Below are 57,325 nucleotides of genomic sequence, written 5' to 3' on the forward strand. Positions count from 1 at the left end.
CACGACTTTATCCTTTAAGTCTTTTCGGTCGACGATAAAGTCTAAGAACCCGTGGTCGAGAACAAATTCGGCACTCTGGAAACCTTTAGGCAGATCTTTACCAATGGTTTCGCGGATAACACGGGGACCGGCAAATCCAATCAGAGCCTCAGGCTCAGCAATATTGAAATCGCCCAGCATAGCGTAGGATGCCGTAACCCCACCCGTCGTTGGATCAGTCAGCAACGATACGTAGGGAAGCTTCGCTTTATCTAATAGAGCTAGCTTAGCGGATGTTTTGGCCATTTGCATCAGCGAGAAACCCGCTTCCATCATCCGGGCACCACCGGAGCGCGAAATCATCAGAAAGGGAGTTTTGTTCGCAAGCGCATGATCAATGGCCCGGGCAATCTTCTCCCCTACAACTGATCCCATCGAACCGCCAATAAAATTGAAATCCATTACCGCTATCGTAACAGTCAGACCGTTCATAGCGCCGTAAGCTGTGCGAACAGCGTCTTTCAAACCCGTCTTCTCTTCCGTAGACTTTATTCGTACCGGGTAAGGCTTGGTGTCAACAAACTTGAGCGGGTCAGCCGACGTCATAGTAGCATTGAGCTCAGTAAACTCGTTCTCATCGAATAGAATAGAGAAATAAGCCTCAGAACCAATCTTTTCATGATAGTTGCAATGAACGCACGTATAAGCATTGAGTTTATGCTCCCGCGTGTTCATTACTTTTTTACAGTTCGGGCATAGATACCATAACCCATCTGGAGCTTCCAGCTTCATTTCGGTTGGGGTCTGAATACCCTTATCTTTTCGGACGAACCAAGACATTTTTCAGGAAGTAATTGTCAGAATAATGAACCGTAAAGGTACAAAGAAAACAAGACCAACGAGCACTTGAGTATTTTCGTAGACTATTAGTTTACGAGCTGTTGCTGAGACTAAAAACGTATCGCCATGAACTCTCAGTAAGGTATTTATAAGCGAATCGATTTTTTTATGCTTGATAAATTTGTTGTTTTGCTACTATGAAACACGTATTGACTGCTTTTCTTTTAACCTTCACCTTCTCTGCTTTTGGTCAGGCTTCCGTAGCGTACTACCCGTTCAACAGTGTTGTTACGGTCAGTTCTAATGCCGATAGGGCCTTTTGGTTCGATGGCCGCTTACAGACGAATAGTTTATTTGGCTCACTCAGCACGACGCTTTGTCCCATGGTGAACGTAGCCCGAAAAGCGCAGGTGAATTACTACACAGGATTAGGTGTCCGCTTCAACGCTCTGAATGGAATCGATAACCGTGATATTCTGGAAGGCTATTCGCTGCATGTTGGAGTGCGTGTAAAACCCCTGCTTATGTTGCCCAATCTACGGGTCGCTTTTGAGCTTGCGCCGTATTCTCGTAAAGATTTCAAAACAGGTAATCTCCAGTCGTTTTTAGGAATTGTGTATCAGTTTAGCAAGAAGCAGTAAAAAAGGGAGTAACGGGAAGAAAAGGACAAATGAGAAAACAGCCATTTCTCTTATCCCTTTCTTCCTCATCCTCCCGTTACTCCTTTTTTATTTCTGATTATACGTGAACATACCGTGTTCGAGCTTATCAGCCCGATCAAAAAGCTTCAGTGCTTTCTGATACGTATCGTCGCTTTGACTGATGACCTGGAAAAACTCATTGTTTTGTCCAGCTTTATTGCCCTTTTGGTAGATGGCTCGCGCGACTAACGCCTTAATCTGATTCCGAATGTAGTTTTTCGAGCGGTTATATTCCTTCTCGTTAAACTTAATCCCTTCAGCCGTTGCCACTTTCACCAACCGATTCATTTGCTCATCGTTAATGACAACGGTCTTGTCGAATTCTATAAACGGCATTTTTTCCAGTTTTTTCCGGTTATCATTGGTGTATTCCATGGCGAACTCACGAATGATGTTCTTTCCGTACAGTTGAATCAGGTAAGCCGTTTGCCAGGTCGAATCTCTCGGAATAAAATAATCGGGTGTGATGCCACCACCGCCATATACTACTCGCCCGCCGTCGGTTTTGAACTTTAGTTTCGGATCGTTTTTAATTGAGTCGGCAATGTAATACTCGCCCCGTTTCGAGCGTAATTCGAGTTCTTTCTCGTAATCACCCTCTTGCCCCATTACATAAGGCTTCTGAATACTTCGGCCACTGGGGGTGTAGTAGCGAGAAATCGTTAATCGCAATTCAGAGCCATCCGATAACGTTCTTGGCATTTGCACCAGCCCTTTTCCGAACGACCGGCGACCGGCAATCAAGGCGCGGTCATGATCCTGCAAGGCGCCAGAAACAATTTCTGATGCGGATGCACTGCCCTCATCGACCAGTACGACCAGCGGGCCCTCTTCAAATTGTCCGGTAATATGCGCATACGTCTTCCGGTCATATTGACTAACCTTACCTTCGGTGTAAACCAGAAGTTTATTACCGGCAATAAACTCATCGGCGATATTCGTGGCCCGGTCCATATACCCACCAGGGTTATTCCGCAAGTCAAGCATTAGTTGCGTCATTCCTTGCGCTTTGAGCGACGCTAATGCCGTTTTAAATTCGTCGTACGTTGTTTCGGAGAAACGATTAATTTTAAGATATCCCGTTTTGGCATCGATCATGTAAGAAGCATCGACTGAATATGTCGGGATTCGATCCCGCGTAATCGTGAACTCTTTTGGCTGCTTATCACCTTTCCGCAGAATCGTCAGTTTTACGTCCGTTCCTCGTTTACCACGTAGCGCTTTAAATACAGCTCCGTTTTCAATTTTTCCGCCAGCCAGGGGCGTACCATCTACTTTAATAATCTTATCACCACTCAGAATCCCTGCCGTTTCAGATGGGCCACCAGCCAGGGGGGTTACGACATAGACTGTATCCTTATAAATATTGAACTCTACGCCAATACCATCAAAGCCACCTTCAAGCTGAGAGCGAGCCGCAATGGCATCCTGTGGGTTCATATAGGCGGTATGTGGATCCAGTTTTTCGAGCATTTTTGTGATCGAAAAATCGACTAGTTCATCCGTATTAACTGAATCAACGTAGTTATTTTCAATCAGTTGCAAAATCTCCCGATACTTGGTGTAGCCACGTCCGATTGTATTCAGGCTTTTAGTACCGCTAAAAAATGTGGCACCAATTAACATTCCCCCAGCCAACGTAATACCCAGCAATATGGGCAATCGAACCGTAGCTTTGTCATTTTGAATTCGGGGATTCGATCCATTCATTTCCTGACCAGCTGGCTTGTTCGCGGCATTGTTTTCTTCCTGCATTCGCTTCTTCCTTAATTCTGTCTATATATACCCCCTAAACGTTTGGAAGATAGTGAAATGTTTGCCATAATATCTGTACTCTGTTAAAAAATCTTAACGAGCCCACCGTCAGCATAAGTAATTCCGGGAAAGGGTTGTTTTTACGTAGTATTGCGGGCTGTTTCTATTGGCTTGTCGCAGACCTTTTTTCAAATTTCACCAAGCTTTATTTCACTGTTTTATGTTTGTTCATACCGTTTTTTTCTGGCTCAAGCATCCCGAAAATCAGGAAGACCTACAGGCCTTGCTTGCTGGTTTAAAATCGCTCAGGGGCATCAGCGAAATTTCAACCGCCTACATCGGTACGCCCGCCGAAACGCGCCGACCCGTTATTGACCATTCCTATGATGCATCTCTGACGCTTGTTTTTGCCGACAAAGCGGCTCATGACGCTTATCAGGTTCACACAGACCATCAGGCCTTCGTCGACAACTGTGCGCATCTCTGGGAACGCGTACAGATATACGATGCAGTAGGGTAGGAAAGGGCATGGGGTTCGGGGCAGAGGGAAAACAATCTCTGAGTTTTCCCCTCTGCCCCGAACCCCATGCCCTACGCCATTACACCAATACTTCAAGCTTCATATCCATGTTTCCCTTCACCGCTTTGGAATATGGACAAACAATATGGGCGCTCTCAGCTAATTGCTGTAGCTGATCATGGTCCATATGCGGTGCCTTTACGGTAATTTTTCCTGACAGAAACATATTGTTGCCGTCTTTATTTAGCGAAATACTGACCTCTACGGCATGTTCAGGCAGGATAATTTTCCGGCGTTCAGCTACAGCCATCAAAGCGCCATTGTAGCAGGCACTATAAGCTGCGGCAAATAACATTTCGGGATTCGGAGCCCCACCCTCGCCGTGCATTTCCACCGGTCGTTTAACATCGAGTTCTAAAATACCATCGAGCGATTTAACATCGCCTTCGCGTCCACCGACATTGCTGACGGTGGCAGTATACAGGGTTTCCATCGTGTAGATTTTGAGTTTTTAAAGTTTTCAGCAGCACTATCTGCGCTTGTTAAACCGCCGACTGGTTGAAAAGTTATTTGGCAGAGGGCATAGGGTTCGGGGTATAGGGCAAAAGATAGCGTAATTATTTACCCTATGCCCCGAACCCTATGCCCCATACTTATGCAACATTCCGTCATTTTAAACTACCTTTGTCTAAGGGGCTTAGTTAAACAAAGTAGCAATAGAACGAGGCAGACCGCGTTTTGGTAAGTGAGTTCTTCTTTACGCTGACCAGCATGAATACGTTACCTCTATTTTATACCAACCGACGCCTACTTGGGTGGATGGGGGGCTTTGGGCTGGCTCTATGGGTATGCTTATCACCCGCATCAGCGCAGCGCCGGCGCGATAAACCAGGCGTAGATACTACGTTAGCGAAATCCGCTTCGACTACTACGGTCCGAATGGAAGCGGAAACTCAATTTACCGAGGGTGTACGGTATATGATGACCGATGAGCCCACAAAGGCAATTGCTCAGTTTGGGAAAGTCCTGCAAAAAGATCCGAATAATGCAGCGGCTCAGTATGCTACCGCGAATGTCCTGCTCAAAACCGGTAAAATCGCCGAAGCGCTTCCACACGCGACAAAAGCGTATTCATTAGATGGTCAGAATAAATTCTACGCGCTGCTGTTGGCTGAACTGTACGTAAAACAGAAACGCTATTCAGAAGCTGAAGCACTTTACGAGAAATTGATTAAAAAAGGGCCCGAAAATGCTGAGTATGGGGTTGAGCTGGCAGCTATTTATCTGTTCAACGAAAAGCCTGACAAAGCACTGGAGGCCTACAGCAACGTAGAGCGCGAGCTAGGGTTGAACGAAGAAATTACCCGGCAAAAACAGCGAATCTATCTCAAGCAGAACAAAATTGATAAAGCGATTCAGGAAGCCGAAAAACTAGTTGCCTCAGAACCGAGCGATCCGGATTATCTACTTGAAGGTGCTGAACTACTTATTGCCAACGACCGGTCTGATCAGGCTATCACCTGGATTGACAAGGCGCTTAAGATAAGCCCTGACCTCCCCCAGGCGCACGTATTGCTGGCCGATATTTACCGGAAGAAGGGAGATATGGCCCGTGTCACCAAAGAATTGAATCAGGTGCTGGCGAATCCGAATCTGGAAGCGGGCTTAAAGGCGCGAATTCTGTCGAGTTACGTTGGTATGACGGGTGAAAGCCCGACAGCGCAGAAAGATGCGTTGGGTATGGCGCAGAACCTGGCTAAAACATCGCCTAACGATCCTAAAACTCAGGTGATGCTGGCTGATTTGCTGATGCAACAGGGTAAGAAAGTAGAAGCCCGTGATGCGTATGCAAAAGCCGCCCGCCTAGACGGCTCTATTTATGAAGTCTGGGGAGCACTATTGCAACTAGACGGCGAATTAAATCAGATTGATAGCCTACTTGTGCATTCAGAGAAAGCGCTGGAAGTGTTTCCAACGCAGGGCTTGTTCTGGTATTCCAATGGGTCAGCTAATCTTTTTAAGCGCAAGTACCAGCAGGCCGTTGATGCACTGGAGGAAAGTAAAAAACTTCTGGTTGCCAGCTCAAAGGGCGATTTGCAGAAAGGGATCGATGCTCAGTTAGGTGACGCGTATAATGGACTTGGCGATTATACCAAATCCGATGAAGCCTACGAAGCCGTTCTGAAAGCAGATCCGCTGAACGACTACGTACTGAATAACTACAGCTACTTTCTATCACTACGAAAAGCTAATCTGCCAAGAGCGCAACAGTTAGCGCAGAAACTCGTAGAACGTCACCCCACCAACGCTACGTATTTAGATACCTACGCCTGGGTGCTGTATGTTGCCAAAGATTATACTAAAGCCCGGCAGTACCTGGAAAAAGCGCTGGCAGATACCGCGAACGTAAGCGGGACCATTATTGAACATTACGGCGACGTTCTGTATCAACTCGGTCAACCCGATAAAGCGCTTGAACAGTGGAAGAACGCAAAGAGTAAAGGCGGGGCCAGCTCTGATATCGATAAAAAAATAGCTACTGGAAAGATGTAATCGGTGGTTAGTGATTAGTAGTTGGTGAATAGTTCTTCTCACGTATTCGCTAAGCGCTGTTTCCTACCCACTAAGCCTTATGAACAAATACGGATTATTAGCAATACTGTTCGCTACGTTATTGAGTTTAGATGGTTGTCGACGCCACCATGTTTCGCATGGCACCGGTCAGACTCCCGTAGTATCTTCGACTCCTGATTCGACCCTTGCTTCCCAGCCAACCTCCGTAACGCCTACTACGTCAACCGACTCCGCTGTAGTCGCCAAACCGGCCCGACCCGGTATTGATGAAGCCCGTACGAACGTAGCTGAAATCGATTTTCGTTACCTCACAGCTAAGTCAAAAATATCCTTTAAAAGCAATCAACAGGATATTGACAATGCAAACGTCAATATCCGGGTCCGCAAAGACAGCCTGATCTGGTTATCTATTTCAAAGCTGGGTATCGAAGCGGTTCGCGGACTTATTACACGCGATTCGATCACCATTATCGATAAGATACATAGAGAATACTCCGTTTATGATTTCCCGACGTTAAGCAAACAATTCAATTTCAACATGAATTTTGAGTTGCTGCAAGCGTTGATCGTCGGTAATTTACCACTTCCAAAACGGCCGGCCCAAAAAATCAAAAACGAGCGGGATTATCTGCTGCTACGTCAGAGTGAGGGCAAAGTGATGGTTGAAAACTACATTGGTGAACAGGATCGGAAGCTAAAAAAATTGATGGTGACCGAACAACCTACCAAAAATACGTTGCGACTGGATTACGAAGATTTTACCTCTCTCAGCAATTTCCTGTTTCCTTATACCAGTCTGGTAACCCTCGACTATAAATCTCAGTCTGACGGACGGTTTTATCAGACGCTGCTACGTATCAAGCATAATAAAGTTGAACTGGTCGATAAAAATCCGGGATTTCCGTTCACGATTCCGGCCAATTACAAACGTCGGCCATAAGTTATTTTTGTTGGTTTAAGCCTCTATGCATTCCAAATTTCCATTTCCCCACCTGTCTACTTATTGGCTAATAATCAGTCTGGTCCTCTCTGGGTTAATTGCGTTTGACGGCCCAGCCCAGGCGCAGCAAACGCAGCAAAGCCGACAGAATCTGGAGAAAGAAAAGAAGCAGAATCTGGCGAAGATGAACCAGATACGGACCATTCTTCGGCAAACTTCATCAGAAAAACAAGCGGGTCTGGGTCAATTAAAAGCACTGGATCAGCAAATTCAGGCTCAATCGCAGCAGATTGGCTTGCTCAACAAAGATCTTCAATTAACAGAAACCGAAATTTCAGAACTACGCCAGACCAGTAATACGCTTACCCGCGATCTCAATAAACTGAAAGCGGAATACGGCTCTATGATTTATGCCGCGGATAAACGTCGTCAGCAAGTTAATCCACTAGGTTTTTTGTTTGCATCCGACAATTTTAACCAGCTCGTTGCGCGCTATAAATACCTGCGTCAGTATTCTGATGCCCGCCAGAGCCAGGTGCGGCAAATGGACAATGTGATGGCGATGCTACAGGATAAACAGCAGGCTACTCAACGGAAACGCCAGGATCAGAAAAATACGATAACGACTAAGGTTAAGGAAACTAAGAATCTGGAAGTTTTAAAAGGCGCTAAAAATCAGGTTGTAAAAGAATTAAGTCAGAAAGAAACGGAACTGAGCACCGAATTGGCGGAGAGACGTCGGGCGATTGGTCAGCTTGAAGCTATGATTACCCGTATCGTCGCGCGTGAACGAGCCGAACGCGAAGCACGCGAACGAGCTGAACGGGAAGCGCGCGCCGAACGGGAACGTGTTGCGCGCCGTGAAGCCGAACGGAGAGCTGCCGAACGTAAAAAAGCCGAAGAAGCCATTGCAGCTGCTGAAAAAGCGGGGGAGAAACCAGCTCCAACTGACGTAGCTAAAGTTGAGCGACCTGCTGAGCCAGAACCCACTCCTCCCCCACCCAAACCTGATGAGCGACGTAACAACACGCTGAATAATGAAGAAGATGCGCTGGCCTCTTCGTTCACCGCTTCACGCGCACATCTGCCCTGGCCAGTATCACGAGGGTTCATTTCCGACCACTTTGGACGCCGTCCCCACGCAGTGCTAAGGGGTATTTATGTCGAGAATCAAGGCGTTGATATTCAGACGAATGCCGGAGAAATCGTTCGTGCCGTTTACGATGGTATTGTACAGGACGTAACAAGTATGCCGGGTATGAACACCGTAGTAGCTATTCAACATGGTAGTTATTTTACTGTGTATGCCAAATTGAAAAACGTATCGGTCCGTGCCGGTCAGCGTGTGAAAGCGCGGGAAGCCATCGGCACGGTGGCGACCGATAAAGACGGAGTTTCTGAAATTCAGTTTCAGATCTGGAAAGAGTTCACCAAACTCAACCCAGAATCGTGGCTGACCCACCGGTAAAAGTCATATGGGAGTGAAGTTATATCGACGGCCTCAGCTTAACTCCATAACTTTACGGCCCATAACTTTATATCCGGTCCAATGTCTGTTCATAATCCCGACATCAAGCGCGTTACGACGCATACCATTCAGGAACTGAAAAATAAAGGCGAGAAGATTTCTGCGCTGACCGCCTATGATTTTTCGATGGCTCGTGTGGTCGACGCAGCTGGTGTTGAGATGATTCTTGTCGGTGATTCAGCCTCGAACGTTATGGCAGGTCACGAAACAACCTTACCCATTACTCTTGACCAGATGATCTATCACGCCAGCGCGGTTGTGCGGGGTGTTAAGCGAGCCCTGGTCGTAGTCGATTTACCATTTGGTTCTTATCAGGGTAATTCGTCGGAAGCGCTCCGATCGGCCATTCGGATCATGAAGGAATCGGGGGCGCACGCTGTCAAAATGGAAGGTGGTTTAGAAATCAAAGAATCGATTGTTCGAATTCTGAGTGCGGGTGTACCTGTTATGGGGCATCTTGGCTTGACCCCTCAATCCATTTACAAATTCGGTACGTATGCCGTACGGGCTAAAGAAGAGGCCGAAGCAGAGAAATTAATGGAAGATGCGCACATGCTCGAATCAATCGGTTGCTTTGGGGTAGTGCTCGAAAAAATACCAGCCACGCTCACAAAAACGGTATCCCAAAGCCTCACAATTCCGACCATTGGTATCGGCGCAGGGCCTGATGCCGACGGCCAAATTCTGGTTATTCATGATTTGCTTGGAATCAATAATGAATTCAAACCAAGATTCCTGCGACGGTATGCCGATTTGCACACAGTTATGACGGAAGCCATCGCCCATTACGTCGACGACGTTAAAGCAAATGATTTCCCGAACGAGAAAGAAGCGTATTGAGTTATAAAGAGTCATTACTTGTCATTGACAGTCACTAGCTTCATTAAATATTGTCTGCTAAAAGTGCTACTAATGACCATCAATGACAGGCCAGGACTACTACTTATGAAAAAGAAACCATTTCAGGTTGTTTACGAAGATAACCACCTGTTGATTGTCAATAAAGAACCGGGTATTCTGGTACAGGGCGACCGCACAGGCGACGTTACGCTACTGGATGTACTGAAAGACTATATTAAAGAAAAGTACCACAAACCCGGCGAGGTATTTCTGGGGCTAGTTCACCGACTCGACCGCCCCGTCAGTGGTCTGGTTGTTTTCGCCCGTACTTCAAAAGCGCTGGAACGGATGAACGAGATCTTCCGTAAGCGGCAGGTTCAAAAAACATACTGGGCTGTTGTTCGGCAAAAGCCACCGAAAGATGCCGATAAACTGGTAAACTGGCTGATAAAAGACGAGCAGAAAAATCAGGTAGCCGTCTATGATTATGAGGTTCCTAACTCGCAGAAAGCCGAATTAACGTATCGGACATTGGGGAGAATTAACGAGCATTATCTGTTGGAAGTGAACCCCGTCACGGGCCGACCTCACCAGATACGCTCTCAACTGGCTCACATAGGATGCCCGATCCGGGGCGACGTTAAGTATGGTTATGACCGGGCGGTTGCCGATAAGAAAATTTATCTACACGCTCGTCGTCTTTACTTCATTCATCCCGTGAAACAAGTCGGAGCGCCGGATCGACCGATTATCTGTAAAGCAGGCTTACCAAGCGATCCATTTTGGGAAGAGTTTCTGGATCTGGATGATGAGAATTATAAGGATAAGAACATGGATTTCATTTTCGAGTAAGGAAATGAAATCCCAAAAGCAAAGGGCCGCGTTTTCCATCCCCAGAAAATGCGGCCCTTTATTTTATGTATAACTAACACTCAGAATCCAGTCAGTGTAAAAGCTGATTCTGTTCAGAAGGCATTATATCTACCCTTATCTGATCGATTACGCGCTCGACCATCTGAACAACTCCATACAAGGCGCCGAAAATGATACACATCGGCAAAATAATGGGTAAAAAGACCACCCATTGAAAAATCATATACAGCCGAACATTCTTCATCAGTCTCAAGAGATAATTTTCACTATTAAAAATTGACAAGCGGTAGGTTCATCAAGTAACAAATTTGTCATTGAGTTTACAAATAATCGTAGCAACAGGATTATTCGCTCAACACTAAATTCTGCACATATTCAAAATTAAACTTGTCTTAGTACAAAAACAAGTTAAAAATAAAAAAGTTTTTGAAGCACTAAATTTACATCATATTTAAAACCTGTGAAATTATTGTTACTTATCCCTGGTTCTTTATCACTTTTTATTATTATAGGAGTATGCTACGTGATTTAAACCAGATTAACGGATCAGCATGCTGTGGTTTGCATTCTATTTGGTATTTTTGAGAGTTCATGCATTAGCTGCTCACTATCAGCATGTTTCGTCTACAAGGTTATCGGTTTGGAATTGCCCGTTTTTTGCTTGGTCTGTACATTGGTGTACTGATCAACGGGGTTGTCTTTCGCCATGCCCACCGATTATCTGACGGAACAATCATTTGCCATGCGCACCCTTACAAATCGTCACCCGGTACGCAGTTTCCCAAACACGCACATAGCCGGGATGAACTGATTTGGCTCGATGCGTTCGACAATCTATTATACGCTAACTCCAATGCATTTTTCTGTGCGGTCGTTTTATCCATTGCCTTATTGCTAGGCAACGGTCCTGTAGCATTCATCCATTTTCTCTTCTCAACAACCCATGTTGCCTTTCGGCATCGAGGTCCGCCGATTCATTTGATCTAGTTCCTGTTTTTCGTATCACTCAACTCGGTAGCTGACGCTTCTCTATCAGGCGTTAGCTGGCTGTGGTTTTGTGAATGTACATCCTGACTAGTATTCAAATGATATCCTCTGCTTCATGCTTCGACTTCTTCTTTTTTTTACACTGCTGCCAGGTTTGGCCGTAGCTCAGGCTACGTTTATAGGTAAGGTTACTGATAAAACCACTCAACAGCCACTCATTGGCGTAACGATTTATTTCCCCGCTCTGAAGAAAGGGGGATCAACGGATACGCTTGGACTATGCCGCGTCGCCGACCTTCCGGCGGGTTCACATAAGGTTGAAGTACGTTTTCTAAGCTATAAAACGCTGACACGTACCATACGGCTCCTTTCGGGCGAGACGGCGGGCGACTTCATACTGGAACCCGAGGCCGCTCAGCTTCAGGAAGTTATTGTAACCGGATTAACTACAGGTTCGACGGTAAAAGATAGTCCTGTGCCGATTATGACGTATAACAAAATCCAGTGGCTGCAGACTAGTTCAACCAATCTAGTCGATGCTGTTGGTAAGCTCCCAGGTATGTCGCAAATCACGACCGGCGTGGGCTTGTCGAAGCCAGTTATCCGTGGGCTCGGTTTTAACCGAGTCATTACAGTGCATGATGGCGTTCGTCAGGAAGACAACCAGTGGGGCGAAGAGCATGCACTACAAGTTGATGAATACAGTATCGATCGGTACGAAATCATTAAAGGTTCGGGAAGTTTGCTTTACGGTTCCGATGGACTTGGTGGTGTAATGAGCCTGATTTCATCCCGCCCGCCCGAAGCAGGTGTATTTCGCGGACAAGTGCTAACCAATTACCAAAGCAATAATGACATGATCGGCGTGTCGGGCATGATAGAAGGTAGTTCGCAAAAAGGCTTATTTGGTCGGGTTCGAGTAAGTACCAAAAGTGCGGGCAATTACCGGAATAAATACGACGGGCTGGTATACGGTTCGGCTTACAGAGAGTTTGATGTAAACGGTACGATTGGGATTAATCGCAAATGGGGTTATTCACAAGTATATGTTTCTAATTGGCACCAGGACATAAACATCGTAACGGGCGAGCGCGATCCGAGTGGCCGTTTTCAGGAATTGGTTCGCATGTCCAGCGATTCAGAAGCACTGGCCCCTGTTTCTGATGCCACGTTACACGGACGCACAATCGATCCGGCCAATTATCAGAACCTGAATAATTTTAAGACTTCCTGGAATACGTTTGCTAAAATTGGGAGAGGTAATATCTCGGCCATTATTAGTTATAGTCAAAACCGGCGGCAGGAATTTGCCAGCACGCTAACGCCCGGCCAGCCAGCGCTTTATTTTTACCTGCAAAATGTCTTCTACGACCTTAAATACTACTTCGGTGGACGTAACGGCTGGGACTTTACGATCGGCAGCAACGGCCTCTGGCAATATAACCAGAATAAGGGTTTACAGGTGTTGTATCCGGGCTATCGCTCCTGGGATAGTGGGCTTTTTCTGTTCGCGCAAAAGAAAACAGATCGGTTAACTGTAAATGGTGGCTTACGAATGGATGTCCGGCGGATGCAAATTAATAAGCTTTATGCCGATGCAGACGGCGTTTTCAGCGAAGCACCTATTACTGGAGGCCAGGTCCGATTTGCAGGGTTGACTAAAACCTACTCGAATCCAACAGCTAGTTTCGGAGCCACCTATGCCTTGTCGAGTCGCTGGACGGTTAAGGCGAATCTTGGACGCGGTTTCCGCGCACCATCGACACCCGAGTTATCGGCCAATGGCGAACATGCTGGTACGTTCCGTTACGAAATTGGCAGCCCGAACTTACGCTCGGAAACCTCGTTTCAAGCCGATTTAGGAGTGAATTATGAATCACCCGACGTATCAGTTACGGCCAGTTTATTTCAGAATCGGATCAATAACTACACATATTCAGAAAAAGTCCTTGACCGATTCGGCCGTGATTCGATTGTAGACCCATCCCGACCAATTTTAACCTATCGCTATACACAAGGGAATGCCGTCTTGTTCGGGGGGGAGGCACAGGTGACAATAAACCCCCGCTCGGCTCGTTGGTTGCACCTGACCACGAGTTACTCGCTCGTACGATCGCGGAATCTATCGTCTACTTCTGATTCGACCCGCTATCTACCCTTTCTTCCTCCACCTCGCGTCATTGGCCAGTTGAAGGTAACGAAAAACGAGGCAGGTAATCATTGGCGAAACTTGTACGCTTTACTGGAAATTGAACATAACTGGCGGCAAAATCAGGCTTTGCTAGCTTATGGTACCGAAACGGAAACGCCTGCTTATACGCTGGTTAACATCGGTGCAGGCAGCGACGTAGTGAATGCAAATGGCCGAGCGCTCTTTCAGCTTTTCCTGACGGTCCAGAACATATTTGATATTGCTTATCAAAGCCACCAAAACCGACTGAAATATTTTGGTGTTAACGAAGCCACCGGCCGACGGGGCGTTTATAATATGGGCCGGAACGTAAGTGTGAAGGTAGTGATTCCGTTTGGAGGAAAGTAAACAATAAAATGAAGAAGTGGCGTGGCGGAGAGAACGATTACTTTCTCTTCGCCACGCCACTTCTTCATTTTATTGTCCTTATTTCAAGGTTGCTACGGCATCCTTAATGCGCTGCACAGCTTCGGTAAGTGCTTCGTCAGAAGCAGCTGTTGAGATACGTAAACAATCAGGAGCGCCGAAACCGGAACCTGCTACGGTTGCCACGTGTGCTGTATTTAATAACCAGCCAGCAAAATCGTCGGAGTTTTCAATGGTCGTCGTACCATCTGACTTACCGTAATAATAGCTGATGTCGGGGAACGCATAGAAAGCTCCTTCTGGTACGTTCGTACGGAAATGAGGCACTTCTTTCAGCAATTTCACGACTAAATCGCGCCGACGATGATACGCTTTGGTCATTTCCATCGATGGCTCTAAAGGGCCTGTCAGCGCAGCTACCGTCGCTTTTTGGGCAATCGAGTTCGTCCCCGACGTAACCTGGCCTTGTAACTTCTCAACGCCATCGGCAATCCATTTAGCAGCACCGATGTAGCCAATACGCCAGCCGGTCATGGCAAAGCCTTTCGCTACGCCATTCACCGTAATAACACGCTCAGCGATCTCCGGAATCGAGCCAATACTAAAATGGCCCTCTGGCGTGAAATTGATGTATTCGTAAATTTCGTCGGCCAGTACGTACACATGTTCATGACGGGCTACTACGTCAGCGATTGCGCGCAGTTCGGCTTCCGAATAGATTGACCCCGTCGGATTGTTCGGCGATGCATACATCACAATCTTCGTCCGGTCGGTAATAGCGGCTTCAAACTGCTCGGGCGTTACTTTGAAATTGTTCTCGAACGAACCGTCCACAACAACAGCTTTCCCTTCGGCCAGTTTCACCATCTCGGAATAGCTTACCCAATACGGCGAGAAGATAACAACCTCATCACCAGGGTTAACCAGCACCTGAATGACGTTAGCCAGCGAGTGTTTGGCGCCCGTCGAAACGACAATGTTTTCCGGTTTCCAGTCAATATTATTGTCGCGCTTGAATTTATCAGCAATCGCTTTGCGGAGATCCGGATAACCTGCAACAGGCGAGTAGCCGTGGAAACCGTCGTCGATGGCTTTCTTAGCGGCTTCGCAGATGTGTTGTGGGGTTTTAAAATCTGGTTCTCCGACGCTCAGGCTAATTACTTTATGGCCCTGAGCAGCCAATTCACGGGCTTTTTTGGTCATCGCCAGCGTGGACGATTCCTCCAGCGCGTTGATGCGGTCGGCTAATAAACTCACGGTGTCAAGCGTGGCAGACATAATCGGTGGTGTTTTTGAGAAAATGATAACAAACTGGCTGCAAAGGTACTACGTTTTCATCGGAGGGCCGATATTGTTTATAAATTAAAAATTGTCACCTCGCTTTCGTCAGGGCAATCAGCTAATAGTTCAAGTGTCGTTTTTTCTAAAATCGGATGCGTAAATTCCGGTGAAATTTCTGCCAGCGGAGCAAGCGTAAAGCGTCGGAGGTGCAGATAGGGATGGGGAACTGTTAACGTATCAGTGTGTAAAATTCGGTGGTCGTAATATAGAATATCAATATCAATGAGCCTTGCGCCCCATTTTTCCAAACGAACGCGGCCTAACGCCTGCTCAATAGCCTGCGTCTTCAACAATACAGCTTCAGGTTCTAATTCCGTTTCAACCGCTAGTACCTGATTCAGATAGGTCGGTTGATCAGTAATACCCCAAGGCGCTGTTTCATACATATGTGATTGCTGACGTACTAATCCGACTTGTTCTACAATCAAATCCACAGCCCTACGTAACGTCATTACGCGGTCACCCAGGTTCGCACCGAGAAGGAGAATCGTCATTTTTAATGATAAATGATCAAAGACTATTAAATAATCATGAATGATTATTTAATAGTCTTTGATCGGTTTGATATCGTAGTACGCTTTGATGGCAGCCTCACTGGGCGTTTTGGCAGGTCGTACGATACGAAAGCCAACGAAGGAGGCCGACGTTAACCACCAGTCGGATTTGGGACTCTGCGGATCGAGTACTTTCCAGGCGGGTGCTGAAGGAGTCCGGGCGGCTGAACGTAATACTTCGGCACCATCGTCCCAGGAACCACCGCGCGTCGAGTTTGGGTAAAGAGTTGTTGTCGGTGCGTACGGTTCTTTCACTTTACCACTGGCCACCTGTTTGTAATAATCTTCCATGTATTGATCCTGCGTCCATTCCACTACGTTTCCATGCATGTCATACAGGCCGAACGGATTTGGTTTTTTGGTACCCACTTTCTTATAAGCGCCATCGCTGTTGCCTGTAAACACAGCATATTCGCCTAATTTCTTCACATCAGCCCCGAATGAATAGGGCGTTGTCGTATTTGCCCGACAGGCATATTCCCACTCGGCCTCGGTTGGTAACCGATAGAACACGCCTGTTTTTGCATATAGCCAGGCACAAAATTTGATGGCCGCATACTGAGTCATATTAATTGCCGGATAACCAGCCCGGCCCATGCCAAACGACATGTCCACATAGGGAGGGCTTGGTCGGGTCGTCGCGTCCGTTTTTGGTAAGTTAGCGTCAGACTCAGTGTATTTTGCAGCCATTTCCTTCTCCATATTCGTAAAGGCAAACAAGTCGTACAGATCCCACGTAACTTCGTATTTACCCATGTAAAACGGCTCAATCGTGACGTTATGCTGTGGGCCTTCGTCGGGTTTATGTCCTTTCTCTGTGGCTGGACTACCCATCATAAATTTACCTCCCGGAATGGCAACCATCGCGTACGTCTGATTACTGCCGGGTACGACTTGCGTATAGGATTTAAAGTCGGTGGTAGTTTGTGCATTTGCAACGACAGCCAGTTCAATTAATAAGGCTACTGTTGATAGGAGATGTTTAGGAGACATTTTGGGTTATATAGAAAAAGGATTTACTACCCATTGACAGGTAAAAGTACGAACGATTTTCTTTGTTGTACTTTTGTCAAATAACAGTGCTCATTTTTTCTTCTGTACAAACGGCAACTCAATAGACGTTTTCATTTGCAATGACTATAAAGCTCGATAAAAAAGCGACTAAGGACGAGATAGCCAGCTTACTTCGGCAGGTGAAGTCTGTTAAAAAACTGGATGTCCAAAAATATGCGGGTAAACTAAAGTGGGGGCAGGATGCGCTTCATTTCCAACAGGAATTGAGAGATGAATAATCCAGCAGGACTATTCGTTGACACTAATGGCCTGATTCGTCTATTAGAAGGTGATGAATTAGTTGTTAACCTGTTGACTGACCAATTGGTGTATATGTCTGTGATCACTGAAATGGAAATGCAGTGTAAACCGAATCAGCCGTCAGAAGATCGTAAGCTGATCAAACGTTTATTAAATGATTGCATTATCGTTGAGCTAACTCCACAAGTCAAAACCGAAGCTATTAAAATTCGTCGATCAACCCGAATGAAATTGATGGACTCAATTGTAGCTGCTTCGGCTCGAACTATAGGTTTACCAATCGTTACTGGCGATAGTGCTTTTGAACGAGTTTCACAATTAGATCTGATTCTTTTACCTCCCCGCTAATCCTTTATAGAAAGGGGAGCATTAACTTATGAATTACCTATCAGCCGAAAATTTAACGAAGTCCTACGGCGACCGTACTCTGTTTAAAAACTTAACGTTCGGCGTAAATCGGGGCGATAAAGTGGCTATTGTCGGTGCTAATGGTTCCGGGAAAACCACCCTCTTGTCCATTCTGGCGGGTGCAATGCCACCCGATTCGGGCGTTGTCAGTCAACGGAAAGATATTACGATTGGCTACCTCGATCAGCAACCTGACTTTAACGATGCGCTAACCGTAATGGAAGCCGTACTAGCAGGCGAAAGTGCCCAACTCGATGCTGTGCGGGCGTATGAACACGCGCTTGCCACTGAAGACCATGCTGGTCTTGAGCAGGCGATGGTCGATATGGAAAAGCTGGAAGCCTGGGATTATGAATCACAAATCCGGCAAATGTTGGGCGAATTGGGCATTCAGGACGTCATGCAACCCGTCAGTTCGTTATCCGGGGGGCAACGCAAACGAGTAGCCCTGGCGCGGGTGCTGATTCAGAACCCCGATCTGCTGATTCTGGATGAGCCGACCAACCACCTCGATCTGGAAGCCATTGAATACCTCGAAAATCACCTCAATACCAATAACGGTACGTTGCTGATGGTTTCCCACGACCGGTATTTTCTGGATCGGGTCTGCAACCAGATTGCCGAGATGGATAATGGTCAGCTCTATACGTACAAAGGCAATTACGCGTACTTTCTGGAGAAAAAAGATGAGCGTGAAACAGCGGCAGCGTCTGAACTCACCAAAGATCGCAATACGTTCCGGCGCGAGCTGGAATGGATGCGCCGGCAACCAAAAGCGCGGGGCACAAAAGCCCAGTATCGAATTGATGCGTTCGACGAACTAAAGGAAAAAACCAGCGGCAAACGTAACGACGGTGAGCTGGACCTGAATCTACGGATGTCTCGCCTGGGCAGTAAAATTCTGGAAGTCGAAAATCTGAGTAAACGCTTTGGTGACAAGGTATTGCTCGATCATTTTACCTACACGTTCAAGCGCCCCGACCGCGTGGGTCTGATCGGGAAAAATGGCATGGGTAAAACAACGCTCATGAACATGCTGACCGGGCAGATTCGACCTGATTCGGGGAAAATCACGACGGGTGGCACCGTGAAGTTTGGTTATTATACGCAGACCGAACTCAATTTACCCGAAAATCAGCGCGTTATTGACGTAGTGCAGGACGTAGCAGAAGTGATGAAACTGGCGAGTGGTGACACGATTACAGCTACGCAGTTATTGAGTCGCTTCCTGTTCGACCGCTCCAAGCAGTACGACTACGTAGCAAAACTGAGCGGGGGCGAAAAACGGCGTCTGCAATTGTTGCTGGCTCTGGTACAGAATCCAAACTTCCTGATTCTGGATGAGCCCACCAACGACCTCGACATTACGACCCTGAACGTACTGGAAGATTTTCTGCTTAACTTTTCGGGCTGCGTACTGATTGTGACGCACGACCGGTACTTCATGGATCGGCTTGTTGAGCACGTTTTCGTGATGGAAGGTGCCGGAAAAGTCCGCGATTACCCAGGAAATTATACCGATTATCGGGAGTGGCGGGATTCCCAGCCAAAGAATACGTCACAAAATGATAAACCAGCGCCGACTGCGATTAAGAACCAAACGCCTGCGCCGGTAGTTTCTTCCGAAATAGTAAATGGGAACACGAACGGGTCGAAAAAGAAACTGTCGTTTAAAGAGATCCGTGAATACGAAACGCTCGAGAAAGAAATCGAGAAACTGGAACAACGAAAAGCTGAAGTTGTGGATCTGATGAATATTGGCGGGCATCACGAAGAATTGATCGCCTGGGCGCGGGAAATCGAACAGATTGACCAAAGCATCGCCGAAAAATCGGACCGTTGGCTTGAACTGGCGGAGTACATGTAGTAACGGGTCTTTGGCCCGTTAAGCCGCGATTGCGGTAACTTTAGGCCTAAACCATTTGCCGCTATGGCGGCCTAACGAGCCAGAGGCTCGTTATTACATTATGGATCAGATTGTTGAATTTTTCAGGTACATTCTTAACTCCGAAGAAATTATTCGGACGGGTGGTCTGGTGATTATTACGCTCATTGTCTTCGTTGAAAACGGCTTTTTCTTCGGCTTTTTTCTCCCAGGCGATTACCTGCTGTTTCTATCGGGCGTATTTGCCGGAACCAAGCTACTGAACGTACCACTCTGGCTATTATTAACCTGTATTTTCGGGGCAGCTGTGGTTGGCTCGCTGATCGGTTATTTAACTGGCTATTACTTTGGCGGCAAAATCAAGAATCGACCTGACTCCCTGTTTTTCAAGCAGAAATACATCGACAATACGCGGGATGCTTTTGTTAAATATGGCAATAGCGCATTAATTATTTCCCGGTTCTTACCCGTTGTCCGCACGTTTGCTCCCCTACTGGCGGGCCTGATTCATATGCCCTTCCAGTTTTTCATGATTTACAACGTAGTAGGTGGCGCTATCTGGGTAATAACGCTGGTCGGTGGTGGCTTTTTCTTTGGCGCTCAGTTTCCAGGCATTGTCGACTACGTCCAGTACATTATACTGTTCTTCTTGGCGATCACTACGTTCACCGTTATCAAGGGATATCTGAACGCCCGCAAAGAAAAGAAAGCTGAAAACGTTTAAATTTTCAGCGATAGATTTCCCGACGATGGCCAATGTCAATAATTAGTACTAATAGCTTATCATCTTCTATTTCATAAACAATACGGTAATCGCCTACGCGAATACGGTAACCCAGTCGTCCTTTCAACTTTTTGCAACCTGTCGGACGTGGATTTTCAGCTAAGTCCTGAATGGCTTCCCTTATTCGTTCGTATAATCCATCAGGCAATTTTTCAAGCGCTTTTGCCGCTCGATTACTGATCTGAACCTGATACACGTCGTTTAGTACGTTTAGCCTCTACTTCTTTTAAAACGTCGTTCAATGGCCGAAACGTCAGTTTTTCTTCTTTTGCTTTATCATAAAGATGGGCGGTATGATTCTCATCCAATTCCTCCAATAATTTATTAAAATCGTTTATCGGCAGAATGACGCCCGTACGATTGCCTTTCTCGTCGGTGATGAATTGCGGTTTCATGATTTTTTTCTGTGAAGTTCTGATGCCAATTATACCCAAATATAAATGAACTAATTCAGGTCTTCTCTACCCAGACCGTTTTCACGTTTACAAACTCTTTAATACCTACTTCCGATAATTCCCGGCCAAAACCGGAGGTCTTAATTCCCCCGAACGGCACGCGAGCGTCGGAGCGCATTAATCCATTTATAAATACAGAACCAGCCTGAATTTGTCGTGCTAGCCGGTCGGCTTTTGCTACGTCCTGCGTCCAAAGGGCGGAACCGAGACCAAAATCTGACTGGTTTGCTAATCGAGTTGCATCGGTTTCGTCTTTAGCTTCGATAATAACCGCTAACGGACCAAACGTCTCTTCGTCAAAAGCAGCCATTCCGGGTTTTACTTTATCCAGCAACATCGGTGCTACGTTGCAACCATCCCGCTGACCACCCGTTAGTAGTTTCGCCCCTTTTGCTACCGATTCGCGACATTGGCGTTCAATGGCGTCGGCAAGGTCAAGGCGAGCCATCGGTCCCATTGTCGTAGCATCGTTCATTGGATCACCTTGCTTAATTTGATTTATTTGGTCTAGAACCCGTTCGGTAAACTGCTTTTTGACCGACTTCTCAACAATAAATCGTTTGGCGGCAATGCAACTCTGTCCGGCATTCTGCATGCGGGATTTTACGGCTACCTCGGCCGCTTTTTCAAGATCAGCATCGGCCAGTACAATCAGCGCATCGGAACCGCCCAACTCCAATACCGACTTTTTGATTTGACTCCCCGCAATCGACGCTACGGACGCGCCCGCCCGCCCGCTTCCGGTGAGCGTAACAGCCTTGACGCGCTTATCGTTTAACAATCCTTCTACAGGCGGAACGCCGATCAGAAGCGATTGAAAAACACCCGTTGGCACCCCACACGATTGAAAAGCTTCCTCAATTGCCAGCGCACAGCCAAATACGTTAGGTGCGTGTTTAAGTAAACCGACGTTCCCGGCAATCAGCCCTGGAATAGCGAATCGCATCACCTGCCAGAATGGGAAATTCCAGGGCATAATGGCGAGCACGGGTCCCAGGGGCTGATACGTAATAAAACTTTTCGCTGCCTCTGTTTCAATGATCTGATCGGCCAGAAACACTTCGGCATGATCGGCGTAGAACGTGCAGGTTGCGGCACACTTTTCGACCTCAGCAATGGCTTCTTTGAGGGTTTTACCCATCTCAGCGGTCATGAGTTCACCGTAACGTTGTTTGTTGGCAGTCAGGTATTCGCCGACTTTACGCAGGTAACCAGTACGTTCTGCCAATGACAAAGCCGACCAGTCGGCAAACGCCCGGTCGGCTTGTTTTAGTTTGCGTTCGATAACCGTTTGGCTGTCGGCTCGATACGTTTTTATTTTTTTTTGAGTATACGGATTGACAGACGAAAACATGACGTATAGAATGTGTGCCTAAGCCAATCACACATGTAGTATCATACCGTCTATACCCGCTTATTGTTCGTCTTTTTCCAGTTCGGTAACCAATCTGGCCATTGTCTCGATCACCTGTTCCATGCGTTCATGGCCAACAATGGCGTCAAATTTGCGACGGGCTTCCTGCATACATCCTTCAAGAGCGACAAATAATTCCTTACCTCGATCATTCAGGAAAATAATGCTGGAACGTGAATCATTCGGGTTCTTCTGCGTATAAATATAGCCCTCCTCTTCCAGCAGACCGACAATTTTACTCATCATCTGTTTGGTTACGCAGGCCCGTTTGGCCAGCTCATTATTGGTTATACCGTTCTCTTCGATATTCGAAAGGAACATCAGGTAACTCATCTTAAAATCGGTATAGCCAAGCGCATGTAAACGAGGTTCTATAAAATTACTCGTAAATCGTTTGAGCCGCCAGAATAAGCGACCAACAGACCGTTCCCGAATCAGTCTAAATTGGTTAAAATCAAAGGAAGTTTTATCTGTTTCCACGATCATGAATGTAAATTAAATAACTCTGAAACAATTAGCTTCAAAATATTGTACAAATATAGTCAACCTACTTGACTTTATAGTCAACCTGGTTTACTTTTGTTGCGCATTAATTAAACAAGAGCAGTTGATCACAAAAATTGCTCATCACGAAAATAGACATTGATCGAATCTATATAAAATGGCAACGCAAACAACCACTGCAGACTTAACAACGACAGAAGAACCCAGTACGATACGTACGTATCTTCCACGCATCATTATTGGTTTAATCCTTATAATTGGCGGCTACTTTGGCTATCAGGCTTTTCGGCATAGCCAGCAATATGAAACAACCGATAATGCTCAGATTGAGGGCAACTCAGCGCCGGTTCTGGCCCGGGTTGCGGGCTACGTAACATCGGTTAATGTTGATGATTATGCCAACGTAAAACAGGGACAGTCGTTAATAACGATTGACCCGCAGGAATATGACGTAGCACTGGCGCAAGTCGAAGCCGACTACCAGCAATCGGTGGCCGACCTCGCCAACGCCCGCGCTGACCTGCAAAATGCACAGGCGACGGCTCGCAACGTAGTACAAAATGCCCGCGTTGCTCAGTCCAATGCCCAGGTGCAGGCGATCCGGCGTAACAAAGCCCAGCAGGATTTGCAGCGCGATCAGAATCTTTACAAGGAGCAGTCACTAACCAGAAAGCAACTGGAAGACTCGCAAAGTAATGTAGACGTACAGGCTGGTCAGTACAACGCGAATGTCGAGCAGATCAACCTCGCCAAAACTTCCGAGAGCGTAGCGCAGGCCGGTATTGCGAAAGCACAGGCCAACATCCAGAAAATTCAGGCGGTACTGAAAGTGAAACAGGCCGCTATCGACAACGCTAAACTGAAAGTAGGGTATGCCCATCTGGCAGCACCCATCGCCGGAAAAATTGGCCGGAAGAACGTAGTAGTTGGTCAGTACGTACAACCTGGGCAAACGCTGTTCACGATCGTAGCCGATTCAACCTTCTGGGTTGTGGCCAATTTCAAAGAAACACAATTAGACAAAATGCAGGTCGGTCAGCCCGTAGACATTACCGTTGATGCCTACCCTGAGCTGGAAATTAAGGGGCGCGTGGCGTCGCTGTCTGATGCTACCGGAGCCCGTTTCGCCCTACTGCCACCAGATAATGCATCGGGTAACTTCGTAAAAATCACCCAGCGTGTACCGGTTAAGATCGAAATCCTTAACCCGGAAAAATACAAAAGCAAACTACGGGCTGGTTTGAGTATTGACGCTGAAGTTCGGGTAGCAAACTAAGTAACTATGGCAGCGCAAACACTGGCCCTACCTGCACAGCCGCCGGCTTTGCCAACGGGCTTCAAGAAGTGGATTATCGTCATTACGGCCATTACGGCGGCCATTGTCGAGCTGATCGATACGTCTATCGTCAACGTAGGTTTGAACGACATTGCCGGTAGCTTGGGCGTAACGATTGAAGACGTATCGTGGGTTGTAACGTCCTACGCCATTGCAAACGTCATCGTGATTCCGATGACGGGCTTCCTGCAACGGTATTTCGGGCGAAAAAACTACTACATCGGGTCGATTATTCTGTTTACCCTGTCCTCATATGGGTGCGGATTTGCGACCAATCTCGAAACGCTGATTCTGTTCCGATTTTTGCAGGGTGTGGGTGGTGGTGCATTGCTTTCGACCTCACAGGGATTGATTTACGATGCCTTTCCAATGTCGCAGCGTGCTCTTGCATCAGCCCTGTTCGGGATGGGCATCGTGCTGGGACCGACCCTTGGCCCGACGCTCGGCGGTTATATCATCGACAATTACCACTGGAGCTGGATGTTCTACATCAACGTACCGATTGGTATTCTGGCCGCGTTTCTGAGCATTGCGTATATCGATAAGAAGGCTGACGAAGTCAATATCGACCGAAAGAGTATTCAAATTGATCAGTTAGGTATTCTGCTGCTGGCCGTTGGTATCGGAAGTTTACAGTACGTACTGGAACGGGGTGAGGCCGATGACTGGTTCGACGACAAAACAATTCAGTGGCTGACGGTTGCTGCGGTCATCGCCATTCCGGCATTCATCTGGTGGGAATTGCGTGGTACTAAAGAACCCGTCGTGGATCTACGAACGTTAAAGAATCGCAATCTATCCATCGGATCGATTCTGATGGTTGTGATCGGATATGGTCTGTTTACATCCGTCCTGCTTTATCCCTTATTTGCGCAACGTATCGTTGGTTTAACAGCTACCCAGACCGGTAAACTCCTGATTCCGGGCGGTTTAGTAACATTACCTATGTTCGCGCTGGCAGGTCGCCTGTTAGCAAAAGGCATATCGCCAAGGATACTGGTGGCGGTTGGGTACGTGGCTTTCTCAAGCTTCTGTTTCATCATGTCTACGTACACGATGGACACACCGGATAACTTCTTTATTTATGCCCTCATCATCCGGGGTATCGGGCTGGCTTTTGTTAACGTACCACTCATTAACCAATCCGTTTCGACGCTGGAACCCCGCCAATTACCGACCGGTATTGCCATTGTCAATATGATGCGGCAGGTAGGCGGTGCATTCGGAGTAGCGATCACGAATACGTATGTTACGCAGCGCGTGGCCGTTCATCGGGGCGATTTAGTCTCGAATCTGCAACCGGGCAATCCTATCCTGACCGAGCGACTAAATGCCATGACGCAGGGCTTAGCTGCCAGAGGGGTAAATGCCCTGGACGCCGTGACGGGAGCGTATAAAAACCTCGATTTGATTATCAGCAAGCAGGCGTTGATGATCTCTTACCTGGATACGTTCAAGTTGGCAGGCTTATTTTTTGTCGTCTCGTTCCCCTTGTTATTCCTGCTAAAAAGCAAAAAAATGGACGCTGCAACGGCGAAAGCTGTTGCGGATGCCGCCCACTGATTTCAGTCCTCATTCACGTTTCGGGAGGTTCAGCGATGGATCAAATCAGGATACGTATTTTCTGAACCCCCTGGAATTTTCTATAAAGCTATGAAACCAACATTTCTTATTATAGCCACACTGCTGGCGATTGGGGTGGCCAAGGCGCAAAACCCGGCGATACAACTGCCGGATGAGTTACGCACCTTAATTCAACAGGCAAATACGAATTACCCAATTCTTAAACAGCAACAGCAACAACTTCAGGCGGGTGAAATTCGCATTGATATCGCCCGAACGGCCATGCGCCCGAACGTAGCGTTCAACGGGTCATATGCCTATATCACCCCGGTGCCAAGTGTTACGTTTCCAATCAATGGGCAGGACGCCGTGCTGAAGCTAGCCCCTAACAACAGCGTCAACGCCAATGTGTCTGTTGGTCAAACCATTTATGATTTCGGCCGGACCGATGCGGCTGTACGGCAGGCGGCCGATAATGTACAGATCTTACGTCGGACGTATGAACTGACCCAGCAAAATCTGGGCTATCAGGTAGCAGCGGCTTACTACGGCGTTGGTTTCCTGCAACAGGCCATTACCGTACAGGATTCGGTGATTAAAACGGCGGGCGCCAATGTCAGACTGTTGGGGATTCGCTTACAAAATGGCGACGCCCTTCAGTACGACGTATTGTCACAACAGGTTCGGGTGAAAATAGCTATTAACCGCAAAATTGAATTACAGAATCAGCTCGAACGCCAGTTAGCCGCGTTAACGTATCTGACCGGTAGCGCACAACCTGCAATGGCTCAGGCGGCTCAACAATTCAAGTTAGGCATCGAATCAGCTCCTGTCCAGCTATTCGATATCGACGGGCAGTTTCAGACGGCAGCAACCGGCAACAAGGATATTCAGTTGGCCCAGGATCGGGTAAAATCAGCTGAAACAGATATTCTAGTCAATCAGAAAGCCGGGCAACCCAGTATTGGTTTTAGTGGGTCAGCCGGTTATAAAAACGGCTATCCACTGAATGTAGAGCAACTCCGTCCCAACATGATTGCAGGCGTCAACATTGTAGCGCCTATTTATTCGGGCAGACGGTATAAACTACAGAATCAGGCGGCCCAGTTAAACCTGAACGCCAGCCGTTTCGCGGTCGACAATGCGAATGCCCAGTTACGACAAAGTATCGCTTTATTAAACGCTGATATACGTAGCAACCAGACCCGGCTGGCAAATTTGGAAACGCAGGTCGAGCAGGCCCGAAAGGCGCTCGATATTGCCAACGCCCGCCTACGTAACGGTGTCATTACGAACGTCGAACTGCAAAGTGCTGAAACGGGTGTTGAAGAAGCGGAATTAGGACGCCTGAATTTTCAATATCAACTGCTGCTGAACCAATTAGAGTTGAAACGGTTGATGGGCGAGACGTTGTAACAAAATTAAAAGCTGTTAAAAAGTTAGCAATGTGTATACTAAACTGCTTTAAAACGACTTCTATAAACAAGTAGCAGGTTGAACTAAACGAAAGCCCAGTATGAAAAAGCGAGTTATTGAGATTCTGAAACAATTTGGCGTACCTGAGTCCGCCATTACTGAACAGACCCATTTTACGCGCGACCTGGGCCTGGATAGCCTTGATACCGTTGACCTGATCATGCAGTTAGAAAAAGCGTTCGGCATCCGCATTCCCGACGAAGATTATTCTCGATTAACCACCATGCAGGGCGTCCTGATGTATTTGGAAGAAGAGCAGGCGGTTATTTGATTCTAGCTGATAGTACGATTTATTTTTAAACGAACGGCCCAGAAGTTAAAACTCCTAGGCCGTTTTGGTTTTTTAAACCGCCATACTCACCAGCGCATTACCCCGTAATACGGGAACTACGTCGTACAAGTCGTGTTGGAGACAATACGTAATATCTTTCTGGATACCGAGTCGTTGAAGCCGTCGAATGTGTGAGGCATTCGACATGTAGGCAACCAGATTATCTTTTCCCTGCACGTAAAGCCGCCAGGCCATCATCGCGCTATCTTCGGCCATCGCATAGCTGTCTTTTAGGCGATCAACTAAAGCCCCTGCAAACAGCGTATCTTCCAGATTCACCCGGCCTTTCCAGCCAGCACAGAGCACCATGACGTCATAGCCTTCTGTTTTCAGGTAGCGAACAATCGCATCCAGATTCAGGAACGAACCGACCAGCACTTTCACCGCCGATCTTGATTTCGTAATAGCCAGCGTACCGTTAGTAGTTGTCATGGCTACGTTTTCGCCCCGGATGCGTTCGTCCATATACGTAAAAGGCGAGTTATCCAGCTCAAAACCTTCCACTCGCTTGGCGTTACGTTCCGCAGCGGCTAGATAACCACGTTCCTGTAATTTTTGACATTCCTCAATCGTAGCAACGGGAATGATGCTGTTGACACCGTACGCAAAAGCCGTTACCATGCACGATGTAGCACGAAATACATCGGCGACAACAACAATCGTATTCTCAACAGTGTGGAGATGTAATAAGTCTGGGGTAAGACAAACGTCTATTTGTTTCATTTTAGCTAGATGTGGTGCCGGTTTCTCAAAACCCACACCTTATTATTAACATGTCGGTTTCTCAAAACCGATACCATAAATACCCCTTATTTTTTCACGAAAGGTAGTTTAACGACCTGGGCTTTCAGGAGTCTGTCGCGGACTTTCACAAAGAGCTCAGAACCCGGTTTGCTGTAAGCTGTTTGTACGTAACCCAGTCCAACGCCTTTGCCCAGCGTGGGCGACTGCGTGCCTGACGTCACTTCTCCAATGGAATTTCCATCTCCATCAGCCAGTTCGTAATGACCCCGCGGAATGCCCCGATCGAGTAGCTCAAAGCCCACTAATTTACGCGGAACGCCTTGTTCTTTCTGCGCTTTCAGTACATCAGCGTCGATGAAGTCGTGGGTGAATTTCGTGACCCAGCCTAAACCGGCTTCGATAGGAGACGTTTCGTCGGTGATATCGTTGCCGTAGAGATTATAACCCATTTCCAGACGTAACGTATCGCGCGCACCAAGGCCGATTGGTTTAAGACCATAAGGTTCACCGGCTTTTGTGATGGCTGCCCAAACCTCCTCCGCCTGATGGTTCGATACGTAGATTTCGAAGCCACCCGCGCCTGTGTAACCCGTTGCGGACACAATGACGTTGGCGCATCCGGCAAAATCGGTTTTTTCGAAAGTATAATACTCCATCGAATCCAGATCGGCTGCAGTCAGCGATTGTAATGCTTGAGCCGCCATTGGTCCCTGAACAGCAAACAGACACGTATCATCGGAAATGTTCGTCATTGTCACCTCATAATCCGACGCATACTGGCTGATCCAGTTCCAGTCTTTTTCGATGTTCGATGCATTAACGACGAGCATATATTCGATGTCGCTGATGCGGTAAACCAGCAAATCATCGACAATACCACCCCGCCCATTAGGCAGGTAGCTGTATTGAACCTTGCCATCATAAAGCATGCTGGCGTCGTTGGCCGATACACGTTGAATCAGGTCCAATGCGCCTTCACCTTTGAGAATGAACTCGCCCATGTGCGAGACATCGAAAATACCAACAGCATTACGTACCGTATTATGCTCGTCAAGATCAGATGTGTAACGGACGGGCATTTCGAAACCCGCAAACGGCACGATCTTCGCGCCTAGCTGCTGATGAATATGATGGAGGGGAACTTGCTTAAGCGACATGTACGCAGAGGTTGTCTGGCAAAGTTACGAACGTAACGACGGGTTTCAACCTACGTGATGCTGGAATGGAATCAATAGAGTGTAAAATTGATCGGCAAATTATACTTCACCCGGACTTTTTGTCCACGATGAAACCCGGGTTTCCATTTGCCACTCATCTTTTTTACAACCCCTACGGCTTCCCGATCCAGGTCGGGCTGAACACTTTTCAGGACTTCATAATCGCACAACGTACCGTCAGTGCAGACTACAAAACTGACGAAAACTTTTCCTTGTGCCCCAGCTTTCTGAGCGGTAACCGGGTAACTAAGATTTTGACTTAAAAACTGACCCAATCCCGGCATTCCTCCCGGAAATTCTGGTTGTTGCATAACGGCGGTATAGCGTACCGTGTCCGCTCCGGCTGATCGTGCCTTTCCTGACTGCATGACACCTTTATCATAAGCTTCTTCATAAAAATAAGACCCATCAGCATGGCGACCCGTCCAATTCCCTTGCTTAAACCCATTTTCATAAGAACCCTGTTCGACAAAAAGTGTGTATATTGTTGTATCCTTGTCGGAGCGAACTTGCTTCTGATAAATTGCTCGTCCGTTGCCATTCGTTACTAATTGATGTCCCGTACTATCCCAGAAAGCCGTTAACAACTCTGGCTCACTCTGTGCCACCGGTGTAGGCTGACCGATGGCTTTTATCTGCTCGATCTGTCCATTCGCGTACCAGGTCATGATCGCTGTTTTTTCATCGTTTTTTTCGCGTTTCTCAGCTACGGCCCCATTCGGATGATAGGTAAAATCAGTTCCGGTAGGTTTACTATCCTGATAAAATGTCTGCTGAATAATCGTACCGTCTTCGTCAACAATAAAAAAACTCCCCTGCCAATCTTTTTTATGATCCTGGTTCCCAATCGTATAGGCTACCTTATGTGGAGAACTTGACTCAGTGTTTTTACGTCGAACCAGTGGCAATCTGAAATACTCTTTCCAGCCCTTACCTTTTAACTCATACACAACGACATCACCCGTAGGGACACCATTACTATCAACTGGTGCCATCTGTTTGTATTGAGCCTGAGAACTATCGGCGACAACTTTATTGTCAGCGCCAAAATAAGTAATTCGAGCTCCGTGCAAATACGTGAAGGGCGTATTAGGCTGGAACATAATGGGCATAGTTACCCGCTGACGAACGGCCTGGCCACCTTTCTTCGCCGGTTTCCAGGCGTTGAAGAGGCTAAAAGCCCGTACAGCCTCACGATCACAATCAGGACGTAGACTTTGTAATGCTTTTACATTCGAGATATGGCCATTGGGCTCGACGATACCTTCAACAACAATACGACCACCAGCCCCTAAGGCCTGAGCAGAAACTGGCTTTCGCAACGTACTCTGAATAAACGTATTAAAAAATACGACACCACCCCGCGGTTCCGCAGCACTGTCTACTTCGAAGACCTGGTATGCTTGTGTTGTTTGCGAAAACGCTGGCCAGCTTAAGAGCAGCGAAACGAGAAGAAGATAAATTTTCATAGATGCATTATCATTTTTTCAAATATTGCACCAAATTCTCAATTGAGCGAATACCAAGTTGCCTTGCCTGCTCCCGACGTATCATCAGGCAGTAACTGTTATTAAATCCCAATGGCTTTTGCCAGACAAGCTGATATTTTTCCAGGAATTGCTGCTTAACAAATGTGTAAACAGAGTCAGGCTGCATCGGCAATTTTTTAAGTTCTTCAGCCGGAGGTTGCAAAACAACCAGCAGCCCCGTTCCCGTATATTCCGGATAAAAATCGATAGCGCCGGTTCGTAGTGCGTCGAAACAGATTTGTGTACCACCCAGGCCCGTTTTCGTCACGACGCGCAACTGAGTTTTTCCTTCAATAAGCTGGCGGTAGATCTCAGCCAGGATATATTGCTCCGTAAATACCTTCGATCCCATCACCACCGTCTGCGGGCGGTCTCCCGATTTTGGAACCTGATACAAACCACCTTTCTTTAAAAAATCGGTCGCAATACGTTCGGGCGACTGGTGCAGATAATCGGCTCGGTAATTCAGGTCGGTCATGACTGAATCTGTGAGTTTGCCCGCAAGCAGATTCAGCGTAGGGCCAAGTTCAGGATAACGATCCAGTGTAACTTGTCGAACAACAGGAGCGGCATCGTACGGCGGAAACGCATGGCGGTTGTCGGTTAATACTAGTAAATCGAAGGCTTTGATCCGTCCATCGGTTGAATAGCCACTGATGATATCAACCTGTTTTTTATGAATGGCTTCATACATCAGATTCTGATCAATCAGCCGGGGACGTAGTGACAGACCGTAGATTTTCTGCAAACCCGGATACCCATCAGACCGACCATAGAATTCGTGCGCAAAACCGGCAATGAGCTTGTCCTGCCGACCAGGAAGCAAATAAAACGCCGATAGAAACGGCACCAGAATCACAAATGCCAGTGCGCCAACCCGCATTTTCTTAGCAGATAGATTCTGTAAACGAGCCAATCCGAAATCAAAACCAATAGCCAACAGAGCCGCCGGAATCGCCCCGGCCAGCATCATATTGACATTGCTGAGCGCGATACCACTGAAAATAAATTCGCCCAGCCCACCAGCTGCTACGTAGGCCGCTAGCGTTGCTACACCCACATTAATGACGGTAGCAGTACGTACTCCCGCAAAAATGACAGGCAGCGCCAAGGGTAGTTCGACTTTAGTTAAGACCTGATTATCCGTCATACCGACACCTCGTGCAGCCTCTTTTGTCAGTGGGCTGACTTCCGTAATACCGACATACGTATTGCGGATAATGGGCAGTAACGCGTACAGAAAAAGTGCCACCAGCGCCGGACCGACACCAATACCGAGCAAAGGAATCAGGAAACCCAGCAACGCTACGCTCGGCACGGTTTGCAACACACCCGCCACGCCCAGAACACTACTCGCCAGCTTCCTTTTACGCGAAATCAGAATACCGAGCGGCACCCCAATCAGCAACGCCAGGAGTAACGACACAAACGTTAATCCGATATGCGTCAACGTTTGCTCCAGCAGTTTATCAGCATGATCACGAACAAAGGCGAAGAAGTCGGACATTGGTTTGGTTGTAGGTATCACGGACTTTAGTCCGTATGAATACACAACATAAAATCAGATATGAAGTTGGCTACAAGTATGCGGACTGAAGTCCGCGATACCTACGCTTAAATATCCAGAAAATCGCGAACAAACTCGTTGGCGGGATTTTTCTGTAACTCAGTAGGCGTTCCCACCTGAACAATCTTGCCCTGATCCATAAGTACAATCCGGTTGGCCAGTTCGAGGGCTTCGCTTACGTCATGGGTGACTAAAACGACAGTTGTTTCTTTCAATTCGTTTAAGCCAAACAGCTCCCGCCGGACATGTCGGCGCGTGAATGGATCAAGCGCGCCAAAGGGTTCGTCCATGAGAACAACGGGGGGCTTAGCGGCCAAAGCCCGCGCCAGACCAACGCGCTGCCGCTGTCCACCGCTTAGTTCAGCGGGATAACGTAGCAAAACGGTTTCGGGTAGCTGAAGCTTATCAATTAGTTCGCGGGAACGCTCCTGAATGGCTGTTGATTCCCAATTCAATAGCTTCGGAACGGTGGCAATGGCTTCGGCAATGGTATAATGTGGAAATAGCCCACCATCCTGAATCACATAGCCAATACGTCGGCGGAGCGTCGGTCCATCCTGCTGACGGACATCAACTCCATTGACACGGATTGCGCCACTGCTAGGTTCGATGAGTCGGTTGACCATCTTCAGTGTTGTGGTTTTGCCACATCCACTCGTCCCCAGCAGTACCAGCGTTTCGCCCTGGCCGATGCTCAGCGATACGTTATCGACCGCCGTATGCGACCCAAAGCGTTTAACTAGATCCTGGATTTCGATCATTCTACGATCTGTACGCCTTTCCAGAAAGCAATCCGATCTTTAATCTGACTAGCCGCTGGCTTGGGTTGCGGATAATACCAGGCAGCATCCGTATTCGTCTTGCCACCGACAGATAGCGAATAATACGACGCAATCCCTTTCCAGGGACAGGTAGTACGTGTTTCGCTGCCCACTACGTAGGCAGCGTTGAGGGAATCTTTCGGGAAGTAGTGATTATTTTCGACGACAACAGTATCGTTACTCTCGGCGATGGTTTCGCCGTTCCAGATAGCTTTCATAAACGATTGTTTAGTACAAAGTTGTAAGACAGCCTACCGTAGTGGTTGACTGACAGATTTGATAACGGTACAACGCCACAATTAACCAACTGGTTTTTATTTAAGCACCTGGACTTCAATGACTGAATTATCATACACCCGATGGGTTGCTTTCTGAAAATCGGCGGCATCAGCTTTGTAGATGTTATCCACATATTTCTGTGGATTTCTGTCGATAAGTGGAAACCACGTACTCTGCACCTGAATCATCATCCGATGTCCCTTTTTGAAGGTATGCAATACGTCCTGTAACCGAAAATTCACGTCGGTTACCTCTCCCGATTTGAACGGTTCGGGTTTCTCGAATGAATTACGAAAACGGCCGCGCATGGCTTCTGAACGTACCATCTGCTGGTAATTTCCCAACGTAATGTTTTTATTCGGCATATAGGCGTGGTTGGGCTCATCAGGCGGATAAACGTCAATCAGCTTCACCACCCAGTCGGCATCCGTACCTGTTGTGCTGACTTTAAGCTTCGCCATAATTTCACCACCCAGCGTCATATCTTCCGTCAATACGTCCGTCTGGAATGTAAGTACGTCGGGCCGTCGACTGGCAAACCGCTGATCTTCCGACATGTAATTGAAGGGTGTGAATCCCTGCAACGTAGTAATATCTTCCGTGTACGGAACGGGTTTCATCGGATCGCTCACAAACTCCGAAAACGAATTGCCGCCCGCTTCAGTCGAACCCATTATTTTGTTCGTCGCCAGTTGTCCTTCTTTAGTCAGAAAGTACTGTGTTTTCTGCGCATTATCGGCTGGCCATTTATCAAATGTTTTCCATTCGTTACGTCCTGTATTGAACAGATACGCTTCGGGTAACCCCGTTTTTCCATCACCGGGTCCTTTCAAAAAGTGATCGAAGAATTTGGCCTCGATATTACGTTGGTAGAACGTAGCGATACTATCGCCGAAATAAACGTTGCTATGCAGGGTATGACCCGTTTCGCGCGACCAGCGACCGTGCCCAAACGGTCCCATTACGAGTGTGTTATACGTGCCGGGGTTGTTCTTCTCAACCGTTTTGTAGATGTTCAGCGGGCCGTATAAATCTTCCGCGTCGAACCAGCCGCCAACGGTCATCAGGGCATGTTTTATGTTTTTAAGGTGCGGAATGATGCTACGTTTCTGCCAGAACTCGTCGTAGTTTGGGTGATTGACGGTCTCCTGCCAGAAGAAATTACCCTTGTAATATTTATCTACGTTTTTCAACGGACCAAGATCGTACTGAAATTGAAATCCATCAGTAGTACCTGTCTTAATAAAGTCGTTGAGATACCAGTCTTTCGTGGTTGGAGCCGGATGCTGAACGCCAAAGACCGGGAACGTAAATAAGTAGGCTTGAATGAAAGCACCGTTGTGGTGAAAATCATCGAAGAAAAAGTCCGAAACGGGTGCCTGTGGCGACGATGCTTTTAGGGCTGGATGAGCTGCTACAGCGCCAGCAATGGTATAAAAACCAGGATAACTAATTCCCCACTGCCCTACCCGACTATTGTTGTTCGGTACATTTTTAAGCAGCCATTCAATCGTATCATACGTGTCAGAACTCTCATCGACTAACGTACTGCTAACGGGAGCCGTCACTTTCTTTTTTCCTTTCGCTACGGGTGCTGGTTGCTGGTCCGTTACGGAAGGCGTCATATTGGTCCAGGTGCCCTCCGACATCCAGCGACCGCGTACATCCTGATACACAAAAATGAATTTCTCCCGCATGAGCGTTCCCGATGGACCAACCTGCGTAGGATACGTATCAGCACCATAGGGCGCTACGCTGTAACACGTCCGCTGCATCATGAACGGGTACTTTTTCGTAGCGGAAGCATCTTTCGGAACGTAAACGGCCGTATGGAGTTTCGTGCCATCGCGCATCGGAATTTTGTACTCGAACTTCTGGTAATTGTCTTTGACGAAATTGCCAAGTGTCGTAGTTTGAGCCTGTCCTGACGTAACAAGAATGGACAACAGAGCCAGTAAACGGAGTTTCATAAAAAGGAATTGATGAGTGATAACCAAAGATACTGGATTGGCGAATACCGACCATCAACAAAAAACGCCCGATTGCGTCGGGCGTTTTTGAAAAATCTATTTGGCATTTTTAGCGTACCACTCGCGGAAACTCTCTTTCGGAGGTTCAGGTAATTCGCGGGCGATGGCCCAGGGATTCAACGTACCATTGTGCGAGAGCGAATACGGCGTTGACGCCAGCACCCGACGAGCCGCTTTGCCCAACCGAGCGTAGAGCTTCGGGCGAGCCAGTACTTTTGCCAGGCCCTTCATACCCAATCGTTTGGCCGTAGGCATTGCTTTTTGCTCACCGATGATCTGCCGCCATTTGTAGAGTTGTACGTGAATATCAATCTTGACCGGACAAACATCCGAACAGGAACCGCATAACGTACTGGCAAAGGGCAACGTACTGTGTTTTTTCAGATCAACATTGGGCGAGAGAATGGAGCCAATTGGTCCCGGAACGGTGTAATCATAACTATGTCCCCCGCTCCGTCGATAAACCGGACAAGTGTTCATACAGGCGCCACAACGAATACATTTCAGCGATGCCCGGAAATCAGGTCGACCCAGTTGCTCAACACGTCCGTTATCCACAATCACGATATGCAACTCCTGGCCGGGACGAGGTTTGTGGAAATGGCTGGTGTAGGCCGTCATCAATTGGCCCGTTGCCGAACGAGTCAGCAGACGGGTAAAGACGCCAAGGTGTTCGAGTTTTGGAATAATTTTCTCGATGCCCATGCTGGCAATATGCACCGGAGCTAACGTAACGCCCAGATCGGCATTGCCCTCGTTGGTGCAGACGACAAACCCACCTGTTTCGGCAATAGCGAAATTCACGCCTGATAGAGCTGCATCAGCCGCTACGAAATGCTTACGCAGGTGTTGACGAGCCGTCTCAGCCAGAAACTGTGGATCGCTGGCTCCAGCCGGTGTGTCGAGGTACTTATGAAAAATATCACCAACATCTTCCTTCTTGAGGTGAATGGCTGGCATCACGATATGGCTCGGCGGCTCGTCAATTAATTGAATGATCCGTTCGCCCAAATCCGTATCCACTACTTCTACACCGTTTTTGATCAGATACGGATTCAGATGGCATTCTTCCGTGAGCATGGATTTACTTTTGACCAGCCGCGAGGAACCGTTTTTGCGTAGAATACTCAGCACAATCTCGTTGTGTTCCTGCGCATTGGCTGCCCAGTGAACGTGCGCACCATTGGCCTGAGCGTTCCGTTCAAACTCTTCTAAATACGTATCTAACTTACTGAGCGCGTGGTTTTTTATCTGCGAAGCTAGTTCGCGGAGTTCTTCCCATTCGGGCAGCGAATAGGCCATTCGGTCGCGCTTTTGCCGTACGAACCATAGTGCCTGATCGTGCCAGGTTGTGCGGTCAAAATCAGCGGTGAAGCGGTCGGCAGCTTGTGAGTGCGTCATAGGTCTCGAGCTTTGATATGCATAATTTTACCATCACGCTCGATAACTAACGTATCATCCTCGCGTTTCGCTTTTTCAACCAACCGCTTATGAGCCAGCCGAAACCCTTTCATAACTTTTTCTGAGATGTCTTCCTGTTTACTTACCGTTTCCATATTGGCTTAACAGATAATTCCACAAACCCTGATCGGATACTACATCCTCAAACAATAAACCACCTTTTGCTACTTCTACAGGCTCCTCACCGCTATTATTGATAAACAGAAATGAATCGCAGATTGGTAAATAAAGAGCGAATAAATTAATTAGTGCTCGCTCGTAACGACGGTAGATAATATCCGTAGGTATATTATGCCCACCCATAGATACACGTTTGGCGACTCGATTAACAGCCATTTCCGCTGAAGATAAATATACGAAGAAAAGCATGATAGTGTAGCCAGCTTCTCTTGCCCGGTGAATTGTTTGTACGTACGAGCGTGTGGATAACGTAGTTTCAAAAGCAAAGTCAACCCGTTTGTTAATCAAAAAATCAATCCGTTGCAGCATAATCCGTCCAGCTTCGAAAGCAACAGAATCAGGTTGAAAAGGCGATAAGCCACGAGCAACCGTAACGACGGCCCGGTTCGTCAGCATTAACAAATTCCCATACGTCTAAAATCTCGGGCAATAACGTATAAGCGGCTGTTGTTTTTCCGGCTCCATTGGGGCCAGCCATAATGTATAAATTCGGCATCTTACGAAACGCTTCCGGTCAGGATTTCTGCTACGTGCATCACGCGTATAGGTAACTTCTGCCGTCGCATGACACCTTCGAGGTGCATCAGGCACGATACGTCGCCACCGGTAATAACCTGAGCACCGTTCCTGACGTGGTCCTGCACGCGATCCTGTCCCATACGGGCCGATACAGCCGCTTCGGATACGCAGAAAGCACCCCCGAAACCACAGCACTCATCGTAGCGATCCAGCTCGATCAATTCCAGCCCACGGACCTGCTTCAGCAACTTACTGACCTTCCCATCACGATTTGGCGTCATTTCAGAATCGGGCGCTAAGCGCAACCCACGCTGACCGTGGCAGCTTTGGTGCAAGCCCACGCGATACGGAAACTCAGCGTCGATACTCGTTACGCCCAGTACGTCGGTCAGAAACTGGATAAGTTCATACGTGCGTTCACGAACATGCTTAACGGCGGGCGTCTGCTCAATGATGTTGAAATGCTTCCGGACGTGATACACACAGCTCCCCGATGGCGCTACGATGTAATCATAATCAGCGAAGGCTCGTACGTAGTTGTGATAGACCGGAATCGAATCGGCTTCGCAACCGGCATTGGCCATTGGCTGACCACAGCATGTTTGCTGCATCGGAAACGTAGCCTGAACACCAACCTTTTCCAGCAATCGCATCGTCGCGATACCAACTTGCGGATAGAACTGATCAACGTAGCAGGGAATAAATAAGGCAACGTTCATTCGAATGAGTGAATGAGCGAATGAGCGAATGAGCGAATAGGTCGGCTTAAGCTTTTCCTTAATTCACTCATTTACTCATTCACATCGTAAAAATATTTTTCATTAATACCCATTTTTCTCCGGGTTTCGCCATGGGAAGCGACTGCTGATACGTCCACATTAAATCCTCCCATTCCTGAACCTTCGGATTAGCCGCATCGGCGGCTGCTTTTGCGTCAAATGAGAACATATCGTCGGTCTCCATGATCATAAATAACCGATTGCCGATGCGATAAATTTCCATCTCCGTAATTCCCGATTCACGAATACTCGCTTCTATTTCGGGTCGAATACGTTTATGGTATTCTTCATACTCAGCAATTCGAGCCGGGTCATCTTTTAAATCGAGTGCAAGGCAATAACGCATACTTTCTGATCGGAACGCCGACGCGGCCGGACTCATAGAATGTGAATGATTTACAGGACTGTGTAAAATCTGCTCAATTCAATGAACCGCAGGCAAGTTAAGTGGTGGTGGCGTAGCAACTTTCCTTTGCTTACCCTATCCTTTTCTAATTAAATTACTGGTGCCTGTTCTACGTCCTTGAAACGGGTTTGGTAACCTTGCATGGCGTAAAACACAATAAAAGCAAAGCAAACTAAGGGCACGATCAACGCATAAACCGGACCTTTGGCAAACAGTGCTCCAGCGACTAACGGCATGAGCGCCCCACCGGCAATACTCATGATCACCAGCGACGACGCTATTTTCGACTCAGCGCCAAGTCCCTTCGTAGCCAGCGCGAAAATGGTCGGGAACTGAATCGACTGGAAGAAATACGTAAAGCTGAGGGCAATCACGGCTGTCAAACCACCCAGGAGCATAGCCAGTAGAACCATGACCAATGCGCCAACTGCGTAAATCGTCAACACGACGTTCGGCCGAATACGGGTCATCAATGACGTACCGACAAAGCGACCCAGCATAAACAGAACTAAGGCGAACGACGCGTGAAAGCCAGCGATTTGTGTCAATGATAGATCGCTGGAACCACCAGTAAGCGAGTTGATCAGATTCATATAACCCTCGGCCAATACCCAGTGGCCTTCGCGCGAGAAGTCGAGTTTAAGGTCAACAAAATACCCCCAGAGTGTGGCTTGCGCCCCTACGTTTAAAAATTGGGCAATGATGCCTAACGTCAAATGTCGGTGTCGGAAGATTCGCATAACCGATACCTCTCCGGCAGCCTGTTCCTCTTCGGCACCAACTTCCGGCATTTTTGTAATGGCAAACAGCAAAAACACGAGCGCAATAATTGACCCGATCACTAAATAGGGTCCCTGAACCGAAAGGGCTTCCTCAACCCGAATCGCTTCTGCCAGTGCCGGCGCCATTGTCGTCAGCATTTCGGGCGTGTACTCTGTTTTGGAAAAAATAAACAGCGCGCCAATTACGGGGCCCAGAATCGCACTAATTCCGTTGAATGACTGCGAAAAATTAAGTCGCCATTCTGATTTTGACGGATCGCCAAGCACTGTTACGTAGAGATTAGCTGCCGTTTCCAAAAAGGCAATCCCACAGGCCATTGTGAACAGGGCCAGTAAGAAAAAGCTATAAACCCGTACTTCAGCCGCCGGATAAAACAAAAAAGCTCCTCCCCCATACAGCAACAAACCGAGTAAAATACCACGTTTATAGCCAAACTTCCGCATCACGTAGCCCGCGGGTAGCGCCATGAAAAAGTAGCCGAGATAGAACGCAAAATCGACAATACCGGCCTGAAAGCGGTTCAGATCCAGCGCGATTTGAAACTGTTTAATGAGCGATCCATTCAGGCTATTGGCTAAGCCCCACAGGAAAAACAAACTGGTTACCAGCGCAAACGCTAGTCCATAATTACCAGTCTCCTGACCGGGTTTCAGTTTAACATTATCAGAAGCGGGGCCAAGAGCCATTTAATATATGATTTAGGATTGTTGATTTACGGCAATTAATGGAACGCTGACTCTTATGATTTAATAAGATCTAACTTACCATAGTATTCATAAAAATCAGCGTTCCATTATGTTTTGACATCCTTATGCAAAAATTTAGTCCGTAATGGATCGATCCAAATGTGTGTAGCCACCATCGACGTGAATAAGCTGGCCGGTTGTGTGGCTTGATTTATCTGACAAGAGGAAGGCAACCATATTCGCCAGTTCTTCAGTAGTAGTCATTCGATGTTCGAGCGGAATTTTCGAGACAATCTGCTTCAGTTTTTCTTCCGGATTCGGCAGGGTTTTAATCCAGCTTTCATAAAGTGGTGTCCAACTCTCCGCCACCACAACGCAGTTAACCCGAATTCCATAAGGGAGCAGTTCAACCGCCCACTCACGAGTGAGGGCGTTACGTCCGCCGTTGGCTGCGGCATAGGCCGATGTATTTCCCTGACCCGTTTCGGCTACTTTTGAACCGATATTAACGATTGGACCTTTCGATTCTTTCAAGGCGGGCAGCGCGTAGTGAGCCATCAGGTAATAGTGCACCAGGTTCTTATGGAGAGAGGCAATAAATCCTTCGTATGAGCCATTTTCCAGGCCAACGCCATCATTTACACCCGCGTTATTAACCAGTCCATCGATACGTCCAAACTGTGCCAGTGTTTGTTCGATAGCTTGTTTGCACGGCTCAGGTTGCGATAACTCCGCAACAAACTGATACGCCTGACCACCTTTGGCACGAATGGCATCAACGGTTTTATTGTTATCGGTTTCATTGCGGCCAATAATTACGGGAATAGCGCCTTCAGCGGCCAGCACGGTTGAAATCCCTTCACCAATGCCTTTGGCACCACCTGTAACAAGAATGACTTTATCCGTCAAATTCAGATTCATACGTTAATTGATTTACGAATGACGTAGTGTTTCGAATCACGATTGAGAACGCTACGTTGATTCCAATAGAAAGCCGAAACGAGAAAGGCAAACCTACGCCTTTTCTCCTTTCGGCTTTTTTATTTCACTAGCAAGTATGCTGTAGGATCTTAGCAATCTGCGTCTTTGTTAATACACAAACCCTACGATTGGACAGCTATGGTACGTAGGTTTCCAGCACCGTCATATCACCGTCGGGAACGAGCGTTACATTGTTGATTGAGGCCGGAATCAGGACACACTGTCCCATTTTGAGCGATATACTATGGCCTCCCTCCGCTTCAACGGTTAAGGCCCCTGCCACACAGATCAACACGACAAACGAATCGATATGGGTATAGTCATGCTCGACTTCCTGATTGAAATTCAACACGTTGGTTACAAAGTAATCGCTCGTAACTGCATTGACACTCTCGTTAAGTTTTTTGTCGTACAGGGTTTTATACTGATCGTAGTGATGGTAATCGATGGCATCAACGGCTAGGTCAGTATGAAGTTCGCGTTTCTGACCAGTGGTAGCATCCACACGGTCGAAGTCGTAAATACGATACGTAGTGTCAGAGGTTTGCTGAATTTCGGCCAGTAACAATCCCTTTCCGATGTAGTGAACCCGACCAGCGGGTAGAAAAAATACGTCGCCGGGTTGGGCAGGCTCGATGTTCAGAATATCCTGAATAGTGTTATCGGCAACGGCTTTTACGTATTCCTCTTTCGTCACTTCGCGGTTAAAGCCCGAATTAAGTTTAGCACCTTTGTCGGCTTCAATGATGTACCACATCTCGGTTTTACCGAACCCACTACCCCGCTTTTTAGCCAGCTCGTCGTTCGGGTGAACCTGAATCGACAGATCATCATTAGCATCGATAAACTTGATGAGTAGCGGGAACCGATTACCGTACTTAGCATAAACGTGCCCGCCGACCAGTTTGTCTTTGTACTGCTCAACGAGTTCGTGCAGCGATTTCCCTTGTAGGCTTCCCTCCTTTACAACCGATACGTTGCCTTCTACATCGGACACCTCCCAGGTCTCGCCACAATTGGGTAGGGGAGAAAAATCTTTATCGAGAATGGTTTTGATTTTCTGACCACCCCAGATTTTGTCTTTAAAGATGGTCTCGAACGTAAGCGGGTACAACATGCGGGTGAATGGCTAATGGAGAATAAATACTATTGAAATTAACCGGCAAAGTAAGCCATTTGTTAATTACTTTATTCTTCGCGTCCTGAAGCCTTATATACACCTAATTCCGCTAATTGCACAGGCCCGTTAGCGTTCGTCATCGTCAACCGAATTCGGCTACTCTTTACATCCGGGAAACGTAACAGTCGTTTGTAACCTACGGTCGTGAAGGTCTGGATGGTCTTCCAACCTGCCCCATCCCAGTATTCCACCCGGCCACTGGCTACGTGTTGCCCATTGGCGATATTTTCCTGAATCGAAATCCGATCGAATGATTGTTCAGTGCCTAAATCAAGGGTCAGTGGTTGATTGGCGGATAGTGTTGTGAACGTAGCTAACTGCTTATCCGTCAGTTTAGGCTGCCTGGTGACCAGATTATTTTTGAACGTTTCGTCCAGAATACTCCGAAATTCTTTCAGACTGGCAATGTCTGGCTCCGAGAAAAGACCCTCACGATTCGGTGGTACGTTAAGCAGCAATAAACTATTCCGACCAACGGACTGATAGTACAGGTTTACCAGATTCTTACCCGAGCGCACTTTCGCATCTTCGGCAGCGTGATAAAACCAGCCCGGACGAATCGATACGTCTGTTTCGGCGGGAACCCATTGTTTCCCCGTCGCATCACCCCGATTCAGGTATTTGGAATCTGCTTTGCCAGGAGCCAGTCCTTCGGTGTTGATGGTCGACCAGCAGGTTTCGCCCGCATTACCCGCTTCGTTACCCACCCAGCGTACATCCGGGCCAGCATCGGAAAACATCACAGCACCAGGTTGTAATTCACGTACCAGCGCCCAATAACCCTCAAAATCGTAGGTCATGTCTTTCGCGTTTTCCCCCTTGGCTCCGTCAAACCAAACCTCTGAAATGGGACCGTAGTTCGTCAGCAGTTCGCGGAGCTGGCTTTTGTAATAATCATTGTAGGAGGCCGTACCGTAGCGCGGCTCGTGACGGTCCCAAGGCGAGAGATAAACCCCGAATTTCAGACCAAACTCGCGGCAAGCATCGGCTACTTCTTTCACTACGTCGCCTTTACCATTTTTCCAGGGACTATTCTTCACCGAGTGTTCGGTCATTTTCGAGGGCCATAGGCAAAAGCCGTCGTGGTGTTTGGCCGTGATGATGGCCATTTTGAAACCCGCATCTTTCAGCGATTTGATCCATTGGCGGGCATCGAGTTTGGTAGGATTGAAAATCGACGGGCTTTCGGTTCCATCACCCCATTCCTTATCCGTATACGTATTGACGGTGAAGTGCAGAAACGCCGTGGTTTCAAGAGGTTGCCAGGCCAGTTGACGCGGACTTGGCTTGGGTTGTGAATACGTCAGTGTTGCGGTTACCAAGGCCGCCAATCCAGATAGAAAAAAAGAGCGCATAGAGGAGCAGGGAAGTCTATAAAGGGTCCTTAAACCACCAGTTTTTGAAGTACCAAAAGTACTCAAAAAACGCAGGAACCCATTTTCTGCTTCATTAACGATCTGTACTACGAATCATATGTTTCTCGAAATGTGCTGACAATCAATGTGAACATACTTGAATAAAGATGAACAGCTTCTGTTGACTGATTGTCCAACTGACACTGTATTTTTGTATGGTTCTTAAACAAATAATAAACCAATGAACGCAAAGCAACTTCTGCTCTCGTTAGCCTGCGTGCTAGCCACCCTAACCATTAATGCACAGGATGATCCGGCCAAACGGCCAAGTCCGCCGGCCGAAGCCAAAGCCACCGTTGGTGGCAAAACGATTACCATTAAGTACAGTAAGCCATCCGTCAAAGGCCGGGAAATCTTCGGGAAACTCGTGCCTTATGATAAGGTCTGGCGCACAGGCGCTAACGAAACAACGACTATTGAATTTTCGGACGACGTAACCCTAGAAGGAAAGCCCGTTGCCAAAGGACGTTACGCTTTATTTACGATTCCGACGGAAAAAGATTGGACAATCATTATTAACAAAGGCATTAAGTGGGGGGCATTCACCTATAAGCAGGACGAAGACGTATTGCGGGTTAACGTGCCAGCCAAGAAGTCCGCTAAGTTTGCCGAGCAGATGGCGATTGACATTTCGCCCAAAGGCGTTGTATCGATCAATTGGGCCGATGCACAGGCGGATTTCACAGTGAAATAGACCGTATTTACCGACACTTGTTAACGAAGTGAGGGCAGATTGAGAATCTGCCCTCACTTCGTTAATAGCCTTTCAAAGAATCTGTTCCAGCATTCGAATATAGCCATCTACGCCTTCCTGGATTTCTCGAAGATAAATGAACTCATCGGCTGAGTGCGACCGTCCCGAATGCCCCGGTCCACATTTGAGTGACGGACAATTCAGCACGGCCTGATCGGACGTAGTGGGTGACCCGTAGGCATGACGACCCAGCGCGAGACCCGCTTGTACAATCGGATGATCGATTGGAATGGACGACGGTTTCAGGCGGATGGAACGGGGTTTTACATCAGATTGAATATTAGCCCGAATACTATCAATCACTTCTTCGAGCGTGTATTGCTCCGTCACACGCACGTCTACAGTAAACGTACACGTATCGGGCACTACGTTGTGTTGTGTACCCGCGTTGATGATCGTTACCGACAGCTTAACCGGACCTAAAGTTGGCGATACGTTCGGGAATTGATACGTAGTAAGCCAGTTTATATCTCTAATGGCTTTATAGATGGCATTATCCCCTTCGTCGCGAGCCGCGTGACCGCTTACGCCGTGGGCTGTGCAGTCGAGCACAAGTAATCCCTTTTCGGCAATGGCCAGTTGCATTTCGGTCGGTTCACCAACAATGGCGAAACTAATCGGCGGTAAGTCGGGCAACAAAAATTCCAGCCCATCGCGCCCTGAAATCTCCTCTTCAGCCGAAGCAGCCATGACCAGATTATAGGCCATATCGGGCCGATCGTAGAAGTAAACGAACGTAGCAATCAGCGAAACCAAGCAGCCTCCAGCATCATTACTACCCAAACCAAACAGTTTGCCGTCACGCTCAATAGGTTCGAACGGATCAAGTGTCCACGATTGATTGGGTTTGACCGTATCGTGATGCGAGTTCAGCAGAATAGTCGATTTAGCCGGATCGAAATGGCGGTTCTTCGCCCATATATTGTTTTTTAGTCGCTCGAAAGGAATCTGCTTTTCCTGAAAAAAGGATTCAATCAGTGCGGCCGTTCGATCTTCCTCCCGACTGAAAGATGGGGTTGCGATCAGGCGTTTGAGCAGTGCAAGCGCATCAGCTGACAGGGTATTTTGCAGGGATGATTGAGCAGTTTGTTGCGTCATAATAAAGACCTTTAGCGGCTCAAAGATACGCTCAAAGTAGGTTACGAAACTGTTACGTTTGCTTACGCTTCCCGGGTTGCTACGTCCATAAGGCGCATGTCGAATCGTTTAGCCTTCGTAGAATTTCACACCTTTTTCGAGTAGAAATGTTTTGATTACATCGACATGAACGCACTGCCCAACATTCAGGAACGGATAGTTGGATACACGACTCTTACGCCCGTTAACCATTACCTCACGATCTTCAATGTCAAAACCCATATGTAGATGACGGGTTGAGGACTGCATCCCATAAACCAGCCCTTTAGGATCAAACAGCGGACCGCCACTCTGCCCACGCAAACCGGGGGTGCTCATTTCAATACCCGTTATACCACTTTTTTCACTGATCAACCGGGTGATAATGCCATCGGTAGGAAATCTTGGAGAGGTAGTACGTCCCGTGGCTACCCATTCGATATCATCCTTGGAGGGATTATAGTGGAAGTTGTTGAATTCGGGAAACGGATACCCCAACCGACACAAACTTCGACCCGCTTTTACGAGCGAACTGTCGCCCAGAAACGTAGCATATGAACGGTATAACAATCGGTTATAGCCTTCAAAATGCAATATGGCTAAATCCTGTGTGGGATGAGACTCAATGGCAATTTTCGTATACTGATCGACGCAACCGATAAAGCTGTTGCGAACACGAATGATCGTATCGGCACTTAGCTTAAATTTATTCTCCAACTGGCTTAGAAGGTGTGTATAATTTTTGTTACGCAGTATATCCCGGTGAGCCCCCTGAAAGCTGCGGTGATGCTGGTGAATGGTATCGGCCTGATCGATTAGTTCGGCAACGTGTTTGCAGGTGATAGCATATCCTTCCTGGTTGACGAAAAAAAGTGTGGCCGTACCGGGCACGACTGCATCATGGCCATAAAGCCGAACAATCGAATGCATGGGGCGGGTAAACGTATCAACGCGTTCAATGGCGTCAACAAACATAAAAAAGTGGTAAAGGAGTTAGCGAGTCAATCAGTAAGCCATCGTTCTATACAGCTTACCAATTGACTCGCTAAGTTACTCCCTAATCGCCTATTTTTTAGGTTTCACCCTTACCTCAGTTGGAACAACAGCACCTGGCACATCATCAACGGAAGCCTGACGGGGCGCATCCGGCGTATAAGTTATCGTATTCTCCTGTTAGCCAGATACAGAACTGTCGCTGGTGGTCTAAGCCAGCAAGTTTTAACCAAGTAGATAAGCTTGCTTAAACCGCGTTCCTAGTCTATCGATTCAGTTTCGTTGAATCACGGATACCAAGCGGACCAGGCGCTGTTGAGTCAGTGGTTTGGCCATGCGCTTCCTCGACGCTTGCTTTAGTAGCTGCCGACGTATCTTCAACCTCATTCGACTCCACACGGGATGTTGAATCTGTACTAATCCCATCAGTACTATTCTGATTTTCGCTGCACTTCTGCACTAGTAGCCCCAGAACCAATACCGCAATGGCAATCATAGCCCACCGCAACCAGCGCACGTTTTCGTGCCGACGATCGCCTTCAGGGCTTTTGGGAATGTTAGGATTGATGACGGTTCCGCTAAAGTTATCGGTTCCCTGCACTTCGGTTTGCTGACCTGCGGGCGTTACAAGATCATCGAATCCAAGTAAACTACCCACTCCATCTAAACCTGTGGGTAATGTCTTTCTAAATTCAGTCGCCTGTCCCAGCAATAATGTTTTCAGGCTCTCGGCAGTCAGGCCTTTCTCTTGCTCCTGACGCCCCAGAACGCCTACCAGCACGGAGCCCGCCAGACTCATAATGGTTTGAACCGACTGTGGTTTTGTTCCGCTATATGTACTGATTAGCTCAGTTGCACGCGTGAGCTTATCCTCAAAGATTTCATTCAGAAAATCTCGCCCAGGTGCGTTACTATCGACTGTATTGGACTTTGCATCAATGGCCTGACTCACATCAAGCGGTGTGTTTCCGTAGTCACCTTTATCCAGAAAGCTAACAATTGACGATGCTCCTCCTGTAGCCTGCACGCGTCGGGCCAAACCACCTAATAATGTTGGCAACGTACCATTAATGGCTTTTAACGTATTAGCCGATGATTCATTCAGAGCACTGCTCAGTTGGTCGACAACGGTAGGAGTGAACTGTTCTTTGAGGTAAGAGATTAAATGAACGGCCATAAGTTTTTCATTGAGTTGCGCTCAATAAACCGGCCATCTGTCTGATTGTTTCGTAAACGGAGAAGCTATAAAAGGCGCAGGGTGTAAATTAGGCTTATCAAGCCAACTTACACCCTGCGCCTTTTATGTCTCTACAACGTGTTCTTACAGTTGTGGAATCCGCAACACCTGATCCGGATAAATTTTGTCTGGATCGCTCAACATAGGCTTATTAGCCTCGAAAATAACGCCGTATTTCATGGGATCACCATAAACTTCCTTCGCTATTTTCGATAGTGAATCACCTGATTTCACTGTATAGAATTTGCCTTCTGCTGCGGGTTCATCAACAGACAGTTGATTGTCCACTGCTGACACGCCTTCTACGTTACCTACTGCTAATGCTATTTTTTCCGAATCTTCCTGCGACTTTACGGAGCCCGTTAACGTAACGGTATCGCCTTTGGTCTTAACCGTCAGGCTATTGTAAGCAAGGCCCAGTTTCTTAACATGGTCAAGCAGTGCCTGTGCCCGTACTGGTTCAACCTTCTCGGCTTCTGCTGGCGCAGCTGCAGCTGGGGCATCATTGTGAAAGATCTTTTCGCCTACTCCTTTGAAAAATGATAACAGACCCATTGGTTTAGTATGGTTTGAATGGAACATGTAATAAACGGCCGGCCACTACGCCAATCGATTTTTAAAACAACATCTTCTCCAAGCGATTGTTTTCATATAATCAATTACGCCTTAGTAAGTTTTACGTAACAAGGGTCAATTGGTCACATAAAAAGGGATACTTTTACGTTCTTTTTTTCAAGTTTATCCATTTTTTTTACAATCAACCTATATAACTCGAATGCAGGTTTACACAAGATTGCGGTGGGGGGTGATCGTAACCACATTGGTTAGCCTCATTGCCTGCACTACTAACGACATTGATCCCAACGGAGGGAATGGTGAAACACCCAGTAAGGGAAACGCCGATTTTACCAAATACGTAGCGGTGGGGAACTCACTGACCGCTGGCTTTGCCGACGGGGGCCTTTACCGCGATAGCCAACTAAACGCTTATCCAAACATTCTGGCCGGTCAATTCAAAACGGTAGGTGGTGGCGACTTTATTCAACCGTTGTTTGCGGAAGCTCAGGCTGCTGGATCGGGCTATATGAAACTGGTTCAGGTACCGGATACTACAAATCCAATCTCACTGATCTCGGCGATTAAGCAGGTAGCACCGGGCGCCGTTCGAGTAACAAATACGAATGGCTCAGCTCTGTTCACTAAGTTTACGGGCGCCAATCAGAACTTAGGCGTTCCCGGCATCAAAATGGGTGACATCTTACTGCAAGGATATGGCTCTACGCAAGGTAACCCTTATTTTGAACGACTTTTGGGCGATGCCGATCAGGCGACAACGTATTTTCAGTACGTTAGCAATAATCTTACGGGGGCTACTTTTTTCTCTTGCTGGTTAGGTAACAACGATGTACTGTCCTATGCCACCTCGGGTGGTGTTTCTGCCCTCACGCCATCAGCCTTATTTACAACCAATTATACGGCTATGATGAACAAGCTGACGGAAGGTGGTCGTAAGGGGGTAGTTATTGGTATCCCAAATATTACGATAGCGCCTTATTTTCGGCTTATCACACTTTCCGTCATTAATCGCCTATTTAAAGTATTAGCGCCCGGAACCCCTGATCTTCCGGCATTGGCGATTCAGGCGTCCGATGCGCCCCAGGGCGTCCGTGCTTCTACGGCTAACGACCTGTTTCTGTTATCGCTTGCCAACCAGACTGAATTGACCAAGTTTGGGCGTACAGATGTAGGCACAAAAGTTGGCCGTTATGGGTTAGATGCTACCAATCCCTTACCGACAACATTTGTATTGGATGCCGGAGAAATAGCGACCATGAATGCGCGCATTGCCGAGTTTAACGGAGTCATGAAAACGCAGGCAGATGCCAAAGGAGTAGCTTATGTTGATCCGAACACGGTATTAACTCAACTTGCTTCTGCAACAGGACTTCAGCAAAACGGCATTAAGTATACAGCTGCATTTATTCAGGGAGGAGCATTTAGCCTGGATGGCATTCACCTTACTCCGGCTGGTTATGCGCTTATAGCCAACGAAATCATTAAAGGTATTAATGCTAAGTATGCCTCGACCGTACCGCAGGTTAATCCCGCCAACTATCATCGTGTTCTCCTGCAACAATAAGACAGTACGTATGAAACTTTATCAATTGTGGTTATCTATAGTATTTCTGGGAAGCCTGTCGTCTGCATTAGCTCAGAACACTCAGCCATCTTCGCTTGAGTTTGGCATTAAGGGTGGAGGTACGTTGACACACGGCTTCACGAACATCCCAGCTCAAACCGTCGATGGCGTTCAGATACCGGCCGTCGAAAATAAAAGCAACGGCATTGGCATCGGTTATACGGGCGGATTGTGGGGACGTATGAATTTCCCTCACTTTTTTATTCAGGCCGAGGTAACGTATAATCGGTATGTATTAAAGCAAAAAACCGACGTAACGGTAGACATAAACGCCAATCCAGCTCTAGCGAACGCACTACCTGTTAGCGTACAACCCGGCTTGCTGAATGCCAGTTTGAACGCGGTCTCTGAATCGGTATTGGAATCTGTTGATGTACCTATTCTCGTAGGAAAACGGTGGATGGATGGCCGATTACGGGGCTACATTGGCCCAAACTTCATTTTTGTGCAGAAAGCGGAAGTCACCCGAACAACGAGCGGTCAGATTAATGCCAATACAAACGTAGGATTTCCACAAACGACGATCCCGCCAACGACGGGTACAACGGACCTGCGGAATAAATACGTAGCGCAATACCTTGAAGTAAAGGATTTTACGTATGCAGTAGAATTGGGGGCTGGCTACAGCTTGTTGAATGGTCTAGATATTGATGTGCGGTATGCAGTACCAGTTGGAGGCATTTACAAGGATACTAAAATAACAGGCTTTCTGGGTATTGCGACTGTTTCGCTCGCTTTCAAAGTATTTTAAAACAGCATAGGGGATCTATTATAATCCCCTATGCTGCTAATAACTGTTCAGGAAGACTATTATTTCAAAAATACCTCGCCTACTGTAGTGAGTTTCAGTAGGATTGGTAGTACTTGTCGTCCTTTTGATGTTAAGGCATATTCCACGCGAGGTGGTACTTCATTGTATATTTTCTTTTCAATAACTCCCAGATTCATTAAGGACTTAAGTTCCTGAATTAAAACCTTTTCGCTCACCTGAGGAATCATTCGGCGTAGTTCACCGTATCTACGTACTTCTGTTCCTATTTGATAAATTATATGTAGTCGCCATTTCCCACGAATAATTTCTAACGTTTTATCAAGAATGGAGTGCTTGGTGCCGATAGATTTCTGAGTACTAATTTTTGCATCCATGAGAAAATTTTTTACTAACCTCTTGGTAAGTAAGTCGTTGATTAAAAAGGACTTGAACCAATATGAGCAAATATATATATTTATATTCAATCTAAAACAAGAGTAATTTAGCGCTAGATCGACCTGTAAAAATTTATGTATGTAACCATCTGCTAGTCAACAAAAAAATGTGAATGGCCTCACTTTGTTTACTATAAATTATAAAACAAGTTATAGATACAGTCTTTAGTTTACATACATTATAGATTTATTTTAGCGTATAATTTGTAAATATTAGTGAGATTGACTGTTATAACTATCTGATTCCTACAGTTGATTCGGTAGAGAAAAAATGCTGCTGATGGCAATTTCGATTATTTTTGTAGGCTAATGTGACTTACTCCGTTCATTAATTGAAAACATTGCTTGTTGTGGCTGGACCAACCGCTGTTGGCAAGACAGCCCTATGTGTTCAACTAGCCAAAGAACTGCAAACGGATGTGGTTTCTGCTGATTCCCGACAACTTTACCGTGAACTAGATATTGGCACTGCTAAGCCTTCGCTTGCCGAAATGAATGGCATCCGTCATTATTTTATTGATTCTCATTCGATTACAGACCCCGTAAATGCCGGACGGTATGAACGCGAATGCCTTACCCTACTAGATAATCTCTTTCAGGATAAAGACGTAGTGATTCTGTCGGGTGGAACGGGGCTCTATATTAACGCCGTTTGCTTCGGCCTCGACGACATTCCCCCTGTTGAGCCCACTCTCCGCGAACTGTTGTTTTCTCGTCTGCAACAGGAAGGTCTGGAATCACTACAGAATGAATTGCGCCAGTTAGACCCCCAGTATGCGCAGACGGCCGATTTACAGAATCCAGTTCGGGTGACGAGGGCTTTGGAGGTATGTCTGACAACGGGGCTTCCTTATTCATCGTTTCGACGTCAGCAAACAGCCGAACGACCATTCCAGTCTGTACTGATAGCGCTCGAACGGCCGCGTGACGAACTGTATGCCCGAATTGATGCCCGTATGGATGCCATGCTTGCAGAAGGACTAATTGAAGAAGTTCGCTCTCTCCAACCCTACCGACACGTAGCAGCTCTGCAGACAGTTGGCTACCAGGAAGTTTTTCCGTATCTGGACGGTACGTACGATTATGCCGAAATGGTCCGCTTACTCAAACGAAACTCCCGACGCTACGCCAAGCGCCAACTAACCTGGTTCCGAAACCAGGGTAATTATCACTGGTTCGGACCGGAAGAGAAGGAAAAGATACTCAGCTACGTGACAGATCGTCTGTAAGTACGTATCAGCTTACTGGGCGCGATAAGCCAGCATGCCGCCAATCACATTTCGAACATTATTAAACCCGCTTTCTTCCAGAAGTTGTTGTGCCCGCGCGCTACGTGCTCCTGAACGGCAGTGTACAATAACTTCTTCGTCCTGCAATCCATCGAGTTCATCTAGCCGATATTGTAATTCGCCAAGCGGAATAAGCGTAGCGCCAATATTGTCTGCCTCGTATTCGTTCGGCTCACGAACGTCAATCAGATTTATCTTTTCGCCTTTGTCAAGTCGTTCTTTTAACTCCTGCACGGTAATGTCCATAATCAGTCGGTAGTTGATAAGGGTTAGTCGATAGCATTTCAAAATGCCTGATCAATAATCCCTGTCATTAATGTTGAATTATAATCTTTTGTACGTTGGTGCGCTGGTCAGCCCAAAGTCGTATTAAATAAAGGCCATCAGGCAAATAACTCAGATCTAACGTTTGTTGACCACGTACTGGTTCAACTGTATGTATTATCTGTCCGCCAGTGCTTATAACATCCAATTTTGTCAAACGCTGTTCATCCCAACGGATCAGTCCGGCGGTTGGGTTTGGATAGACCTGCAAAGCTGCCAGCGGTTCGGGGTCAGGCGTGGCCGTCACAACTGTATCAGGTTGTCCACCCATGATAGGACGTAGCATAAAAGCTCCCTGAACGTTCAACGACGACGATGAACCGTTCTGCTCCCAATTTGTACCACCATTGTAAAAAATCTGCGTCCCGAACGGGCTGTTCTTATCAAAACCCAATCGCAGGTAAGTCGTATCGCTACTACTGACCTGCTGATAACCAACGTAAAAAGTATCTCTTACTGAAACGTTTTTAGTAAACGCAAAGTCAACAAAACCATTACGATAAGTCGGGTACTGGGTTGTAAATGATTGCCGATAGATGATAGTCCCAGGCCGCCCGCCATTGTTGCTATACACATTGATAACGAATGACTGTCCTGTCTGATTGGTCGTAAAGGGAACGATGCAGGCTTTAACACCCACCATAGCATCGGGCTTGTTCAATACAAACCGCACCGCAATCTGCTCGCGTTGCCGGATCTGTTGGGCGTATTCCCACGTACCATCGTCATACGCATAATAATTGTCGAGGGCTGCTACAGCCGAAATCGTATCGTTTCGGCGAAGATTAACACCAGGAATCGATGGGTTCTGATCGTCAGTTGTCAACAGATCAAATTTATACCGTAGCATCGCTCGGGTGGCAGAGCCAAATCCCGTAACTGGTCTCGGTTTCGCTGATTTACGCTGCGAGCTAAGAGCCGGAATCAGTACTGAACTTGTTTGTGGATCATCCTGGACTAGGCGTCCTGATGTTTCGTCCCGCACTGTAAAACGGAAGGTAGTAAAGTTAAAGTTATTGAACAGGTTGTAACTATCTGTCATAACTGAATCAGCCGTTTCTGCGGCAGGATTGACGACGTACTGCGTTAAGGGCATGGCTGTGTAGCGCTTCAGCAACGGACTGAGCGCCTGCCGCATTGCTACGTCCTTTACAAACCGATCGTTTACAGAGCGTCCACGATTCATGTAAATATAATCGACATTCCAGGTATCGAATGGCCCCGATGCTCGCCCGAATGAACGGAACCGAAAGGCAAATCCAGCATGGAAATAAGCCGCCTGACGTACCGGCACAAAAACCTGAAAGAAGTTATTATTGATGATCCCACCCGCAATTGCCCAAACTGTTTTCCAGCTACCTGTACGGTCCAAAAACTGGAGCGTAAGCGAATCAGCCGCCTGACGACTCAGTGAATCACCCGGATCCGGCGCTTCGCCCAATCCTTTTGCCTGCCAATAGAAACTGATATACACCGAATCGGCCACCGACAGCCCATTCAGGTTAATAGGCAATGAAGCCAGCGTATCCGTATATCCCTGAGCCAATGGACTGTTTTGTATGTAAGGTCGCCCATTAGCCATCAAGCCATCAAACGACGCTACATTAACGGTTGGCTGATTAATAGCCATCGTATTGTTGATGTATACGCCACTACCGGACTGCCAACGATTAGCATCAGGTCGGTCAATACCGGGTCGGCCAGACGCCGTCGAGAAATCCTCGAAAAATGGCAGTGTCGTTTGAGCCGAAACTACTGAACTAGTCAGAGTAGCCCACACCAACAGAAAGCCGACAAGAAATCGTCGGGTAAAAGCGGCTATAACTGATTGATTACGTAAAGCGATTTCCATTTGGTATCGTGCCGAAAACGATGTTACTGATCGGACTCAATCGGCCCAACAACCCACAAATCCATTGTCTCACCAACACGAATGCGCTCGCCCGAACGGGCTTCAGGATGCTGCCGGACAACCGTTCCAACCTCCTTCTCGGGGTCGGTAACGGAAATTTTTGTACCTACCTTCAGATTAGACCCACGAATGGCGGCTTCGGCTTCATCAAGCTGTAAACCCACTACGTCGGGTACAGCAAACATGGTGCTACCCAGGCCATCGCCAATTTCAAAGTCAATTTTTGCCCCTTTCGGCACAGGCGTACCGGGTGCAATTTCTTTCCCGTTATAAAGCTGATGAAGAACCGCATTTTTGGCTACGTCCGGTACGTATGTTTGCTCGCCTAACTCCAGACCTATCGATATCAGGTTCAGCTTAGCGCTCTGAAGCGTCAGGTTAACCAATTGTGGCATCGACACCAAAGGTGCTACGCGTCTGGTGATCGTTAAATATATTTTACGACCCTCTTTTACTTTTGAGTTTGCTCGTGGGTACTGCTGAACAACCGTTAACGGCTGTGATTTAGCCACATAGGTACAGTCGCTGACTTCATAGCGCAAGCCCCGGTCATCCAGAAGATTTTGCATCTCATCAAAACTCAGGCCAGATACGTCGGGTACAGTAATTGTCTGTCCATGGTTGGTCGTGAATGGTAAATAAACAAAGAAAAACGCCAGAAATAAGGCAGCTACTAAGGCCAGAATAATGCCAAATTGAATCAGCAGATCAGAAAAGGAGCGGGTGCTGATTTTAGTCATTCGTTCGTAAAAAAATCATTCATTATCTGTTACGGTCATCGGTTTGCCCGGAAGTACGGAGATAGGCAACCGAATGATAGTCAATAGCAAAACGTATTGATTCGGTAAAATTAACGGTTTGCCTATGGCTACCGATACCCCGCCAGCATTTTTTTAATATACTTTCCGAGAATATCGAACTCCAAATTAACGACATCACCAGCTTTCAGGTTGCGAAAATTCGTGTGTTCGTACGTATACGGAATGATGGTAACGCGGAAGCTATCGTACTGCGAATTAAAAACGGTTAAACTCACGCCATTAATACAAATGGACCCTTTTTCGACGGTGATATTTCGATTATTCGGATCAACATCCATATCCGCATCGTACTGAAAATCGAAGAGCCAGCTCCCATTTAAATCCTGTACGTTCGTGCATACGCCTGTCTGATCGACATGCCCCTGAACAATATGTCCGTCGAAACGTCCATTTGCGGGCATACAGCGTTCCAGATTGACCCGATCGCCGATGGCAAATTGACCCAGATTCGTTTTTTTCAGGGTTTCATCAACCGCCGTTACGGTGTAGCTCCCATCAGCAACGCTGGTCACCGTCAGGCAGACACCGTTGTGGTTGACACTCTGGTCTATTTTCAGTTCAGAAGCCAGCGTTGATTCAATACTAAATGTCAGATTCGTGCCCTCAGCTTTAATAGCGGCTACCAGGCCAGTGCTTTCAACAATACCAGTAAACATAAAAGTCGTTAGTTGTAGTCGATAATCATACGCTCAGCCCCGATCACCAATTGACCGCAACGCTTGGCTATGACCATCGACTACCATAAACAGCGAACTGCCGAAGGGGGTTCGGCGCAGAAGTTTTTGTTCAGATTTAACAATCCGGTACAAGATTTCATTCAGCCACGTACTGGGCATATAAACATCCGACTGGGCTTCTTCAGGTTTTCGCCACCCTACTCTTAATTGTAGGCGCTGCCACTGGCGCATTCCTAGAATCATAGGCGACAAGGCGAAACTCCAGTAGGTCGCATAAGCAATATAGAGCCCGGCAGCGGGCATTAACTGGTCAAAATCGGCCAGCATAAATCGTCGGATAACCCCAACAGCAATGTCATGCTGCCCCTGAAATACGTTGAACGCGTTGTTATTACTGATCAGAATTCCATCGGGCTTCAAGCGGTGTGCCAATGACGTTATCAACGGAGGCAAGTCGGCTTCGTTGAAATAGCAAAAAACGTCATTGCAAATAATAACGTCGTATCGAACTTCCGGCTCGAACGTAGCGAGGTCATTCAGATTAACACACGTAACGGAAAGATGGCGCTCATGGCAAAATGCTACAGCTTCTGCCGATCCATCAATTCCACGCAGATTCGTGTACCCCCGGCGATGTAAACAATCCAGCATGCCTCCCGTGCCGCAGCCTGCGTCTAAAATGGCTATATCCCGACGGTTACCGAAGCGTTGACGTATCGACTCTTCTACGCGTTCGTGCAGAATGCGATACCACCAAAGT

The 57,325-nt window shown here is 47.3% G+C and carries 58 protein-coding genes (2 of these 58 only partly in view); 21 read left to right on the top strand and 37 right to left on the bottom strand.

All coding sequences use genetic code 11. The features are described from left to right. Nucleotides 1-819, bottom strand: the 5' portion of a protein-coding gene (gene accD / locus IC230_RS01125) for an acetyl-CoA carboxylase, carboxyltransferase subunit beta (protein WP_191037119.1). It extends 24 nt beyond the left edge of the window; 819 of the gene's 843 nt are visible here — the first part of the coding sequence; the start codon lies at nt 817-819; its stop codon lies beyond the left edge, outside the window. Nucleotides 820-1,016: 197 nt separating this feature from the next. Between accD and IC230_RS01130 the strand changes: the two genes are divergently transcribed. Continuing rightward, the gene (locus IC230_RS01130) at nt 1,017-1,460 is read left to right on the top strand and encodes a hypothetical protein (protein WP_191037120.1); all 444 of its coding nucleotides are present in this window, start codon (nt 1,017-1,019) and stop codon (nt 1,458-1,460) included. A gap of 87 nt (nt 1,461-1,547) precedes the next feature. Here IC230_RS01130 and IC230_RS01135 read toward each other — a convergent pair whose 3' ends face one another. Then, the gene (locus tag IC230_RS01135) at nt 1,548-3,275 is read right to left on the bottom strand and encodes a S41 family peptidase (RefSeq protein ID WP_191037121.1); all 1,728 of its coding nucleotides are present in this window, start codon (nt 3,273-3,275) and stop codon (nt 1,548-1,550) included. A gap of 220 nt (nt 3,276-3,495) precedes the next feature. Between IC230_RS01135 and IC230_RS01140 the strand changes: the two genes are divergently transcribed. Further along, nucleotides 3,496-3,795 (top strand): Dabb family protein, encoded by a 300-nt coding sequence (locus IC230_RS01140; RefSeq protein ID WP_191037122.1) that lies wholly within the window; start codon nt 3,496-3,498, stop codon nt 3,793-3,795. A gap of 79 nt (nt 3,796-3,874) precedes the next feature. Here IC230_RS01140 and IC230_RS01145 read toward each other — a convergent pair whose 3' ends face one another. Beyond that, on the bottom strand, nt 3,875-4,288 hold the full coding sequence (locus IC230_RS01145; RefSeq protein ID WP_191037123.1) for an Ohr family peroxiredoxin: 414 nt from the start codon (nt 4,286-4,288) through the stop codon (nt 3,875-3,877). Between the two features lie 278 nt (nt 4,289-4,566). Between IC230_RS01145 and IC230_RS01150 the strand changes: the two genes are divergently transcribed. From IC230_RS01150 to IC230_RS01180, 7 genes are all read left to right on the top strand, one after another. Continuing rightward, on the top strand, nt 4,567-6,348 hold the full coding sequence (locus tag IC230_RS01150; protein WP_191037124.1) for a tetratricopeptide repeat protein: 1,782 nt from the start codon (nt 4,567-4,569) through the stop codon (nt 6,346-6,348). Between the two features lie 79 nt (nt 6,349-6,427). Further along, nucleotides 6,428-7,309 carry a DUF4292 domain-containing protein gene (locus tag IC230_RS01155; protein ID WP_191037125.1) on the top strand — a complete coding sequence of 294 codons (882 nt, stop codon included), beginning with the start codon at nt 6,428-6,430 and terminating at the stop codon, nt 7,307-7,309. Between the two features lie 25 nt (nt 7,310-7,334). Then, nucleotides 7,335-8,777: a murein hydrolase activator EnvC family protein gene (locus tag IC230_RS01160; protein ID WP_191037126.1), complete on the top strand. Its 1,443-nt coding sequence runs from the start codon at nt 7,335-7,337 to the stop codon at nt 8,775-8,777. 81 nt (nt 8,778-8,858) lie between these two features. Continuing rightward, complete coding sequence (panB, locus tag IC230_RS01165) at nt 8,859-9,677, top strand: 3-methyl-2-oxobutanoate hydroxymethyltransferase (protein ID WP_191037127.1); 819 nt, start codon at nt 8,859-8,861, stop codon at nt 9,675-9,677. 105 nt (nt 9,678-9,782) lie between these two features. Next, on the top strand, nt 9,783-10,529 hold the full coding sequence (locus IC230_RS01170; protein ID WP_191037128.1) for an RluA family pseudouridine synthase: 747 nt from the start codon (nt 9,783-9,785) through the stop codon (nt 10,527-10,529). Between the two features lie 636 nt (nt 10,530-11,165). Next, entirely contained in the window at nt 11,166-11,537 is a 372-nt protein-coding gene (locus IC230_RS01175; RefSeq protein WP_191037129.1) for a hypothetical protein, read from the top strand. A 115-nt stretch (nt 11,538-11,652) separates the two neighbouring features. Continuing rightward, complete coding sequence (locus tag IC230_RS01180; RefSeq protein WP_191037130.1) at nt 11,653-14,076, top strand: TonB-dependent receptor; 2,424 nt, start codon at nt 11,653-11,655, stop codon at nt 14,074-14,076. Between the two features lie 78 nt (nt 14,077-14,154). Here the strand turns inward: IC230_RS01180 and IC230_RS01185 are convergent, their stop codons facing one another. From IC230_RS01185 to IC230_RS01195, 3 genes are all read right to left on the bottom strand, one after another. Beyond that, nucleotides 14,155-15,372 carry a pyridoxal phosphate-dependent aminotransferase gene (locus tag IC230_RS01185; protein ID WP_191037131.1) on the bottom strand — a complete coding sequence of 406 codons (1,218 nt, stop codon included), beginning with the start codon at nt 15,370-15,372 and terminating at the stop codon, nt 14,155-14,157. Between the two features lie 77 nt (nt 15,373-15,449). Further along, on the bottom strand, nt 15,450-15,929 hold the full coding sequence (folK, locus tag IC230_RS01190; RefSeq protein ID WP_191037132.1) for a 2-amino-4-hydroxy-6-hydroxymethyldihydropteridine diphosphokinase: 480 nt from the start codon (nt 15,927-15,929) through the stop codon (nt 15,450-15,452). Nucleotides 15,930-15,977: 48 nt separating this feature from the next. Further along, on the bottom strand, nt 15,978-16,982 hold the full coding sequence (locus IC230_RS01195) for a formylglycine-generating enzyme family protein (RefSeq protein ID WP_191037133.1): 1,005 nt from the start codon (nt 16,980-16,982) through the stop codon (nt 15,978-15,980). Nucleotides 16,983-17,122: 140 nt separating this feature from the next. Between IC230_RS01195 and IC230_RS01200 the strand changes: the two genes are divergently transcribed. The 4 genes from IC230_RS01200 to IC230_RS01215 all read left to right on the top strand — a co-directional run bounded on the left by IC230_RS01200 (nt 17,123) and on the right by IC230_RS01215 (nt 20,320). Further along, nucleotides 17,123-17,281, top strand: coding sequence for a hypothetical protein (locus IC230_RS01200; protein ID WP_191037134.1), 159 nt, complete (start codon nt 17,123-17,125; stop codon nt 17,279-17,281). Beyond that, nucleotides 17,274-17,651: a PIN domain-containing protein gene (locus tag IC230_RS01205; protein ID WP_191037135.1), complete on the top strand. Its 378-nt coding sequence runs from the start codon at nt 17,274-17,276 to the stop codon at nt 17,649-17,651. Before IC230_RS01200 ends, IC230_RS01205 begins: the two co-directional genes overlap by 8 nt. A gap of 28 nt (nt 17,652-17,679) precedes the next feature. After that, nucleotides 17,680-19,578, top strand: coding sequence for an ABC-F family ATP-binding cassette domain-containing protein (locus IC230_RS01210; RefSeq protein WP_191037136.1), 1,899 nt, complete (start codon nt 17,680-17,682; stop codon nt 19,576-19,578). A gap of 100 nt (nt 19,579-19,678) precedes the next feature. Next, complete coding sequence (locus IC230_RS01215; protein WP_191037137.1) at nt 19,679-20,320, top strand: DedA family protein; 642 nt, start codon at nt 19,679-19,681, stop codon at nt 20,318-20,320. A gap of 4 nt (nt 20,321-20,324) precedes the next feature. On the opposite strand, the gene IC230_RS01220 is transcribed toward IC230_RS01215, so the two are convergent. The 4 genes from IC230_RS01220 to IC230_RS01235 are packed head-to-tail and all read right to left on the bottom strand — an operon-like array spanning nt 20,325 to nt 22,735. Next, nucleotides 20,325-20,576 carry a type II toxin-antitoxin system RelE family toxin gene (locus IC230_RS01220; protein WP_191037138.1) on the bottom strand — a complete coding sequence of 84 codons (252 nt, stop codon included), beginning with the start codon at nt 20,574-20,576 and terminating at the stop codon, nt 20,325-20,327. Continuing rightward, on the bottom strand, nt 20,554-20,775 hold the full coding sequence (locus IC230_RS01225; protein ID WP_191037139.1) for a hypothetical protein: 222 nt from the start codon (nt 20,773-20,775) through the stop codon (nt 20,554-20,556). Before IC230_RS01225 ends, IC230_RS01220 begins: the two co-directional genes overlap by 23 nt. A 55-nt stretch (nt 20,776-20,830) precedes the next feature. After that, nucleotides 20,831-22,189: an NAD-dependent succinate-semialdehyde dehydrogenase gene (locus IC230_RS01230; RefSeq protein WP_191037140.1), complete on the bottom strand. Its 1,359-nt coding sequence runs from the start codon at nt 22,187-22,189 to the stop codon at nt 20,831-20,833. 60 nt (nt 22,190-22,249) lie between these two features. Then, nucleotides 22,250-22,735 (bottom strand): MarR family winged helix-turn-helix transcriptional regulator, encoded by a 486-nt coding sequence (locus IC230_RS01235; RefSeq protein WP_191037141.1) that lies wholly within the window; start codon nt 22,733-22,735, stop codon nt 22,250-22,252. Between the two features lie 175 nt (nt 22,736-22,910). On the opposite strand from IC230_RS01235, the gene IC230_RS01240 reads away from it, so the two are divergent. From IC230_RS01240 to IC230_RS01255, 4 genes are all read left to right on the top strand, one after another. Next, nucleotides 22,911-24,029: an HlyD family secretion protein gene (locus tag IC230_RS01240; protein WP_191037142.1), complete on the top strand. Its 1,119-nt coding sequence runs from the start codon at nt 22,911-22,913 to the stop codon at nt 24,027-24,029. A 6-nt stretch (nt 24,030-24,035) separates the two neighbouring features. Continuing rightward, nucleotides 24,036-25,652 (top strand): DHA2 family efflux MFS transporter permease subunit, encoded by a 1,617-nt coding sequence (locus tag IC230_RS01245; protein WP_191037143.1) that lies wholly within the window; start codon nt 24,036-24,038, stop codon nt 25,650-25,652. 90 nt (nt 25,653-25,742) lie between these two features. Further along, a complete protein-coding gene (locus IC230_RS01250) occupies nt 25,743-27,068 on the top strand; it encodes a TolC family protein (RefSeq protein WP_191037144.1) in 1,326 nt (441 codons plus the stop codon). A 100-nt stretch (nt 27,069-27,168) separates the two neighbouring features. After that, the gene (locus IC230_RS01255) at nt 27,169-27,399 is read left to right on the top strand and encodes an acyl carrier protein (RefSeq protein WP_191037145.1); all 231 of its coding nucleotides are present in this window, start codon (nt 27,169-27,171) and stop codon (nt 27,397-27,399) included. Between the two features lie 72 nt (nt 27,400-27,471). Here the strand turns inward: IC230_RS01255 and IC230_RS01260 are convergent, their stop codons facing one another. The 17 genes from IC230_RS01260 to IC230_RS01335 form a co-directional block, all read right to left on the bottom strand. Next, entirely contained in the window at nt 27,472-28,182 is a 711-nt protein-coding gene (locus IC230_RS01260) for a 2-phosphosulfolactate phosphatase (RefSeq protein WP_191037146.1), read from the bottom strand. 86 nt (nt 28,183-28,268) lie between these two features. Then, complete coding sequence (gene gcvT, locus IC230_RS01265; RefSeq protein ID WP_191037147.1) at nt 28,269-29,360, bottom strand: glycine cleavage system aminomethyltransferase GcvT; 1,092 nt, start codon at nt 29,358-29,360, stop codon at nt 28,269-28,271. Between the two features lie 71 nt (nt 29,361-29,431). Next, nucleotides 29,432-30,889: a TonB family protein gene (locus IC230_RS01270; protein ID WP_191037148.1), complete on the bottom strand. Its 1,458-nt coding sequence runs from the start codon at nt 30,887-30,889 to the stop codon at nt 29,432-29,434. 10 nt (nt 30,890-30,899) lie between these two features. Further along, the gene (locus IC230_RS01275; protein WP_191037149.1) at nt 30,900-32,456 is read right to left on the bottom strand and encodes an ABC transporter permease/substrate-binding protein; all 1,557 of its coding nucleotides are present in this window, start codon (nt 32,454-32,456) and stop codon (nt 30,900-30,902) included. Nucleotides 32,457-32,563: 107 nt separating this feature from the next. After that, complete coding sequence (locus IC230_RS01280) at nt 32,564-33,277, bottom strand: ABC transporter ATP-binding protein (protein WP_191037150.1); 714 nt, start codon at nt 33,275-33,277, stop codon at nt 32,564-32,566. Next, a complete protein-coding gene (locus IC230_RS01285) occupies nt 33,274-33,555 on the bottom strand; it encodes a DUF427 domain-containing protein (protein ID WP_191037151.1) in 282 nt (93 codons plus the stop codon). The genes IC230_RS01280 and IC230_RS01285 overlap by 4 nt, the downstream gene beginning before the upstream one ends. A 96-nt stretch (nt 33,556-33,651) precedes the next feature. Beyond that, nucleotides 33,652-35,586 (bottom strand): CocE/NonD family hydrolase, encoded by a 1,935-nt coding sequence (locus IC230_RS01290; protein ID WP_191037152.1) that lies wholly within the window; start codon nt 35,584-35,586, stop codon nt 33,652-33,654. Between the two features lie 96 nt (nt 35,587-35,682). Next, nucleotides 35,683-37,047, bottom strand: coding sequence for a lactate utilization protein B (locus IC230_RS01295; RefSeq protein WP_191037153.1), 1,365 nt, complete (start codon nt 37,045-37,047; stop codon nt 35,683-35,685). Next, nucleotides 37,044-37,202, bottom strand: a complete 159-nt coding sequence (locus tag IC230_RS01300) for a hypothetical protein (RefSeq protein WP_191037154.1) — start codon at nt 37,200-37,202, stop codon at nt 37,044-37,046. Before IC230_RS01300 ends, IC230_RS01295 begins: the two co-directional genes overlap by 4 nt. Then, nucleotides 37,186-37,596, bottom strand: a complete 411-nt coding sequence (locus IC230_RS01305; protein ID WP_262893140.1) for a zeta toxin family protein — start codon at nt 37,594-37,596, stop codon at nt 37,186-37,188. Before IC230_RS01305 ends, IC230_RS01300 begins: the two co-directional genes overlap by 17 nt. Nucleotides 37,597-37,624: 28 nt before the next feature. Continuing rightward, the gene (locus IC230_RS33895) at nt 37,625-37,783 is read right to left on the bottom strand and encodes a hypothetical protein (RefSeq protein ID WP_223860165.1); all 159 of its coding nucleotides are present in this window, start codon (nt 37,781-37,783) and stop codon (nt 37,625-37,627) included. A 1-nt stretch (nt 37,784) separates the two neighbouring features. Beyond that, on the bottom strand, nt 37,785-38,525 hold the full coding sequence (locus tag IC230_RS01310) for a (Fe-S)-binding protein (protein WP_191037155.1): 741 nt from the start codon (nt 38,523-38,525) through the stop codon (nt 37,785-37,787). A 79-nt stretch (nt 38,526-38,604) separates the two neighbouring features. Beyond that, nucleotides 38,605-38,931: an L-rhamnose mutarotase gene (locus IC230_RS01315; RefSeq protein ID WP_191037156.1), complete on the bottom strand. Its 327-nt coding sequence runs from the start codon at nt 38,929-38,931 to the stop codon at nt 38,605-38,607. Between the two features lie 149 nt (nt 38,932-39,080). Then, the gene (fucP, locus tag IC230_RS01320) at nt 39,081-40,460 is read right to left on the bottom strand and encodes an L-fucose:H+ symporter permease (RefSeq protein ID WP_191037157.1); all 1,380 of its coding nucleotides are present in this window, start codon (nt 40,458-40,460) and stop codon (nt 39,081-39,083) included. Nucleotides 40,461-40,595: 135 nt separating this feature from the next. Continuing rightward, nucleotides 40,596-41,381, bottom strand: a complete 786-nt coding sequence (locus IC230_RS01325; protein WP_191037158.1) for an L-fucose dehydrogenase — start codon at nt 41,379-41,381, stop codon at nt 40,596-40,598. A 196-nt stretch (nt 41,382-41,577) separates the two neighbouring features. Beyond that, a complete protein-coding gene (locus tag IC230_RS01330) occupies nt 41,578-42,558 on the bottom strand; it encodes a type I phosphomannose isomerase catalytic subunit (protein ID WP_191037159.1) in 981 nt (326 codons plus the stop codon). Between the two features lie 71 nt (nt 42,559-42,629). Then, on the bottom strand, nt 42,630-43,976 hold the full coding sequence (locus tag IC230_RS01335; protein WP_191037160.1) for an alpha-L-fucosidase: 1,347 nt from the start codon (nt 43,974-43,976) through the stop codon (nt 42,630-42,632). A 241-nt stretch (nt 43,977-44,217) separates the two neighbouring features. Between IC230_RS01335 and IC230_RS01340 the strand changes: the two genes are divergently transcribed. After that, nucleotides 44,218-44,730, top strand: a complete 513-nt coding sequence (locus IC230_RS01340; RefSeq protein WP_191037161.1) for a DUF2911 domain-containing protein — start codon at nt 44,218-44,220, stop codon at nt 44,728-44,730. A gap of 72 nt (nt 44,731-44,802) precedes the next feature. On the opposite strand, the gene IC230_RS01345 is transcribed toward IC230_RS01340, so the two are convergent. The 4 genes from IC230_RS01345 to lysM form a co-directional block, all read right to left on the bottom strand. Beyond that, entirely contained in the window at nt 44,803-45,888 is a 1,086-nt protein-coding gene (locus tag IC230_RS01345; protein WP_191037162.1) for a M20 family metallo-hydrolase, read from the bottom strand. A 108-nt stretch (nt 45,889-45,996) separates the two neighbouring features. Further along, a complete protein-coding gene (locus tag IC230_RS01350) occupies nt 45,997-46,881 on the bottom strand; it encodes a trypsin-like peptidase domain-containing protein (protein ID WP_191037163.1) in 885 nt (294 codons plus the stop codon). A 283-nt stretch (nt 46,882-47,164) separates the two neighbouring features. Then, a complete protein-coding gene (locus tag IC230_RS01355) occupies nt 47,165-48,076 on the bottom strand; it encodes a DUF937 domain-containing protein (RefSeq protein ID WP_191037164.1) in 912 nt (303 codons plus the stop codon). 144 nt (nt 48,077-48,220) lie between these two features. Continuing rightward, nucleotides 48,221-48,691 (bottom strand): peptidoglycan-binding protein LysM, encoded by a 471-nt coding sequence (gene lysM, locus IC230_RS01360; protein WP_191037165.1) that lies wholly within the window; start codon nt 48,689-48,691, stop codon nt 48,221-48,223. A gap of 220 nt (nt 48,692-48,911) precedes the next feature. Between lysM and IC230_RS01365 the strand changes: the two genes are divergently transcribed. Continuing rightward, nucleotides 48,912-50,276, top strand: coding sequence for an SGNH/GDSL hydrolase family protein (locus IC230_RS01365; protein WP_191037166.1), 1,365 nt, complete (start codon nt 48,912-48,914; stop codon nt 50,274-50,276). Between the two features lie 10 nt (nt 50,277-50,286). Continuing rightward, on the top strand, nt 50,287-51,087 hold the full coding sequence (locus IC230_RS01370) for an outer membrane beta-barrel protein (protein ID WP_191037167.1): 801 nt from the start codon (nt 50,287-50,289) through the stop codon (nt 51,085-51,087). Between the two features lie 59 nt (nt 51,088-51,146). On the opposite strand, the gene IC230_RS01375 is transcribed toward IC230_RS01370, so the two are convergent. Then, on the bottom strand, nt 51,147-51,482 hold the full coding sequence (locus IC230_RS01375) for a winged helix-turn-helix transcriptional regulator (protein WP_191037168.1): 336 nt from the start codon (nt 51,480-51,482) through the stop codon (nt 51,147-51,149). Nucleotides 51,483-51,874: 392 nt separating this feature from the next. Between IC230_RS01375 and miaA the strand changes: the two genes are divergently transcribed. Beyond that, nucleotides 51,875-52,771, top strand: a complete 897-nt coding sequence (gene miaA, locus IC230_RS01380) for a tRNA (adenosine(37)-N6)-dimethylallyltransferase MiaA (RefSeq protein WP_191037169.1) — start codon at nt 51,875-51,877, stop codon at nt 52,769-52,771. Nucleotides 52,772-52,783: 12 nt separating this feature from the next. Here the strand turns inward: miaA and IC230_RS01385 are convergent, their stop codons facing one another. The 5 genes from IC230_RS01385 to IC230_RS01405 form a co-directional block, all read right to left on the bottom strand. Continuing rightward, complete coding sequence (locus tag IC230_RS01385; protein WP_191037170.1) at nt 52,784-53,077, bottom strand: rhodanese-like domain-containing protein; 294 nt, start codon at nt 53,075-53,077, stop codon at nt 52,784-52,786. Nucleotides 53,078-53,144: 67 nt separating this feature from the next. Beyond that, entirely contained in the window at nt 53,145-55,007 is a 1,863-nt protein-coding gene (locus tag IC230_RS01390; RefSeq protein ID WP_191037171.1) for a T9SS type A sorting domain-containing protein, read from the bottom strand. A gap of 23 nt (nt 55,008-55,030) precedes the next feature. Then, nucleotides 55,031-55,807, bottom strand: a complete 777-nt coding sequence (locus IC230_RS01395; protein WP_191037172.1) for a PASTA domain-containing protein — start codon at nt 55,805-55,807, stop codon at nt 55,031-55,033. Between the two features lie 128 nt (nt 55,808-55,935). Further along, nucleotides 55,936-56,544 (bottom strand): riboflavin synthase, encoded by a 609-nt coding sequence (locus IC230_RS01400; RefSeq protein ID WP_191037173.1) that lies wholly within the window; start codon nt 56,542-56,544, stop codon nt 55,936-55,938. Between the two features lie 33 nt (nt 56,545-56,577). Next, on the bottom strand, nt 56,578-57,325 hold the 3' portion of the coding sequence (locus IC230_RS01405; RefSeq protein WP_191037174.1) for a class I SAM-dependent DNA methyltransferase. It continues 50 nt past the right edge of the window; only the last 748 of its 798 coding nucleotides appear in the window; its start codon lies beyond the right edge, outside the window — the gene reads right to left on this strand; its stop codon occupies nt 56,578-56,580.

It is taken from the genome of Spirosoma validum, assembly GCF_014699035.1.
Classification (GTDB): domain Bacteria; phylum Bacteroidota; class Bacteroidia; order Cytophagales; family Spirosomataceae; genus Spirosoma; species Spirosoma validum.

What these genes read in the sequence shown, in the direction of transcription:
- IC230_RS01330 (WP_191037159.1), bottom strand. Translation starts at nt 42,558, where the DNA reads ATGTTGTACCCGCTTACGTTCGAGACCATCTTTAAAGACAAAATCTGG.
- IC230_RS01370 (WP_191037167.1), top strand. Translation starts at nt 50,287, where the DNA reads ATGAAACTTTATCAATTGTGGTTATCTATAGTATTTCTGGGAAGCCTG.
- IC230_RS01310 (WP_191037155.1), bottom strand. Translation starts at nt 38,525, where the DNA reads ATGAACGTTGCCTTATTTATTCCCTGCTACGTTGATCAGTTCTATCCG.
- IC230_RS01180 (WP_191037130.1), top strand. Translation starts at nt 11,653, where the DNA reads ATGCTTCGACTTCTTCTTTTTTTTACACTGCTGCCAGGTTTGGCCGTA.
- IC230_RS33895 (WP_223860165.1), bottom strand. Translation starts at nt 37,783, where the DNA reads ATGCCGAATTTATACATTATGGCTGGCCCCAATGGAGCCGGAAAAACA.
- IC230_RS01375 (WP_191037168.1), bottom strand. Translation starts at nt 51,482, where the DNA reads ATGGATGCAAAAATTAGTACTCAGAAATCTATCGGCACCAAGCACTCC.
- IC230_RS01195 (WP_191037133.1), bottom strand. Translation starts at nt 16,982, where the DNA reads ATGTCTCCTAAACATCTCCTATCAACAGTAGCCTTATTAATTGAACTG.
- IC230_RS01260 (WP_191037146.1), bottom strand. Translation starts at nt 28,182, where the DNA reads ATGAAACAAATAGACGTTTGTCTTACCCCAGACTTATTACATCTCCAC.
- IC230_RS01185 (WP_191037131.1), bottom strand. Translation starts at nt 15,372, where the DNA reads ATGTCTGCCACGCTTGACACCGTGAGTTTATTAGCCGACCGCATCAAC.
- IC230_RS01240 (WP_191037142.1), top strand. Translation starts at nt 22,911, where the DNA reads ATGGCAACGCAAACAACCACTGCAGACTTAACAACGACAGAAGAACCC.
- IC230_RS01390 (WP_191037171.1), bottom strand. Translation starts at nt 55,007, where the DNA reads ATGGAAATCGCTTTACGTAATCAATCAGTTATAGCCGCTTTTACCCGA.
- IC230_RS01200 (WP_191037134.1), top strand. Translation starts at nt 17,123, where the DNA reads ATGACTATAAAGCTCGATAAAAAAGCGACTAAGGACGAGATAGCCAGC.
- IC230_RS01385 (WP_191037170.1), bottom strand. Translation starts at nt 53,077, where the DNA reads ATGGACATTACCGTGCAGGAGTTAAAAGAACGACTTGACAAAGGCGAA.
- IC230_RS01170 (WP_191037128.1), top strand. Translation starts at nt 9,783, where the DNA reads ATGAAAAAGAAACCATTTCAGGTTGTTTACGAAGATAACCACCTGTTG.
- IC230_RS01130 (WP_191037120.1), top strand. Translation starts at nt 1,017, where the DNA reads ATGAAACACGTATTGACTGCTTTTCTTTTAACCTTCACCTTCTCTGCT.
- IC230_RS01150 (WP_191037124.1), top strand. Translation starts at nt 4,567, where the DNA reads ATGAATACGTTACCTCTATTTTATACCAACCGACGCCTACTTGGGTGG.
- IC230_RS01225 (WP_191037139.1), bottom strand. Translation starts at nt 20,775, where the DNA reads ATGAAACCGCAATTCATCACCGACGAGAAAGGCAATCGTACGGGCGTC.
- IC230_RS01300 (WP_191037154.1), bottom strand. Translation starts at nt 37,202, where the DNA reads ATGGAAACGGTAAGTAAACAGGAAGACATCTCAGAAAAAGTTATGAAA.
- IC230_RS01345 (WP_191037162.1), bottom strand. Translation starts at nt 45,888, where the DNA reads ATGACGCAACAAACTGCTCAATCATCCCTGCAAAATACCCTGTCAGCT.
- IC230_RS01255 (WP_191037145.1), top strand. Translation starts at nt 27,169, where the DNA reads ATGAAAAAGCGAGTTATTGAGATTCTGAAACAATTTGGCGTACCTGAG.
- IC230_RS01355 (WP_191037164.1), bottom strand. Translation starts at nt 48,076, where the DNA reads ATGGCCGTTCATTTAATCTCTTACCTCAAAGAACAGTTCACTCCTACC.
- gcvT (WP_191037147.1), bottom strand. Translation starts at nt 29,360, where the DNA reads ATGTCGCTTAAGCAAGTTCCCCTCCATCATATTCATCAGCAGCTAGGC.
- IC230_RS01350 (WP_191037163.1), bottom strand. Translation starts at nt 46,881, where the DNA reads ATGTTTGTTGACGCCATTGAACGCGTTGATACGTTTACCCGCCCCATG.
- IC230_RS01250 (WP_191037144.1), top strand. Translation starts at nt 25,743, where the DNA reads ATGAAACCAACATTTCTTATTATAGCCACACTGCTGGCGATTGGGGTG.
- IC230_RS01395 (WP_191037172.1), bottom strand. Translation starts at nt 55,807, where the DNA reads ATGACTAAAATCAGCACCCGCTCCTTTTCTGATCTGCTGATTCAATTT.
- IC230_RS01275 (WP_191037149.1), bottom strand. Translation starts at nt 32,456, where the DNA reads ATGTCCGACTTCTTCGCCTTTGTTCGTGATCATGCTGATAAACTGCTG.
- IC230_RS01285 (WP_191037151.1), bottom strand. Translation starts at nt 33,555, where the DNA reads ATGAAAGCTATCTGGAACGGCGAAACCATCGCCGAGAGTAACGATACT.
- IC230_RS01235 (WP_191037141.1), bottom strand. Translation starts at nt 22,735, where the DNA reads ATGATCGTGGAAACAGATAAAACTTCCTTTGATTTTAACCAATTTAGA.
- IC230_RS01175 (WP_191037129.1), top strand. Translation starts at nt 11,166, where the DNA reads ATGTTTCGTCTACAAGGTTATCGGTTTGGAATTGCCCGTTTTTTGCTT.
- IC230_RS01305 (WP_262893140.1), bottom strand. Translation starts at nt 37,596, where the DNA reads ATGCTGCAACGGATTGATTTTTTGATTAACAAACGGGTTGACTTTGCT.
- IC230_RS01210 (WP_191037136.1), top strand. Translation starts at nt 17,680, where the DNA reads ATGAATTACCTATCAGCCGAAAATTTAACGAAGTCCTACGGCGACCGT.
- panB (WP_191037127.1), top strand. Translation starts at nt 8,859, where the DNA reads ATGTCTGTTCATAATCCCGACATCAAGCGCGTTACGACGCATACCATT.
- IC230_RS01325 (WP_191037158.1), bottom strand. Translation starts at nt 41,381, where the DNA reads ATGAATCTGAATTTGACGGATAAAGTCATTCTTGTTACAGGTGGTGCC.
- IC230_RS01365 (WP_191037166.1), top strand. Translation starts at nt 48,912, where the DNA reads ATGCAGGTTTACACAAGATTGCGGTGGGGGGTGATCGTAACCACATTG.
- IC230_RS01155 (WP_191037125.1), top strand. Translation starts at nt 6,428, where the DNA reads ATGAACAAATACGGATTATTAGCAATACTGTTCGCTACGTTATTGAGT.
- IC230_RS01280 (WP_191037150.1), bottom strand. Translation starts at nt 33,277, where the DNA reads ATGATCGAAATCCAGGATCTAGTTAAACGCTTTGGGTCGCATACGGCG.
- IC230_RS01245 (WP_191037143.1), top strand. Translation starts at nt 24,036, where the DNA reads ATGGCAGCGCAAACACTGGCCCTACCTGCACAGCCGCCGGCTTTGCCA.
- IC230_RS01290 (WP_191037152.1), bottom strand. Translation starts at nt 35,586, where the DNA reads ATGAAACTCCGTTTACTGGCTCTGTTGTCCATTCTTGTTACGTCAGGA.
- IC230_RS01295 (WP_191037153.1), bottom strand. Translation starts at nt 37,047, where the DNA reads ATGACGCACTCACAAGCTGCCGACCGCTTCACCGCTGATTTTGACCGC.
- lysM (WP_191037165.1), bottom strand. Translation starts at nt 48,691, where the DNA reads ATGGGTCTGTTATCATTTTTCAAAGGAGTAGGCGAAAAGATCTTTCAC.
- IC230_RS01230 (WP_191037140.1), bottom strand. Translation starts at nt 22,189, where the DNA reads ATGTTTTCGTCTGTCAATCCGTATACTCAAAAAAAAATAAAAACGTAT.
- IC230_RS01140 (WP_191037122.1), top strand. Translation starts at nt 3,496, where the DNA reads ATGTTTGTTCATACCGTTTTTTTCTGGCTCAAGCATCCCGAAAATCAG.
- IC230_RS01335 (WP_191037160.1), bottom strand. Translation starts at nt 43,976, where the DNA reads ATGCGCTCTTTTTTTCTATCTGGATTGGCGGCCTTGGTAACCGCAACA.
- IC230_RS01340 (WP_191037161.1), top strand. Translation starts at nt 44,218, where the DNA reads ATGAACGCAAAGCAACTTCTGCTCTCGTTAGCCTGCGTGCTAGCCACC.
- IC230_RS01215 (WP_191037137.1), top strand. Translation starts at nt 19,679, where the DNA reads ATGGATCAGATTGTTGAATTTTTCAGGTACATTCTTAACTCCGAAGAA.
- IC230_RS01160 (WP_191037126.1), top strand. Translation starts at nt 7,335, where the DNA reads ATGCATTCCAAATTTCCATTTCCCCACCTGTCTACTTATTGGCTAATA.
- IC230_RS01400 (WP_191037173.1), bottom strand. Translation starts at nt 56,544, where the DNA reads ATGTTTACTGGTATTGTTGAAAGCACTGGCCTGGTAGCCGCTATTAAA.
- fucP (WP_191037157.1), bottom strand. Translation starts at nt 40,460, where the DNA reads ATGGCTCTTGGCCCCGCTTCTGATAATGTTAAACTGAAACCCGGTCAG.
- IC230_RS01270 (WP_191037148.1), bottom strand. Translation starts at nt 30,889, where the DNA reads ATGAAAATTTATCTTCTTCTCGTTTCGCTGCTCTTAAGCTGGCCAGCG.
- IC230_RS01145 (WP_191037123.1), bottom strand. Translation starts at nt 4,288, where the DNA reads ATGGAAACCCTGTATACTGCCACCGTCAGCAATGTCGGTGGACGCGAA.
- IC230_RS01315 (WP_191037156.1), bottom strand. Translation starts at nt 38,931, where the DNA reads ATGCGTTATTGCCTTGCACTCGATTTAAAAGATGACCCGGCTCGAATT.
- IC230_RS01205 (WP_191037135.1), top strand. Translation starts at nt 17,274, where the DNA reads ATGAATAATCCAGCAGGACTATTCGTTGACACTAATGGCCTGATTCGT.
- folK (WP_191037132.1), bottom strand. Translation starts at nt 15,929, where the DNA reads ATGACGATTCTCCTTCTCGGTGCGAACCTGGGTGACCGCGTAATGACG.
- IC230_RS01135 (WP_191037121.1), bottom strand. Translation starts at nt 3,275, where the DNA reads ATGCAGGAAGAAAACAATGCCGCGAACAAGCCAGCTGGTCAGGAAATG.